General features: G+C 71.2%; 54 protein-coding genes (2 of these 54 cut by a window edge). 20 read left to right on the top strand and 34 right to left on the bottom strand.

Annotated elements, in window-relative coordinates:
• The 5 genes from BXA11_RS04515 to BXA11_RS04495 form a co-directional block, all read right to left on the bottom strand.
• Nucleotides 1-232 carry the 5' portion of an HPr family phosphocarrier protein gene (locus BXA11_RS04515; protein ID WP_076432905.1) on the bottom strand. 26 nt of this gene lie to the left of the window's left edge, so the window shows 232 of its 258 coding nt (coding positions 1-232); the start codon lies at nt 230-232; its stop codon lies beyond the left edge, outside the window.
• Nucleotides 233-256: 24 nt separating this feature from the next.
• Nucleotides 257-907 (bottom strand): HAD family hydrolase, encoded by a 651-nt coding sequence (locus BXA11_RS04510; protein WP_076432903.1) that lies wholly within the window; start codon nt 905-907, stop codon nt 257-259.
• Nucleotides 908-914: 7 nt separating this feature from the next.
• Complete coding sequence (locus tag BXA11_RS04505) at nt 915-1,361, bottom strand: PTS sugar transporter subunit IIA (RefSeq protein ID WP_030509330.1); 447 nt, start codon at nt 1,359-1,361, stop codon at nt 915-917.
• Nucleotides 1,362-1,441: 80 nt separating this feature from the next.
• Nucleotides 1,442-1,678, bottom strand: a complete 237-nt coding sequence (locus BXA11_RS04500; protein WP_030509331.1) for a PTS sugar transporter subunit IIB — start codon at nt 1,676-1,678, stop codon at nt 1,442-1,444.
• A 33-nt stretch (nt 1,679-1,711) separates the two neighbouring features.
• Nucleotides 1,712-2,746, bottom strand: a complete 1,035-nt coding sequence (locus BXA11_RS04495) for an SIS domain-containing protein (protein WP_030509332.1) — start codon at nt 2,744-2,746, stop codon at nt 1,712-1,714.
• Between the two features lie 153 nt (nt 2,747-2,899).
• Here BXA11_RS04495 and BXA11_RS04490 point away from each other — a divergent pair, with 153 nt between their 5' ends.
• The 3 genes from BXA11_RS04490 to BXA11_RS04480 all read left to right on the top strand — a co-directional run bounded on the left by BXA11_RS04490 (nt 2,900) and on the right by BXA11_RS04480 (nt 5,719).
• Complete coding sequence (locus BXA11_RS04490) at nt 2,900-3,640, top strand: GntR family transcriptional regulator (RefSeq protein WP_030509333.1); 741 nt, start codon at nt 2,900-2,902, stop codon at nt 3,638-3,640.
• A 28-nt stretch (nt 3,641-3,668) separates the two neighbouring features.
• Complete coding sequence (locus BXA11_RS04485) at nt 3,669-5,003, top strand: PTS transporter subunit EIIC (protein WP_076432901.1); 1,335 nt, start codon at nt 3,669-3,671, stop codon at nt 5,001-5,003.
• A gap of 266 nt (nt 5,004-5,269) precedes the next feature.
• Nucleotides 5,270-5,719 (top strand): Rv3235 family protein, encoded by a 450-nt coding sequence (locus BXA11_RS04480; RefSeq protein ID WP_076432899.1) that lies wholly within the window; start codon nt 5,270-5,272, stop codon nt 5,717-5,719.
• Nucleotides 5,720-5,784: 65 nt separating this feature from the next.
• On the opposite strand, the gene secA is transcribed toward BXA11_RS04480, so the two are convergent.
• Complete coding sequence (secA, locus tag BXA11_RS04475; protein WP_030509336.1) at nt 5,785-8,586, bottom strand: preprotein translocase subunit SecA; 2,802 nt, start codon at nt 8,584-8,586, stop codon at nt 5,785-5,787.
• A gap of 218 nt (nt 8,587-8,804) precedes the next feature.
• Between secA and BXA11_RS04470 the strand changes: the two genes are divergently transcribed.
• Both BXA11_RS04470 and BXA11_RS04465 read left to right on the top strand, forming a co-directional pair.
• Nucleotides 8,805-9,077, top strand: a complete 273-nt coding sequence (locus BXA11_RS04470) for an HGxxPAAW family protein (protein ID WP_036407403.1) — start codon at nt 8,805-8,807, stop codon at nt 9,075-9,077.
• Between the two features lie 56 nt (nt 9,078-9,133).
• A complete protein-coding gene (locus BXA11_RS04465; RefSeq protein WP_076432897.1) occupies nt 9,134-10,363 on the top strand; it encodes a winged helix-turn-helix domain-containing protein in 1,230 nt (409 codons plus the stop codon).
• Here BXA11_RS04465 and BXA11_RS04460 read toward each other — a convergent pair.
• Nucleotides 10,356-11,060 (bottom strand): response regulator, encoded by a 705-nt coding sequence (locus BXA11_RS04460; RefSeq protein WP_030509339.1) that lies wholly within the window; start codon nt 11,058-11,060, stop codon nt 10,356-10,358. The two genes, BXA11_RS04465 and BXA11_RS04460, sit on opposite strands and share 8 nt — an antisense overlap.
• Nucleotides 11,061-11,328: 268 nt before the next feature.
• Nucleotides 11,329-11,658 (bottom strand): hypothetical protein, encoded by a 330-nt coding sequence (locus BXA11_RS04455; RefSeq protein ID WP_143734070.1) that lies wholly within the window; start codon nt 11,656-11,658, stop codon nt 11,329-11,331.
• A gap of 106 nt (nt 11,659-11,764) precedes the next feature.
• Here BXA11_RS04455 and BXA11_RS04450 point away from each other — a divergent pair, with 106 nt between their 5' ends.
• Together BXA11_RS04450 and BXA11_RS04445 are read left to right on the top strand one after the other, a co-directional pair.
• Entirely contained in the window at nt 11,765-13,360 is a 1,596-nt protein-coding gene (locus BXA11_RS04450; RefSeq protein ID WP_083743942.1) for an alpha/beta hydrolase, read from the top strand.
• Nucleotides 13,361-13,446: 86 nt separating this feature from the next.
• Nucleotides 13,447-13,830: a hypothetical protein gene (locus BXA11_RS04445; protein WP_076432891.1), complete on the top strand. Its 384-nt coding sequence runs from the start codon at nt 13,447-13,449 to the stop codon at nt 13,828-13,830.
• 76 nt (nt 13,831-13,906) lie between these two features.
• Here the strand turns inward: BXA11_RS04445 and hpf are convergent, their stop codons facing one another.
• The 5 genes from hpf to mtrA all read right to left on the bottom strand — a co-directional run bounded on the left by hpf (nt 13,907) and on the right by mtrA (nt 20,098).
• Nucleotides 13,907-14,572, bottom strand: coding sequence for a ribosome hibernation-promoting factor, HPF/YfiA family (hpf, locus tag BXA11_RS04440; RefSeq protein WP_076432889.1), 666 nt, complete (start codon nt 14,570-14,572; stop codon nt 13,907-13,909).
• A 527-nt stretch (nt 14,573-15,099) separates the two neighbouring features.
• Complete coding sequence (locus BXA11_RS04435; RefSeq protein WP_076432887.1) at nt 15,100-15,822, bottom strand: ComF family protein; 723 nt, start codon at nt 15,820-15,822, stop codon at nt 15,100-15,102.
• A gap of 74 nt (nt 15,823-15,896) precedes the next feature.
• Nucleotides 15,897-17,675, bottom strand: coding sequence for an LpqB family beta-propeller domain-containing protein (locus tag BXA11_RS04430; RefSeq protein WP_076432885.1), 1,779 nt, complete (start codon nt 17,673-17,675; stop codon nt 15,897-15,899).
• A complete protein-coding gene (gene mtrB, locus BXA11_RS04425) occupies nt 17,665-19,404 on the bottom strand; it encodes an MtrAB system histidine kinase MtrB (RefSeq protein WP_051761952.1) in 1,740 nt (579 codons plus the stop codon). The genes BXA11_RS04430 and mtrB overlap by 11 nt, the downstream gene beginning before the upstream one ends.
• 16 nt (nt 19,405-19,420) lie before the next feature.
• A complete protein-coding gene (gene mtrA, locus BXA11_RS04420) occupies nt 19,421-20,098 on the bottom strand; it encodes an MtrAB system response regulator MtrA (RefSeq protein WP_030509347.1) in 678 nt (225 codons plus the stop codon).
• Nucleotides 20,099-20,382: 284 nt separating this feature from the next.
• On the opposite strand from mtrA, the gene BXA11_RS04415 reads away from it, so the two are divergent.
• The 5 genes from BXA11_RS04415 to BXA11_RS04395 are packed head-to-tail and all read left to right on the top strand — an operon-like array spanning nt 20,383 to nt 25,840.
• A complete protein-coding gene (locus BXA11_RS04415; RefSeq protein WP_076432883.1) occupies nt 20,383-21,765 on the top strand; it encodes a glycerophosphoryl diester phosphodiesterase membrane domain-containing protein in 1,383 nt (460 codons plus the stop codon).
• A complete protein-coding gene (locus BXA11_RS04410) occupies nt 21,762-22,400 on the top strand; it encodes a DUF4129 domain-containing protein (protein ID WP_239104727.1) in 639 nt (212 codons plus the stop codon). Before BXA11_RS04415 ends, BXA11_RS04410 begins: the two co-directional genes overlap by 4 nt.
• Nucleotides 22,397-23,545, top strand: coding sequence for a DUF4350 domain-containing protein (locus BXA11_RS04405; RefSeq protein WP_076432881.1), 1,149 nt, complete (start codon nt 22,397-22,399; stop codon nt 23,543-23,545). The genes BXA11_RS04410 and BXA11_RS04405 overlap by 4 nt, the downstream gene beginning before the upstream one ends.
• Nucleotides 23,542-24,507 carry an AAA family ATPase gene (locus BXA11_RS04400; protein ID WP_076432879.1) on the top strand — a complete coding sequence of 322 codons (966 nt, stop codon included), beginning with the start codon at nt 23,542-23,544 and terminating at the stop codon, nt 24,505-24,507. The genes BXA11_RS04405 and BXA11_RS04400 overlap by 4 nt, the downstream gene beginning before the upstream one ends.
• 7 nt (nt 24,508-24,514) lie before the next feature.
• A complete protein-coding gene (locus BXA11_RS04395) occupies nt 24,515-25,840 on the top strand; it encodes a DUF58 domain-containing protein (RefSeq protein WP_076432877.1) in 1,326 nt (441 codons plus the stop codon).
• A 30-nt stretch (nt 25,841-25,870) separates the two neighbouring features.
• On the opposite strand, the gene BXA11_RS04390 is transcribed toward BXA11_RS04395, so the two are convergent.
• On the bottom strand, nt 25,871-26,863 hold the full coding sequence (locus BXA11_RS04390; RefSeq protein ID WP_030509353.1) for a stage II sporulation protein M: 993 nt from the start codon (nt 26,861-26,863) through the stop codon (nt 25,871-25,873).
• Between the two features lie 41 nt (nt 26,864-26,904).
• On the opposite strand from BXA11_RS04390, the gene BXA11_RS04385 reads away from it, so the two are divergent.
• Nucleotides 26,905-27,831 carry an RDD family protein gene (locus BXA11_RS04385; protein WP_083743970.1) on the top strand — a complete coding sequence of 309 codons (927 nt, stop codon included), beginning with the start codon at nt 26,905-26,907 and terminating at the stop codon, nt 27,829-27,831.
• A 133-nt stretch (nt 27,832-27,964) separates the two neighbouring features.
• On the opposite strand, the gene BXA11_RS04380 is transcribed toward BXA11_RS04385, so the two are convergent.
• Nucleotides 27,965-29,365 carry an LVIVD repeat-containing protein gene (locus BXA11_RS04380; RefSeq protein WP_076432875.1) on the bottom strand — a complete coding sequence of 467 codons (1,401 nt, stop codon included), beginning with the start codon at nt 29,363-29,365 and terminating at the stop codon, nt 27,965-27,967.
• Between the two features lie 173 nt (nt 29,366-29,538).
• Here BXA11_RS04380 and BXA11_RS04375 point away from each other — a divergent pair, with 173 nt between their 5' ends.
• The gene (locus BXA11_RS04375) at nt 29,539-30,276 is read left to right on the top strand and encodes a DUF305 domain-containing protein (RefSeq protein ID WP_239104728.1); all 738 of its coding nucleotides are present in this window, start codon (nt 29,539-29,541) and stop codon (nt 30,274-30,276) included.
• Nucleotides 30,277-30,295: 19 nt separating this feature from the next.
• Here the strand turns inward: BXA11_RS04375 and BXA11_RS04370 are convergent, their stop codons facing one another.
• On the bottom strand, nt 30,296-30,739 hold the full coding sequence (locus tag BXA11_RS04370) for a hypothetical protein (protein ID WP_342200396.1): 444 nt from the start codon (nt 30,737-30,739) through the stop codon (nt 30,296-30,298).
• A 4-nt stretch (nt 30,740-30,743) separates the two neighbouring features.
• On the opposite strand from BXA11_RS04370, the gene BXA11_RS43840 reads away from it, so the two are divergent.
• On the top strand, nt 30,744-31,199 hold the full coding sequence (locus BXA11_RS43840) for a PadR family transcriptional regulator (protein ID WP_204053461.1): 456 nt from the start codon (nt 30,744-30,746) through the stop codon (nt 31,197-31,199).
• Here BXA11_RS43840 and BXA11_RS04360 read toward each other — a convergent pair.
• Nucleotides 31,196-32,452, bottom strand: a complete 1,257-nt coding sequence (locus BXA11_RS04360) for an adenosylhomocysteinase (protein ID WP_036407409.1) — start codon at nt 32,450-32,452, stop codon at nt 31,196-31,198. The two genes, BXA11_RS43840 and BXA11_RS04360, sit on opposite strands and share 4 nt — an antisense overlap.
• Before the next feature lie 61 nt (nt 32,453-32,513).
• Nucleotides 32,514-33,941: an adenosylhomocysteinase gene (gene ahcY / locus BXA11_RS04355; protein ID WP_076432871.1), complete on the bottom strand. Its 1,428-nt coding sequence runs from the start codon at nt 33,939-33,941 to the stop codon at nt 32,514-32,516.
• A 173-nt stretch (nt 33,942-34,114) separates the two neighbouring features.
• On the opposite strand from ahcY, the gene BXA11_RS04350 reads away from it, so the two are divergent.
• A complete protein-coding gene (locus tag BXA11_RS04350; protein ID WP_030509359.1) occupies nt 34,115-34,447 on the top strand; it encodes a MerR family transcriptional regulator in 333 nt (110 codons plus the stop codon).
• Nucleotides 34,448-34,463: 16 nt separating this feature from the next.
• Here BXA11_RS04350 and BXA11_RS43000 read toward each other — a convergent pair whose 3' ends face one another.
• The 7 genes from BXA11_RS43000 to BXA11_RS04315 form a co-directional block, all read right to left on the bottom strand.
• Nucleotides 34,464-35,840, bottom strand: a complete 1,377-nt coding sequence (locus BXA11_RS43000) for a DUF6114 domain-containing protein (RefSeq protein WP_159454730.1) — start codon at nt 35,838-35,840, stop codon at nt 34,464-34,466.
• 11 nt (nt 35,841-35,851) lie between these two features.
• Nucleotides 35,852-36,445 carry a DUF6230 family protein gene (locus BXA11_RS04340; protein WP_030509361.1) on the bottom strand — a complete coding sequence of 198 codons (594 nt, stop codon included), beginning with the start codon at nt 36,443-36,445 and terminating at the stop codon, nt 35,852-35,854.
• Between the two features lie 130 nt (nt 36,446-36,575).
• The gene (locus BXA11_RS04335; protein ID WP_030509362.1) at nt 36,576-37,517 is read right to left on the bottom strand and encodes a cation diffusion facilitator family transporter; all 942 of its coding nucleotides are present in this window, start codon (nt 37,515-37,517) and stop codon (nt 36,576-36,578) included.
• 34 nt (nt 37,518-37,551) lie between these two features.
• Nucleotides 37,552-38,706, bottom strand: a complete 1,155-nt coding sequence (locus tag BXA11_RS04330; RefSeq protein WP_076432867.1) for an SIS domain-containing protein — start codon at nt 38,704-38,706, stop codon at nt 37,552-37,554.
• Nucleotides 38,703-38,876, bottom strand: coding sequence for a Trm112 family protein (locus tag BXA11_RS04325; protein ID WP_076432865.1), 174 nt, complete (start codon nt 38,874-38,876; stop codon nt 38,703-38,705). Before BXA11_RS04325 ends, BXA11_RS04330 begins: the two co-directional genes overlap by 4 nt.
• Nucleotides 38,877-38,880: 4 nt before the next feature.
• Nucleotides 38,881-40,236, bottom strand: a complete 1,356-nt coding sequence (locus BXA11_RS04320; protein WP_030509364.1) for a phosphomannomutase/phosphoglucomutase — start codon at nt 40,234-40,236, stop codon at nt 38,881-38,883.
• 70 nt (nt 40,237-40,306) lie between these two features.
• Entirely contained in the window at nt 40,307-40,672 is a 366-nt protein-coding gene (locus BXA11_RS04315) for a DUF3499 domain-containing protein (RefSeq protein WP_030509365.1), read from the bottom strand.
• A gap of 166 nt (nt 40,673-40,838) precedes the next feature.
• On the opposite strand from BXA11_RS04315, the gene BXA11_RS04310 reads away from it, so the two are divergent.
• A complete protein-coding gene (locus BXA11_RS04310; RefSeq protein WP_030509366.1) occupies nt 40,839-41,306 on the top strand; it encodes a metallopeptidase family protein in 468 nt (155 codons plus the stop codon).
• A gap of 19 nt (nt 41,307-41,325) precedes the next feature.
• Here the strand turns inward: BXA11_RS04310 and BXA11_RS41880 are convergent, their stop codons facing one another.
• The 4 genes from BXA11_RS41880 to BXA11_RS45250 form a co-directional block, all read right to left on the bottom strand.
• Nucleotides 41,326-42,780: a DUF5719 family protein gene (locus tag BXA11_RS41880; RefSeq protein WP_076432863.1), complete on the bottom strand. Its 1,455-nt coding sequence runs from the start codon at nt 42,778-42,780 to the stop codon at nt 41,326-41,328.
• Nucleotides 42,777-45,629 (bottom strand): glycosyltransferase family 2 protein, encoded by a 2,853-nt coding sequence (locus BXA11_RS04300; protein ID WP_076432861.1) that lies wholly within the window; start codon nt 45,627-45,629, stop codon nt 42,777-42,779. The genes BXA11_RS41880 and BXA11_RS04300 overlap by 4 nt, the downstream gene beginning before the upstream one ends.
• 180 nt (nt 45,630-45,809) lie before the next feature.
• A complete protein-coding gene (locus BXA11_RS04295; protein WP_030509369.1) occupies nt 45,810-46,073 on the bottom strand; it encodes a WhiB family transcriptional regulator in 264 nt (87 codons plus the stop codon).
• A 192-nt stretch (nt 46,074-46,265) separates the two neighbouring features.
• Nucleotides 46,266-47,996 carry a hypothetical protein gene (locus BXA11_RS45250; RefSeq protein ID WP_076432859.1) on the bottom strand — a complete coding sequence of 577 codons (1,731 nt, stop codon included), beginning with the start codon at nt 47,994-47,996 and terminating at the stop codon, nt 46,266-46,268.
• A gap of 171 nt (nt 47,997-48,167) precedes the next feature.
• Here BXA11_RS45250 and cofD point away from each other — a divergent pair, with 171 nt between their 5' ends.
• A complete protein-coding gene (gene cofD / locus BXA11_RS04285) occupies nt 48,168-49,106 on the top strand; it encodes a 2-phospho-L-lactate transferase (RefSeq protein ID WP_076432857.1) in 939 nt (312 codons plus the stop codon).
• Between the two features lie 21 nt (nt 49,107-49,127).
• A complete protein-coding gene (locus tag BXA11_RS04280) occupies nt 49,128-50,411 on the top strand; it encodes a coenzyme F420-0:L-glutamate ligase (RefSeq protein WP_076432855.1) in 1,284 nt (427 codons plus the stop codon).
• Here the strand turns inward: BXA11_RS04280 and BXA11_RS04275 are convergent.
• Nucleotides 50,401-53,043: a bifunctional FO biosynthesis protein CofGH gene (locus tag BXA11_RS04275; protein ID WP_076432853.1), complete on the bottom strand. Its 2,643-nt coding sequence runs from the start codon at nt 53,041-53,043 to the stop codon at nt 50,401-50,403. The two genes, BXA11_RS04280 and BXA11_RS04275, sit on opposite strands and share 11 nt — an antisense overlap.
• Before the next feature lie 170 nt (nt 53,044-53,213).
• Here BXA11_RS04275 and BXA11_RS04270 point away from each other — a divergent pair, with 170 nt between their 5' ends.
• Entirely contained in the window at nt 53,214-53,591 is a 378-nt protein-coding gene (locus BXA11_RS04270; protein WP_076432852.1) for a hypothetical protein, read from the top strand.
• On the opposite strand, the gene BXA11_RS04265 is transcribed toward BXA11_RS04270, so the two are convergent.
• The 4 genes from BXA11_RS04265 to BXA11_RS04250 form a co-directional block, all read right to left on the bottom strand.
• On the bottom strand, nt 53,576-54,553 hold the full coding sequence (locus BXA11_RS04265) for a DNA-3-methyladenine glycosylase family protein (RefSeq protein ID WP_076432850.1): 978 nt from the start codon (nt 54,551-54,553) through the stop codon (nt 53,576-53,578). The two genes, BXA11_RS04270 and BXA11_RS04265, sit on opposite strands and share 16 nt — an antisense overlap.
• A 1-nt stretch (nt 54,554) precedes the next feature.
• Nucleotides 54,555-55,658, bottom strand: coding sequence for a mannose-1-phosphate guanylyltransferase (gene manB, locus BXA11_RS04260; protein ID WP_083743940.1), 1,104 nt, complete (start codon nt 55,656-55,658; stop codon nt 54,555-54,557).
• 125 nt (nt 55,659-55,783) lie between these two features.
• A complete protein-coding gene (locus BXA11_RS04255) occupies nt 55,784-56,911 on the bottom strand; it encodes a glycosyltransferase family 4 protein (protein ID WP_030509378.1) in 1,128 nt (375 codons plus the stop codon).
• 229 nt (nt 56,912-57,140) lie between these two features.
• Nucleotides 57,141-57,671, bottom strand: the 3' portion of a protein-coding gene (locus BXA11_RS04250; protein ID WP_030509379.1) for a lysylphosphatidylglycerol synthase transmembrane domain-containing protein. 396 nt of this gene lie beyond the right edge of the window; 531 of the gene's 927 nt are visible here — the last part of the coding sequence; the start codon falls outside the window, past its right edge — the gene reads right to left on this strand; it ends in the stop codon at nt 57,141-57,143.

Below are 57,671 nucleotides of genomic sequence, written 5' to 3'. Positions count from 1 at the left end.
GCTCGTCGAGCAGCTCTTCGGCGCCGTCGCCCTCCGCGCTGATGACGATCGACTCCCCCTGCCGCACGTCGAGCGCCAGAACCGACAGGATGCTCTTCGCGCTCACCGGCGAACCACCCGCCTTGGCGACGGTGACGTCGTAGGGCGCCTTCGCCGCGGTCTGCACGAACGTCGCCGCCGGGCGGGCGTGCAGCCCGACCTCGGACGTGACGCTGACTGTGCGCTGAGCCACGTTTCCTCCTCCTGCGGCGGTGGTCTAGACCGCCGGTAGTTCCATCAAAGGCCAGTCAATACCCGACATATCGGCTATTACCAGATCCGCGTGTGACAGTTCATCCGGATGATGGGTGGTGGCCACCGCGACGCAGGTCATACCCGCGGCCCGAGCCGCCGCTATCCCGGCGAGCGAGTCCTCGAACACCACACACGTGGCCGGGTCCACCGCGAGCAGGTCGGCCGCCATGAGGTAGCCGGAGGGGTCCGGCTTCCCCACGGTCACGTCCTCGGCGGAGACGATGGTCCGCACCAGCTCCACCACGCCGATCTCGGTGAGCCGCTCCACCGCCCACCATCGCTGGGCCGAGGTGACCAGGGCCAGCGGAGCCCCCTGCTCCGCGACCCGGGCCACCAGTTCCGCCGCTCCCGGGACCGGCACGATGCCGGGCAGGTCCGGATGGTCGTAGTAGGAGCGGATCTCCTCCATCACGACCTCCGGATCCATGTCGGGCAGCACCTCGGGCACCACGTCCACCCCGCGGCGGCCCATGACGCGCCGCAACAGCGTCTCGTCGCAGGTGATGCCGTGGTCCTCCAGGAACATCCGCCACAGGGCGCGGCTGCGGATCTCGGTGTTGACGAGGGTGCCGTCGAGGTCGAAGAGCGCGGCCGCCGTCACCTGAGCAGTCACCGGTGCATCACGACCACTCGAAGAGCGGGTCACCCGCGCTCACGCGGCCCTCGGCGACCTCGCCGACGGAGCCCGCCACGGCGTCGAGCGCCACCACCGGGCACACCGGCGAGCGCCCGCCGGCCTCGACCGCCGCGGGGTCCCAGGCCACGACGGGCTGACCCGCGCCGACGCGGTCCCCCTCGGCCGCGAGCAGGCGGAAGCCCTCGCCCTTGAGTTGCACGGTGTCGATGCCGAGATGCACCAGCACGCCCCTGCCGTCGTCCCCCACCACGACGTACGCGTGCGGGTGCAGCTTCACGATCGTGCCGTCGATCGGGGCCACGGCCTCGACGGGCTCCCTGAGGGGGTCGATCGCGGTTCCCGGGCCGACCATCGCCTGCGAGAACACCGGGTCCGGCACGGCGGCCAGACCGATGGCCGCCCCCGCGATCGGGGCGAGAACAGTCGTCAATGAAGAGCCCTTCCCTGAGATCCGGGCAGGCGTCGTCACAGGTCCGCCCGAGACGGCGGACCCGCGACGATCTCCCGGATTCAGCCGATGATGTCCTCGATGTCGCTGGCGATGGTGTCGGCCTCGGGGCCCACCACGACCTGGACGACGTTGCCCGCCGCCATCACTCCGTGGGCGCCGGCCGCCTTGAGCGCGGCCTGGTCCACCTTCGAGGCGTCGTGCACCTCGGTGCGCAGCCGGGTGATGCACGGCTCCACTTCGATGATGTTGTCGGCGCCACCGAGCCCGGCGATGATCGCCTCGGCGTCTGCAGCCATGGGGGTCCTCCTGTTGTTTCGGCCGGTCTGTCGTCAGTCGGTCTGCGTGACCTTCTTCAGACCGCGGGGGGAATCGGGGTCGATACCGAGCCTGCGCGCGAGCGCCTCGGTGAGCAACTGCCCGGGGACGATGAGTCCCAGCGGAGCCACCCACTCGGGCAGGTCCGGACCGTTGAGGGCGGCGGTCGAGGCGCCGGCGAGCCGTTCGCCGCCCCCGACGCCGAAGGCGGCGGCGCCCGCGCCGGTGACCCGCTCGGCCAGCGCGACCGTGCCCGCCAGTGTCGGGCCCTGCCCCGCCGCCACCAGGATCGCCGGGGTCTCGGCGTCCACGACCGCGATCGGGCCGTGCAGCAGGTCGGCGTACGACAGGCCCATGGCGTGCAGGTAGCACGCCTCCTTGAGCTTGAGCGCCAGCTCCAGCGCGGTCGAGAACGCCAGGCCGCGCCCGGACACGACGACGCCGGGCTTGTCGGCCAGGCCCTCGACCACGGCGTCCAGGTCGCCGGGGTCGGAGACGAGCTTGTCCACCGCGTCCGGCACCCGGCGCAGGTCGTCGGGGTCGACGTCGGCGCCGAGGCCGATGGCGAGCACGGCCAGCGCGGCGAGCTGGGTCGTGTAGGTCTTCGTGGCCGGGACGGCCTTCTCCTCGCCGGCGAGCGTGCACAGCGCGAGGTCGGCGGCTTGGGCCAGCGGCGACTCCTCGCCGCCGTTGGTGATCGCGACGGTCTTCGCGCCGCAGTCCTTCGCCCACTGGAGGGTCTCGACGATCTCCTCCGTACGGCCGGACTGGGACAGGCCCACGGCCAGCACCCCGTCGAGGTCGAGCCTGCGGCGGTAGGTGGTGGCGACCGAGGGGGCGCCCATCGCGGCCATCCGGCCCGCCCGCGCCTCGATCAGGTAGCGGCCGTAGACCGCCGCGTTGTCCGAGGTCCCGCGGGCGACGAACAGCAGGTGACGGGTGTCCCGCGCGACCGCCTCGACTTCGCCGGTCCTCGGAAGTAGGGCGTCCAGCGTCGCCCGGATCGCCGCGGGCTGCTCGGCGATCTCACCGCGCATTCTGGTCGTCATCGATGATCATCCCCTGCTTGGCGAGATTTGTCCGTTATCGATCCGTCGCCGGCCCATACATTGACACACATTTCCCGGCTGTGGTCTAGTCCGGACTAGACCAGTAAGAACCTTAACTTATTCGGACGATCCAGAGCGAGAGGGGAGGAATCAGTGGCCCAGATCGATCCGGACAGCCCGGTGCCCAAGTATTTCCAGCTACGGGAGATCCTGCTCGACCTCGTCGAGAGCAACGAGCTGCCGATCGGCGCGGCGATCCCCTCCGAACGCGACCTGAGCCAGCGCTTCGACCTGTCTCGTATGACGGTACGGCAGGCCGTCGACCACCTGGTGTCCGAGGGCCGGTTGCACCGGGTCCCGGGCAAGGGAACGTTCGTGGCCCGCCCGAAGATCGAGCTGGCGCTCCAGCTCACCTCCTTCACCGACGACATGCGGGCGCGCGGCATGGAGCCGGGCTCTCGCGACCTGGACCGGCGGGTGGTCCGGGCCAGTGCCCATCTCGCACGGCAGCTCGGCATCCAGCCGGGAGACGCCGTCCACTTCATCGAGCGGCTGCGCACGGCGGACGGGGAACCGCTGAGCATCGAGCGCGCCCACATCCCGGTGGCGCTCGCACCCGATCTCGATGCCTACGACCTGACCGGACGATCCCTGTACGCCCTGCTCGAGTCACGCTACGGACTCGTGATGGACGCCGGGGAGCTGACCATCGACGGCGGGCTCGCCGATCCGAGCGACGCCGACCTGCTCAAACTTCCCCGGGGCGGAGCCGTGCTGCTGCTGCAGCGCCGGTCCTTCGCCGGCGGGGTATGCGCCGAACTCGGCGTCTCCACCTATCGCGCCGACCGCTACCAGCTCCGGACGCTCCTCGGAGCCCCGGCCAGACGCCTCTAGTAGTCCCCCCATCCTGGAGGAACACCAGATGAGTTCCACCTCCGCCGACGCGGGCCTGCCCGCAGCGCCCTCCAACCAGAACGCGGTGATGACCGCGCTGTCCCGCATCGGCCGCTCGCTGATGCTTCCGATCGCGGCGCTGCCCGCGGCGGCTCTCCTTCTCCGTCTCGGCCAGGACGACCTCCTCGGCCGTACGGACAACGCGACCCTCGACAAGATCGCACAGGTTATCGGCGGCGCGGGCGGCGCCCTGTTCGACGCGCTGCCGCTGCTGTTCGCGGTGGGCGTCGCGGTCGGCTTCGCCCGCAGGGCCGACGGCTCGACCGCGCTGGCGGCCGTGGTCGGCTACCTCGTCTGGGACCGGGTCACCCACCTGATGTTCTTCGACGCCTCCGCGGACGCGGCGGTGCACACGAAGGTGGCCCAGAGCGTCGTGGGGGCGGACGGCAAGCCGACGGAGGTGCTCAACCTGGCGTCGGCCAATCCGACCGGAGTGCTCGGCGGCATCCTCATGGGCCTCGTCGCGGCCGTCCTCTGGCAGCGGTACTACCGGACGAAGCTGCCCGCCTACCTGGCCTTCTTCGGCGGCCGCCGCTTCGTGCCGATCCTCACCGCGCTGGCCGGGCTCGTGCTCGGCGTCGTCTTCGGCCTGGTCTGGCAGCCGATCGGACAGGGTCTGAGCAGCTTCGGCGACTGGCTCGCCGGCAACGCCACGATCGGCGCGGGCATCTACGGGATCGTGAACCGGGGCCTCATCCCCTTCGGCCTGCACCACTTCGTCAACTCGATCGTCTGGTTCACCGTGCCGGAGTGCACCGTCGGCGCCACGCATGCCACGGGCGACCTGAACTGCTACTTCGCGGGCCAGGACGGCGCGGGCGCGTTCATGGCGGGCTTCTTCCCGGTCATGATGTTCGGCCTTCCGGCCGCCGCGATCGCCATGTGGCGGGCCGCGCCGCCGCACCGCCGCGCCACGGTCGGCGGCATCATGATCTCCACAGCCCTGATCTCGTTCGTCACCGGCATCACCGAGCCGATCGAGTTCGCCTTCATCTTCGTGGCCCCGATCCTGTTCGCGGCGCACGCGCTGCTCACCGGCATCTCGATGGCCGTGGTGGCGGCCCTCGACGGACGGCTCGGCTTCGGGTTCTCCGCCGGCGCGATCGACGCCGCCCTCAACGCGACGAAGGACAACACGCACAACTTCTGGCTGATCATGCTGATCGGCGTGGTCTACTTCGTCCTCTACTACGTGATCTTCAGCTTCCTCATCAAGAAGCTGAACATCATGACGCCCGGTCGCGAGCCCGAGCCCGACGTGGACTCCGGGGAGAGCGCCGACACGGCGCGTGCCCGCGCCTGACGCGTCAAATCCCCTCTCAGGGAGCAGGGGCGCCCGGTGATCCCGGGCGCCCCTGTTGCGTTTCCCCCATTGCGGATGCCGCTAATAGCCGGTCAGCTCACGTTCAAATCCGAGGCGGCCCCGCCAACCCGGAGGAATCTTCCCGGACGAACGGCGGCACAAAGGCCCGCGACTCGGCAAAGTTGGCGTTTCCCCGTATCAGGGCGGATGACCGCAATCTCTATTAGACGTCAGTCAGGTTCACGGCGTACGAGAGCGGAGTCCCGATGCCCAAGCCCGTCCCCCTGCCACGGCTCGCGTCCGTCCCCCCTGCCGATCCTCCCTACGACGAGCGTGACGGCGGCCAGGTCACGCGTCCCGGCACGTACGGCGCGCTCGCCCTGGCCCCCGTCCCGCGCCGCACGGGCGCGCCCACGGACGAGCGCCGCCTGCGGGGGCTCGGCCAGGCGCTCGCGGAGATCCTGGCCGGCCGCAGGCCGCCGGAGACCGTCCAGGACCGGCTGACCGAGCGGGCCTACCGGGAACTGGTCCGGGCCGGGAAGATGATCGACACCGAGCGGCCGCCCCTGACGGGCCTCCCCCACGTGCAGCGACCCCGCGACGGGGTGATCGAGATGTGCCTGCTCGTGCACTGCGGGACGCGCAGCCGCGTGCTCGCCCTACGGCTGGAGCGGCGGGGCGTGCAGTGGCTGGTCACCGACTTCGAGACCGCCTGACCGGGCCCCGCAAGAAGCGAAGGACCCCGCCGGGCCTGGCCCGGCGGGGTCCTTCTCAGGTCACGTCACGCCTGCTGGTTGCGCGGGTCGCCGTGGCAGCGCTTGTACTTCTTGCCCGAGCCGCAGGGGCAGGGCGCGTTGCGCTCGGTGTCGCCGTACGCGGCGCGCTGCTCGGGGGTCGACCGCACCCGGCTGACCTCCACGTCGCCGCTCTCGCCCGGCGCGGTGTAGACCATCTCGGCCGGCCGCGACGGCTGCCGCAGCGCGCGGGCGATGATCGAGCCGGTCTCGGAGAGCGCCGTGTCCTCCTCGGCGTTCTCCTCGACGATCGGGTTGGCCTGCACCTCGACCTCGAGGTTGAACAGGTAGCCGACCGACTCCTCCTTGATGCCGTCGAGCATCGCGGAGAACATCTCGTAGCCCTCGCGCTGATACTCGATCAGCGGGTCCTTCTGGGCATAGGCACGCATGCCGATGCCCTCCTGGAGGTAGTCCATCTCGTAGAGGTGCTCGCGCCACTTGCGGTCGAGCACCGACAGGATGACCCGGCGCTCCAGCTCGCGCATCGCCTCGGAGCCGAGCTGCTCCTCGCGCCTGCCGTACGCCGCGAGCGCGTCCTCCTTGACCTTCTCGGCGAGGAGCTCCGCCGTGAGCTCCTCCCGGTCGCCGCCGACCTGCTCGATGAGCTCGTCGACCGTGAAGGAGATCGGGTAGAGCTGGCCGAACGCCTTCCACAGCTTCTCGAGGTCCCACTCCTCGGCGAAGCCCTCGGCCGTGGCGCCCTTGACGTAGTCGTCGACGACGTCGGTGACGAAGCCGCGGACCTGCTCGTGCAGGTCGGCGCCTTCCAGCACCCGCCGCCGCTCGGCGTAGATCACCGTGCGCTGGCGGTTCATCACTTCGTCATACTTCAGGACGTTCTTGCGGATCTCGAAGTTCTGCTGCTCGACCTGGTGCTGCGCGGACGCGATGGCCTTGGAGACCATGCCCGACTCGATCGGCACGTCGTCCGGGATGTTGAGCCGCGTCATGATCATCTCGACCCTGGCCGAGTTGAACAGTCGCATGAGGTCGTCCTCGAGCGAGAGGTAGAAGCGCGACTCGCCCGGGTCGCCCTGACGGCCGGAACGACCGCGGAGCTGGTTGTCGATGCGCCGCGACTCGTGCCGCTCGGTGCCCAGCACGTAGAGCCCGCCGAGCTCGGTGACCTCCTCGTGCTCGGCCTTGACGGCCTCCTTGGCCTTCTCCAGCGCCTCGGGATAGGCCTTCTCGTACTCCTCCGGAGTCTCGGACGGCGACAGGCCGCGCTGATGAAGCTCCAGGTCGGCGCGGAACTCGGGGTTGCCGCCGAGCATGATGTCGGTGCCTCGACCGGCCATGTTGGTCGCCACGGTGACCGCGCCCTTGCGGCCCGCCTCGGCGACGATCGTGGCCTCACGGGCGTGGTTCTTGGCGTTCAGCACCTCGTGCGGCACGCCCTGCCGCTTGAGCATCCGCGAGAGCTTCTCGGACTTCTCGACGCTCGTCGTGCCGACGAGGACCGGCTGGCCCCTCTCGTAGCGCTCCTTGATGTCCTCGACGCACGCCTGGAACTTGGCGTCCTCGGACTTGTAGACCACGTCGGGCTGGTCCTTGCGGACCATCGGCCGGTTGGTCGGGATCGGGACGACACCCAGCTTGTACGTCTGGTGGAACTCGTTGGCCTCGGTGGTCGCCGTACCGGTCATGCCGGCGAGCTTCTCGTAGAGGCGGAAGTAGTTCTGCAGCGTGATCGTGGCGAGAGTCTGGTTCTCGTCCTTGATCTTCACGCCTTCCTTGGCCTCGATGGCCTGGTGCATGCCCTCGTTGTAGCGACGGCCGTGCAGGACGCGCCCGGTGAACTCGTCGACGATCAGGACCTCGCCGTCGACGACGATGTAGTCCTTGTCCTTCTTGAACAGCTCTTTGGCCTTGAGGGCGTTGTTGAGGTACTGCACGAGGTGGGTGTGCTCGGGCTTGTAGAGGTTGTCGATGCCGAGCCAGTCCTCGACCTTCTCCACGCCCGCCTCGAGGATGCCGACGGTGCGCTTCTTCTCGTCGACGACGTAGTCGCCGGTGCTCTCCTCGCCGTCCTTGCCCTCGGTGCCGCGCCGCAGCCGCGGCACGATCTTGGCGAACTCCTGGTACCACTTGCCCGACTGCTCGCCCGGGCCGGAGATGATGAGCGGCGTCCTGGCCTCGTCGATCAGGATCGAGTCGACCTCGTCCACGATGGCGAAGTTGTGGCCGCGCTGGACGCACTCCTCCATCGACCACGACATGTTGTCGCGGAGGTAGTCGAAGCCGAACTCGTTGTTCGTGCCGTACGTGATGTCGGCGTTGTACTGCTTGCGGCGCTCCTCCGGCGGCATGTTGGCCAGGATGACGCCGACCTCCAGGCCGAGGAAGCGGTGGACGCGGCCCATGGTCTCGGCGTCGCGCTTGGCCAGGTAGTCGTTGACCGTGACGACGTGGACGCCCTTGCCCGAGATCGCGTTGAGATAGGCGGGAAGCGTACAGGTGAGCGTCTTGCCCTCACCGGTGCGCATCTCGGAGATGTTGCCCATGTGCAGGTTGGCGCCGCCCATGAGCTGCACGTCGAAGTGGCGCTGCCCCAGCACCCTTCGGGCGGCCTCACGGACGGTCGCGAACGCCTCGGGAAGCAGGTCGTCGAGGGACTCGCCCTCGGTGTGACGCTGCTTGTACTCGGCGGTCAGCGCGCGGAGCTCGGCGTCGGACAGGCTCTTGAAGTCTTCTTCGATCGAGTTGACCTGCTCGGCGATGCGCTTGAGCTTCCGCAGAGTCTTGCCTTCGCCGGCGCGAAGGATCTTGTCGAGAATGGCTGGCACTTTTAGTAAAGCTCCTCGCAGGTCTACCTCGGTTGATCACCGCGGTGTGAGGACGAGACATACTTCCCCACTAGCCATCGTAGGCGGTTCCCGTACCAGACACACCCACCTGCAATCGACGGAGCGCCGCGGCACAATCGCATAACTCATACGGCAAAACCGCCGCCAGGGTTCCCCCGATGTTCCGACCACCTCCGCCATCAGGTAGAAAACGGGGTATGGCACAGAGCGGACACCAGGGCAGCCACGCGGGAAGCGCCAAATCTTGGCTTGCCGTCGTCACCATCCTCATCGGCTTCACGATCGGAGGTGTGGCGCTGACCCTCGGCCCGAACTGGCTCTTCGTCTGGATCGGCGTGGGCATCTGCGCGGTCGGCGGGCTGCTCGCGCTCGCGTTCGACATCTTCTCGGACGTGATCGTGGACGCGCCCCGCGACATCTCGGTTCAGGAGCACCACTCGCCGTTCGAGCACCGGTCCATCAGCTCCTGAGGCCCCCCGAACCGCCGTAAGCGTTTTGTCGGTCACGGCGTCTAGCATCTGTGGCTGTGACCGACGTGACCGCCGACCTGACCGCCGACGAGGCCCGCAGGATCATCCTCCGGGCCCAGGGTTTCCTCGGCGCCACCGCTCGCGGCGGCGGCGTTCCCGCCATGCTGCGGCGTGTCGGCGCCGTCCAGCTCGACACCATCTCCGTCCTCGCCCGCTCCCACGAGCTCGTCGCGTACGCGCGTCTCGGGCCGGTCGGCCGCTCCGTGGTCGAGCGGGCCTATTGGGACGACCCCGCCCGTGCCTTCGAGTACTGGTGCCACGCCGCCTGCGTCCTGCCCATCGAGCAGTGGCCGCTGTACGCCTTCCGCCGCCGCGCTTACCGGGAGCGGCGCTACCGCTGGCACGAGGTGCCGCCCGTCGTCGACAAGGTCCTGGAGCAGGTGCGCGCGGACGGCCCGCTCACCACGGCCGACATCGGCGGCGCCAAGAATGGAGGCCCGTGGTGGGACTGGTCGGACACCAAGATCGCGATTGAATTCCTGCTCGACATCGGTGAGGTCGTCTGCACCCGCCGCGTCGGCTGGCGTCGCGTCTACGAGCTCGCCGAGCGCGCGGTCCCGGCGGACCTGCTCGCCCAGGACCTGTCCGACGACGAGTGCGTGACCCGGCTGACCACGATCGCCGGACGGTCGCTCGGCGTGGCCACCAGGGCCGACCTGGTCGACTTCACCCGCGTCAAGGGCGGGCACGCCGCCATGCTCGACGAGGCGCTGCTGAGCGGCGCCACCGGCCTCGTGCCCGTACGCGTGTCGGGCTGGCCTGCGCGGCGCGGCGCGGACCCGCATGGTCCGAACGCCTGGGCGGACGCGGCCGCGCTGGAGAGCGAGCCGCGCGGGCGCCATCGCACCACGCCGCTGTCGCCGTTCGACTCGCTCATCTGGGAGCGGGCGCGGGCCGAGCGCGTGTTCGGCCTCAGCCACCGCCTGGAGGCGTACGTCCCGAAGGACAAACGGGTGCACGGCTACTTCGCGATGCCGGTGCTCGCGGGCGGGCGGATCATCGGCAGGGTCGACCCGGCCCGCGAGGGCGCCACGCTGGTCGCGCGGCAGGTCGGTTTCGAGCCCGGCGGCCGGGCCAGGGCCGTGGAGGCGATGAGCGACGCCCTGTGGGAGGCCGCGAGCTGGGCCGGCTGCACCGACGTGCGGGTGGAGCGGGTCGGCGCAGCGGACCTGGAGGCCCCGCTGCGCGCCGCGGTGGCCCGCGGCCCGAGCCGGCCGATCAGGTGATCTCCAGCAGCCGCTCGCGCACGGCGTAGACCACGGCCTCCATGCGGGAGTGGAGCTGGAGCTTCTCCAGGATGTTGCGGACGTGGTTCTTCACCGTGTTCTCGGAGATGAACAGGTCCTTGGCGATCTCGCGGTTGTTCATGCCCTTCGCGACGAGGCGCAGCACCTCCATCTCCCGGTCGGTGAGGCGGGGAACCGGGAGCTGGGGGGGCCGCTCGGCCTCCTTGCGGCTCATGTTCGCGAACTCGCTGATCAGCTTGGCCGCCATGGCGGGGTTGATGAGCGACTGGCCCTCGTGGACGCCGCGCACGGCGTCGGGCACCTCGTCGATCTGGACGTCCTTGAGCAGATAACCCGTCGCACCCGCCTTGATCGCCTCGAAGAGGTCCTCCTCCTCGTCGCTGACGGTGAGCATGATGATCCGGGTGCTCGGCACCGACTCCTTGATCTTCCGAGTCGCTCCGATGCCGTCCAGCTTCGGCATGCGGACGTCCATCAGGACCACGTCCGGCATCAGCCGGTCCGCGAGCTCGACGGCCTCCTGGCCGTCGCTCGCCTCGCCTACCACCTCGATGTCCGCCTCCGCGGCCAGCGCGAGCTCCAGGCTGCGGCGGATCAGCGCGTGATCGTCGACGATCAGCACACGGATCGGCTCGCTTCGACCGGCTGCTCGGGCCGCCTCGTCGGGTCGGGTCACGGAACCTCCTTGCGGGGGTCAAGGACGCTGTCGCTCCGCCCGGCGAACCGTGGCGGTCAGCGCGCTGATCGCCATCATGGCACGGTTCCGGAACCGGTGCGGATCTTCGTTGAGGCGTTACTACCCCCTGCACCAGGACATACCTGGGCGAACAACACCTGATGCGCGGAACGCGCTCTTCCTCTTCACGATAAATGCCCGCACCCCCCAATCACGCACTCTGCTTCGATGCCGCAGGCTTTCGTCCGGCGTCGCAAGGCCCGGCTTCTCAGAGGACGCCGTACCGGGAGAGCACGTCCGAGAGGGCGGGACCCACCGGGCTCATCTGACGGAGAACCCCTCCGAGCAGATCCTGCGGAGACGGCGGCGGGATCCCCGGCGTGAGCGTTCGGGGGACGGCCGCCGCCGCGCCCCTGAGTAGCACGGCCCGGTCTCGCAGGCTTCCGCTGACCGTCCCGGTGCCGCGCCGCATCGCCCCCAGCTCGGCCTGCACCCGATCCCGATGCGGGCCCTTCCATTCCATCCGGTCCATCAGGGCGCTGACCGGCTGCAGCACTTCATCAATCGCCTCGGCCAGATCCTCATGTTCATGTGCCAACCGGCTCAAATCATCATGCAGAGACATCCCCGTTATTCCATCCGATCCAGTCGGGCGGTGTAGGAATACTTCCAGATTGTGTAACGACGGGCTAGGTTCTAGTCCCGTGGAGCCGGAACGGGTGGTCGACGCCGACGATCTGGAACGACTGGCCAAGCTGCTTACCGACAAACGACAACTGGCGGAGCAGTACTACGCACGGGCATGCCGGCTTGTGGGCCAAGCCCAGGCCACTCCGCTGGCAGCCATGCTGCGGTGGGCCGGGGAAACCGCTACAGAACTGGGCAACCGAGCCGCGATCGTCCGTGCCGCGGAAAAGGGTGGAGACCCATTCGGCGCGTTGTCGGAATTCGGCCTCAGCACCGCGATCGGCACAGTTTCCGGCCAGGATAGAAAACGGCTCACAAAAGACCTAAAATCAGTCATCGATCGCAGTTCGACAGCCCGTCCGGAACAACGCGCAGAGGCGATCCGGAAATTCTTCGGAAAACTGACCGCGGCCGAACGAGCCTCGCTCGCCATCGAACAGCCCGACGTGGTCGGGCGACTGGACGGCGCTCCGGCCACGGTGCGATACGCCGCCAACCGGCTCCTGATCGAGCGCGCCCTCACCCATGAACAGAAGGACCTGGCCGCGTTGAAGGCCACCGACCCCAAAAGTCCCCAGGCGACACTCCTGGGGCAGCGGGTGGCCCGCATGACGGAATTCCTCCAACCCCGGGTGACCGGCGACGGCCGGTCCGTCCCGCGCCAGTTCCTGCTGTTCGATCCGGCCGGCGACGGCCGCGTCGCGGAGGTCTTCGGCGACCTCGCCAAGGCCGAACACGTCGCCGTCATGGTGCCGGGCATCACCAACCGGCTCGACAACTACGACAGCATCGCGAACGATGCGGTGGCTCTCTTGAAGGATCGCGCCTCTGGCAAGGAACTCCCGGACAGCGCCGTAATCACCTGGCTCGGTTATGACACACCCGAGTTCGGCGACTCCGTGCTGCCTGCCAAGGCCGAGGTTGGCGCTCCCGCCCTCCATTCGTTCCGCGCGGGGCTGGAGACGGCCAAAGGGGCAAAGCTCGCCCTGTTCGCCCACAGCTACGGCACGCTGCTGTCCAGCAAGGCCCTGCAGGAGGGCACGCCGTTCGACTCGGTCGTGTTCATGGGGAGCCCGGGACTCGGCCCCACCGTCGGGAGCGCGGCCGATCTCAAGCTGAGGCCCGGCACCCAGGTGTTCGCCATGCGCGCCCCGGGCGACTGGGTTTCCTACACGGAAGCACACGGCAGTGATCCCGCGGAGATGGCCGACATCCGACGGCTGGCCACCGGCCGGTCGTCCGGTCACTCCGAGTACTACACACCGAAGAACACAGGCTTGGAGAATCTACAGACCATCCTCACCGGCGACGGGTGTGTTCAGACCTTCATGGGGTCGCCGAAGCTGGATGACGAGCAGTTCGGCGCCGCCAACGTGCGGGTCCTGGTCAAGGAACTGCAGAGCAGGGTCCCCCAGTGGAAGACGGGCGAACTCGCCACGGCGTTCGAACCGATCATCACAGGGGTGATGAACGGCGGCACCGACATACCCACGCTCATGGCTCTGACAACGAAGACGCTCGCCGACTCCGGCCTCGGTGGTTACTTCACCCCACAGGACATCGCACAGATCGTCGGCAGATCCCTCACGGAAGCCGGACCCGACCAGAGATGACTTTTCCGCTCAGGCTTCGCCTCCTCGCCGCAGCCTTGGCCCCGCTCGCGCTCGTTAGTGCCTGCACACGTGAACCGGAGATGAAAATGACCCCTGAGGAGTCTCGGCAGGTCTTCATCGCCGAGGCCAAGGCCATCATCCAGGCAGTCTTCCCCGACGCCGACCCTCTCGTGGTCGTACAGGTGAAGGACTCACCCTGCGGTGGGCCAGTCGGCACCGAACGCACCAGCGTCAAAAGCGCCATCAACGTCCACAGCGACGCAACCGACAAGCACCTCAGCCCGGACGACGTGTTCCAAAAAGTCCTCACAGTGCTGCGGCAACGCGGCTGGACCGTCAACTACAGCCGTACTCGCATAGTCGGCGCCGAACGCGCAGGTGTGGGCGGCATCAGCGCCGGAGTGGGAGAGTCACCCGTCGGAATCAACATCTTCGGTGACACGGAATGTGTGAAGAACCCCGACGAGTGACCTGACCTCGGAGAATGAGGCGTACGAGCGTGGGCCGGCCCCGCTGGGCGAGGTCCGGCCCACGTTGGGCGAGGTGCTAGCTCTCCACGAGCCTGAGGACTCCGTAGTCGTAGCCGCGGCGGCGGTAGACGACGCTCGGCTGTCCCCCTTCCTTGTCGCGGAAGAGGTAGAAGTCGTGACCGACGAGCTCCATTTCCAGCAGCGCCTGGTCGATGGTCATGGGGTCGGCCTTGTGGAACTTCTCGCGTACGATCAGTGGTCCTTCGCCGTCCATTTCGATGGGCACGATGGGCTCGGCACCCTCGGCCCACCCTCCGGCGGTCTCCGCCGGGATCTCGACGACCGGCTCCGGCTCCTCCCGGACGGTCGTGACCACCCCCTGCGCGTTCTCCGTCACCGCGGTGAGCTCCGCCATCGAGGGAGGGCAGTTCTTCCCGTGATGGATCTTGCGCCGATCGGCGAGCCGCCTCAGCCGCTCCTCCAGTTTGCCGATGGCGATGTCCAGCGCTGAGAACCGGTCGTCCGCGCAGGCCTCCGCGCGGATGGCTGGGCCCCGTGAGTGGATCGTCAGCTCCACCCGTTCACGTTGCCCGCTCTGCCGGTGGTTGGGTTCCTTCGAGACCTCTACGTCGACCTGGATGAGCTTGTTGTTGAGCTTCTGGATCCTGGCCAGCTTGGACGTCACTTGATCGCGGAACCGGTCACCCACTGTGGTGTGCCGTCCCTTGACGATGATTTCCACGCAAAGCCCCCCTTCGCACATCGACGGTGGTGCACGCGCTCTTTGGACACCCGTCCGGCCGACCTGGTCTTCGTCCCCACATCCGCCTGCTGAGGGGTTCGCAGCTCACTCGCCACTACTGCCCTTCTCCTCTTACGGGGGACATCTGGACCCCCGGGAGGGCAGGACTTACCTCTAAGCCGCACCGTGATCGGTCGACCAAGAGTCGCCTTACGTGGGCCGTTTCGCCTGCGGCTGGCATCGGCTAACCAGGCCGGACTCCGCGAGGGAGTCGGCCCGGCGCAACCACGGACCCGAACGGGTGCCATGCCTGAACGCTAGTCGCTACCGCCTCGAATGTCAGCCAGGAGATCGGCTAAACGATCACTTTGCGTGATCCCGGTTGCCGTGTCCCCGTCGGAAAATTCGTGGTCATATTCTCGGAATCCCCGCAACCGCGGCATCCACACCTGCCTTGAGCAGCTAAGTCGCCCCGAAATCGGCAGGCGGTCGTCCCCCTGCGACCGGCCCCGCTCTTACCCAAGTCTTTACGGTCCGTGATATTCACCAATCCGACGTCTCCGGCGTGTCGCAGCGACGGTCACCGCCGCGGACGGCTCAGCGCCGGCGGCGCGCAGCGCCCTGGCCGCCTCCGCCAGCGTCGTCCCCGTCGTGACGACGTCGTCCACCAGGACCACGGCGACGGCCCCCTGACCGCGGCCAGAGGGCCGTGGCCGCGCTGCCGAGCCAGGGGCGACCTCGAACGCCCCCAACAGGTTGACGGCCCTCTCCGCCGATCCCAGCCCCGCCTGGTCGGCCACGCGCCGGCCCAGCCGCAGCAGGGGCGCGAGGGCGGCGGGCCGGCCTCGCGCGCACAGCTCGCGGGCCGCCGCCGCGGCGACGGCGCGGACGGGGTCGTGCCCCCGGCGGCGAGAGGCGGCCCGGGCGCTCGGAACCGGCACCAGCCACACCTCACGGCGGACTCCCCCGCACGCCGCCCACGCGGCCACACACGCGCTTACGGCGGCCGCCAGGACCGGCACCAGGGCCGTGCGGCCGCGTTCCTTGCAGGCGAGGATCATCCGGCGGGCCGCACCGTCGTAGGCGGTGGCCGACCAGCAGTCCGGCAGGCCCGGAGGCGGCGGGTCCGGCGGCCGGGGAGCCGGCTCCCGCAGCAACTCGGTCCTGCAGGACGGGCAGGCGAGGGCGCCCGGCGCGCCGCATCCGGCGCAGCGGGGAGGGAGGATCAGGTCGAGCAGAGCGGGTGGCACGCCCTCAGCATGCCGTCCGCCACCGACAGTTCACCGTAGGTCACCCTTGGCCACCGTCGATCACCGCGACCGGCTCAGCCGAGGGGGTAGACGGGGTCGGTGGAGCCGTTGTCGGCGCGCGGGGTCCAGGCGTGCTTGTCCACGCTGTAGGTGAGCACCTGGCCCTCGTCGGCCGCCGCGAGGACGTGGTCGGGGACGGCCGCGATCGACTTGATCTTCGAATCGAGCTTGATGGGGCCGTCGTTGGGGACCACGCCCTCCATCACCGACCAGTTGGCGAGCTCCTGGCCGCTGCTGCCCTCGGACAGCACGAGCAGGTCGGCGGCGTCCTGCCAGGCGATGTCCTTGATCTTGCGAGCGTCACGTGGCTCGATCAGCGTCCGCACGGACTCGATCCGCGTCTGCAGGCCGTTGCGCACGATCGTGCCGATCTTCACGGAGGTGCCGAGGCCGTCGTCGACGATCGCGGCGATCCGGGCGCCGTCACGGGAGACCCGCAGCTCGATGATCCGCCCGTACGACAGCTCGTCGTCGATGTCCACGCGGCGGGCCCGGCCGTTCTCGGCCATCCACACCCGGCTCTCGTGCGGGTTCACCCTCTCGGCCGACCAGACGGCGCCGTAGCGGTCCCAGGAGGGCGGGCTCATGTCCCCGCCCGCGATCCACCGCTGCCACTGGCTGCCGGGGGCCATCGGGGCGACGTAGACACCGTCGCCGTTGAGCAGGGCGGCCACGAGGGGCGGGTAGTTGTTGGGGTTGGACACGGCCGGTTGGGAGAACTTCCCGGTCTGCTCGCCGGCCGCGCCCGGCACCGGGGTGCCGTCGCCCTTCTCCTTGAACTGCAGCAGCCTGCCGCCCTGCATGTAGTACGCCTGCAGGGAGCCGGTCAGCACGTTCGGGTCGTAGCGGGCGTAGTCGGCGGGCCGGAACCGCCTCCCGGACTCGCCGTTCACGCGGATCTCGACGGTCCGGCCGGTGACCAGTTCGCCGAGCGTCCACACGAGCTGCGCCTTGAGCGCGTCGAGGCGGTCGGTGGGCACCGCCTCCAGCTCGGCGGAGAAGTCGAGCACGACCGTGTCGCCTTCGACGGTGATCCGGTTGAGTTTCGTGCCCGGTGGGAACGCGCTGGTCACCGCGTTCCTTATGGAGGACGTCGGCCCGGCGAGCAGGCGGCGGACCAGTGTCTCGGGAACGCCCCTGCCGGGCTCGATCGGCACCCACACCCTGTCGTCCACGAGGCCGATCTCCCCGGAGGCCGGCGGGTAGTACAGGTCCACCCTCCGGTACGCGCGCTGCAGATCGTCGTAGGACAGCAGGCGGCCGTCGGAAAGCCCGTCGATCCGCCACTCGCCGTTCTGCTTGACCAGCATGAACGGCTCCCCGATGGCACCGGCCGCCGGGGTGGACCTGCCCTCGGGGTCGATCGTGGCGACCGCCGTGCCCTTCAGCGTCACCGTGATCCGGGTGGCCTTCTGGAGGTCCTGCGTGTGGTCCGACTCGATCTTGCCCTCGTAGATGCGGGTCTGCTGCCAGGGGTTCCAGCGTTTGACCGCGCCGGAGGTGAGGTACTCCCGGGCGATGGCGAGATCGGGATCGTCGAAGGCGGCCATGGCGGCCTGGAAGCCCTTCACGATGTCCTCGGGCGGGGCGCCCTTCTTGGGCGGGGTCGCGATGAGCCGCACGTACGGCTGGCTGAGCGTGTCCTTGCCGTGGTCCTCCTGGGCGGCGCGGGGGCTGCCGCTCGTGGGGACGGTCGCGCACCCCGCCCCGCCGGAGACCAGCACCAGCGCCGTCCCCATGACCGCGGTCAGACGGCGGGCGCCGAGCCGCTCACTCCGCCGGTCACTCCGCATCGAAGGCCCCCGCGTCCACGTTCTCCCGCGCCCTCGGCGCCGTCTCCGCGGGCGCCGGGGTCAGGACCGGTGTGGCGTGGCCGCGCCACGTGCGCCGCATCTCGACCTCGGGTGGCACGAGCGGCAGCGGTGAGCCGCGCAGCGGGGCCCCCGCCACGCGCGGCAGCGACAGGCGGAACTGGCTGCCCTCCCCCGGCGCTCCCCACGCCTGGAGCCAGCCGCCGTGCAGCATGGCGTCCTCCCGCGAGATCGCCAGGCCGAGCCCGGTGCCGCCGATGGTCCGGGCGCGCGAGGGATCGGCCCGCCAGAAGCGGTCGAACACCATCGTCTCCTCGCCCGGCTTGAGGCCGACCCCGTGGTCGCGTACGGCCACGGCCACCGCGTCGCGGTCGGCGCCGAGCGTGACGACGATGTCCTTGCCCTCGCCGTGCTCGATGGCGTTGAAGAGCAGGTTGCGCAGGATGCGCTCGACCCTGCGGCTGTCCACCTCGGCCATGCACGGCTCGTTGGGCAGGCGCAGCTCGAAGCGGGTGGCCTGCCGCTCGGCGAGCGCCTCGGAGTCGCCCACCGCGCGCAGGACCACGTCGCGCATGTCGACGGGGTCCAGGTCGAGGGTGGCCGCCCCCGCGTCGTAGCGGCTGATCTCCAGCAGGTCGGCGAGCATCGACTCGAAGCGTTCGAGCTGGTTCTGCATGAGCTCGGCGGCCCGCGCGGAGGCGGGGTCGAAGTCCTCGCGGCCCTCGTACAGCAGGTCGGCGGCCATCCGGACGGTCGTCAGCGGCGTGCGCAGCTCGTGCGAGACGTCGGAGACGAACTGCCGCTGCACCTGGGAGAGCTCCTCCAACTGGTGGATCTTCACGGCGAGGTTGGACGCCATCTCGTTGAACGAGGTCGCCAGCCGGGCGAGGTCGTCCTCCCCGCGCACCTTGAGACGCTCCTCCAGCCGGCCGGCGGCGAGCCGTTCCGCCGCCTGGCGCGCGAGCCGTACGGGGGTGACCACCTGGCGGGTGACCAGCGAGGCGACGCCGGCGAGCAGCAGCACGAGCGCGGCTCCCGCGCCGAAGACCATCTGCTGGACCGCGAGCAGCGTCTTCTCCTCGTCCCCGAGCGGGAAGACGTGGTAGATCTCGTAGGTGCCGTTCACCCGGGCGCCCACGACCCAGGCGCTCTCGGGCTGCTTCGCGCCGATGTACCGGATCTTCACGGTCTGGACCCAGAGCGACTGCTCCTCGCTGCTCTGGACCTTCGCGCGCAGCAGGGCCGGAATGCTCGACCAGTCGACCTGCCCGGACGCCCGGCCCTCGCCGACCGATGCGTCGTTGAAGACGACGACGTCGTAGCGACCGCCGGAGCGGTCGGTCAGCGCCTTGGCCGCCGCGTCGACGGGGTTCATCGTCTGCCCCTGGGCGGTCGCGTCCTGCGTGATGTCGGTCGAGTCCGCGGGCTGGGTGAGGTAGCCGCTCGCCGTCGCGATGTTCGCCCGCGACTCCTCGACCGCGGACACCTCGGTGCTGGTCAGCACCGACGCGACGATCGACTGCATCAGGAAGACGCCGAGGACGACCACCACGGCCATCGACAGCACGAGCGTGCTGGTGACGACGCGAAGCTGGAGCGAGCGCCGCCAGACGTGCCGCAGCCGGCCCGCGAGGCGGCGCGCGCGCCTGCGGACCCCGCGGGCGATCTGGCCCGGGGTCCGGCGACGGCGTTTCCTCGCGGGGACCGGCATCACGCTGACGTACGGCTTACGCCGGGCCGGCCTTGTAGCCCACACCCCGGACCGTCACGACGATCTCCGGGTGCTCGGGGTCCTTCTCGATCTTCGCGCGCAGGCGCTGGACGTGCACGTTCACCAGACGAGTATCGGCGGCGTGCCGGTAGCCCCAAACCTGCTCCAGCAGCACCTCGCGGGTGAAGACCTGACGGGGCTTGCGGGCCAGCGCGACCAGCAGGTCGAACTCCAGCGGCGTGAGGTTGATGGTCTCCTCTCCGCGCTTGACCGAGTGGCCGGCCACGTCGATGGTGATGTCGCCGATCTGCAGGATCTCGGGCGTGGGCTCGTCCGTGCGGCGCAGGCGGGCGCGCACGCGGGCGACGAGCTCCTTGGGTTTGAACGGCTTGACGATGTAGTCGTCCGCGCCGGATTCCAGGCCGAGCACCACGTCGATGGTGTCGCTCTTGGCCGTGAGCATCACGATCGGGACCCCGGACTCGGCGCGGATGCGGCGGCAGACGTCGATTCCGTCGGCGCCGGGGAGCATCAGGTCGAGCAGGACGAGGTCCGGCCGGGTGTCCCTGAAGGCGTCTAGCGCCTTGTCGCCATCGGACACGAACGACGGCTCAAAGCCCTCCCCGCGCAAGACGATGCCGAGCATCTCGGCGAGAGCGGCGTCGTCGTCGACGACCAGCACGCGTCCTTTCATGGCCCCTCATTCGTACGCGTATGGGAGATTTGGGCGTTTGTCACAGTTTCCCCCGCAGGCTACCGTGGCCACCGCTTTGGTGTTACACGACCACGACAGTGGATGGAGTTTAGGCGCAGCGGACGAAGCGCGCGATGATCTGACCAGATGCGGTCACACCGGCGGGAATCCCGTGGTGCGGTCACGTTCCAAGTGTGCGCCCGCACCCCCCGTTTCGGCCATCCCCCAAGAGCCTTCCTGCTACGACCGCGCGGCACGCGCGTACATCATGCCAGGATTGGGACATGACAGACGGCCCCGGCTCCACCCCCGACATGCCCTCCGGCTGGGCGGCCGAGCAACCTCCCCCGTACGGCGGGGCCGCCGGGGCAGCCGGGCCCTCCTGGGCATCTCCCGGCGCCGGCGCGCCGCAGGGCGCGAACCCGTCCGCACCACCCCCAATCGCACCGCCCCCGTCCGCCCCTTATCAGTCCGCCCCTCACCCGGCCGCTCCGTACGCTCCTGCTCCGTACGCGCCGTACGCAGGCGGACAGTACGGATACCGGGCGCCGGACGCGCCGCGGCCGGGCATCATCCCGCTGCGCCCCCTGACGCTGGGCGACATCCTCGACGGCACGATCAAGCTGATCCGGTCGAACCCCAAGGCCACGCTCGGCCTGTCGGCGATCGTCGCGGCGGTGACCGGAATCCCGGCCGCGATCGGGCAGGCCATCTCCTTCGGCTCGCTCGGCGATCTCATGGCCGACCCTTACGCCGCCGAAACGGCGAGCGCGCCGATCGCCGGGCTGGCCGCGCAGTACATCGGCACCATCATCAGCTACGTCATGACGTTCGTCGGCACCACCGTCCTCACGGGCGTCCTCACCCGGGTGCTGGGCCGCGCGGTGTTCGGCGGGCGCATCACGGTGGGCGAGGCGTGGCGGCTGGCGCGGTCGCGGGTGCTCGCGCTGTTCGGGCTGGTGCTGCTGCAGGCGCTCATCCTCCTGCTGCCGCTGCTCGCGCTCGTTGCCGTGTTCGTGATCATGGTCGCGGCCGGCGCGTTCGACTCCATGGATGGCGCCGCCGCCGGACTGGGGGTCCTCGTCGGCCTGCTGTTCTTCCTGGCCTACATCCCTTATCTACTGTTCTTCTATACGCGCCTGTCGTTGTCGGCCCCGGCCATCGTGCTGGAGGGCCGCGGGGTCACCGACGCCATGAGCCGGTCGTGGCGGCTGGTGAAGGGTGACAGCTGGCGGGTGCTCGGCATCCTGCTGCTCACCGCCATACTCGCGGCCATCATCAGCGGCGTGCTGGCGATCCCGTTCACGTTCGGCGGCTCGCTCCTCGGCATGCTCAACAGCGGCAGCGCCGGCGGGACCGTGATCGCGGCGCTCCTCCTGGCGGTCGGCCAGGTCATCGCCTCGATGATCACCTATCCCTTCCAGGCGGGCGTGACCGGGTTGCTGTACGCCGACCGGCGGATGCGGGCCGAGGCGTTCGACCTCGTGCTGCAGACGGCGGCGGCGCAGAACCAGTCGCAGGGCTGGGTCCACGCCGGGGTCGACGACATGTGGCACCCGAGCTACGCCGCCGGGACGCAGCAGGGCTCCGGGCCCTATCACGGGGCTCCGCCGTACGGGACTCAGGGGCCTTATGGCCCTTACGGGCCGTACGGCCCACAGGCGTGACGCCCATACGGTCGGCGGCGCTGCTCGCCTCGCCGATCGACGTCGGCCGCGACCAGGCCGCCCGGGAGGCCGCGCGCGAGCTGTCCGGGGCGGGCTACCAGCACGAGCCGCTGTTCGACCGGCTGCAGCGGGAGATGTCCCAGTTCCTCGGCGACCTCATGAGCGGCGGCGGGACGGGCGGAGGCGGTGTGACGTCGCTCGTCGTGATCGCCGTCGTCCTCGCCGTCCTGGCCGTGCTGCTCCTGTGGGCCCTGCGCCGCTTCTCGGGCGGCCGGCGTACGGAGAGCGGCGCGGTGTTCGGGCAGCGTGAGCGGACCGCCGCAGAGCATCGCGCCGAAGCCGAGCGCCTGGCGGCCGAGGGCGGCTGGGCCGGGGCCATCCAGGAGCGGCTGCGCGCGATCGCCCGCGAACTGGAGGAACGCGCGATCGTCAGCCCGATGCCGGGCCGCACCGCCGTGGAGCTGGCCGAGGTCGCCGGGCAGGCCCTGCCGCCCCACGCGGCGGACCTGCGCGCGGCAGCACGGCTGTTCGACGACGTGACCTACGGCGGGCTGGGCGGCACCCGAGAGGGCTACCTCTCGCTCACCGCCCTGGACGAGCGTCTGCGGTCGGCCCGCACGGGCGTGGGCGCATGACCGCCACCACACCGGGGCGGGCGCGGCAGGCGGCCTGGGTCACGTCGCTGGTGGTGCTCGTGCTGGTCACGGCGGCGCTGCCCGTGCTGCTCATGGGGGGACAGGCCGGCGGCCGCTCCCTCGATCCCGCCGACACCTCGCTGAACGGCAGCGCCGCACTCGCCCGGCTGCTTCAGGCGCACGGGGTGCAGGTGGTCCGGGTGGAGACCCCCAGCGCGGCCGTGTCTGCCGCCGGGCCGTTCACCCTGTTGCTGGTCACCGAGGCGAGCCTCCTGGACCGCGGCGCCGCCGGCCGCCTCGCCGTGGCTTTCGGCGACCGGCTCGTCGTCGGCTCCGTGCCGTACCTCGATGTGCTCGCCTCCGGCGTACGCAGGCAGGGCCCCGTGCGCGCCCGGTCCCGGGCCCCGGAGTGCACGCTGAATGAGGCGGTGCGGGCAGGCGCCGCCTACACCGGCGGCACGTCCTTCACCGGGCCGCCGGGCTCCACCGGCTGCTACCCCGCCGGCGACGGGCGCTCGCTGGTCCGCTACACCGCGGACGGGCACACAGTGACCGTGCTGGGCGACGCGTCGTTCATGACCAACCTGCGCCTCGCGGAGGACGGCAACGCGGCGCTCGCGCTGAACCTCGCCGGGTCGCGACCGAAACTCGTCTGGCTCGCCGAGCCCGGCGATCCCGACGAGGCGGGCGGCTCCGGCGATGGGACGGACGGGCAGGCCCGTTCGCTCGGCGACCTCGTTCCCGGCGGCGTCAAGTGGGCGGTCCTTCAGCTCGCCGTCGCGGTGGCCCTGGCCGCCCTGTGGCGCGGGCGCAGGCTCGGGCCCGTCGTGGCCGAGCGCCTGCCCGTGGTCGTGCGGGCCGCGGAGACCGTCGAGGGGCGCGGACGCCTGTACCGGTCCCGCCGGGCCAGGGACCGGGCGGCCCTCGCGTTGCGGGCCGCCGCGGCCGACCGGCTCGCTCCCCGCCTCGGACTGCCCCGCACCGCCACTCCGGAGGAGGTCGCCGTCGCCGCCGCCACGCGCACCGGTCGCGCCCCGGAGCCGTTGCTGGCGCTGCTGTGCGGCCCGTCACCCGGAGACGACACCGCGCTGGTGGCCCTCGCCGCTCACCTGGACACACTCGAAAGGCAGGTACGAGACTCGTGACCACACCTGAATCGGACGCGGACGCCGCCCGCGAGGCGCTCGCGGCGCTGCGGGCGGAGGTGGCCAAGGCGGTCGTGGGCCAGGATCCCGTCGTCACCGGACTGGTCATCGCGCTGCTGTGCCGGGGTCACGTGCTGCTCGAAGGCGTGCCCGGCGTGGCCAAGACCCTGCTCGTACGCACGCTGTCGGCCACGCTCGCACTGGACTTCAAGCGGGTGCAGTTCACCCCCGACCTGATGCCGGGCGACGTCACGGGCTCGCTGGTCTACGACGCCAGGACGGCCGAGTTCGAGTTCCGTGAGGGGCCGGTCTTCACCAACCTGCTGCTCGCCGACGAGATCAACCGCACGCCGCCGAAGACCCAGGCCGCCCTCCTCGAGGCCATGGAGGAACGGCAGGTCAGCGTCGACGGCGCGGCCCGCGCGCTGCCGGACCCCTTCATCGTCGTGGCGACCCAGAACCCCGTCGAGTACGAGGGCACCTACCAGCTCCCCGAGGCGCAGCTCGACCGGTTCCAGCTCAAGCTGACCGTGCCGCTGCCGGCGCGCGAGCAGGAGATCGCCGTCCTCGAACGGCACGCGCTCGGCTTCGACCCGCGCGACCTGACCGAGATCAAGGCGGTGGCGTCCGCGGCCGACCTCGCGGCGGGACGCCGGGCGGTCGCGCAGGTCCACGCGAGTGCCGAGGTGCTCGGTTACGTCGTGGACGTCGCGCGGGCCACCCGGCAGTCGCCCTCGCTCCAGCTCGGCGTCTCGCCCCGCGGGGCCACCGCGCTGCTCGCCGCCGCCCGCGCGTGGGCGTGGCTGTCGGGGCGGTCGTACGTGACGCCGGACGACGTGAAGGCCCTGGCGCGGCCCGCCCTGCGCCACCGCGTGGGGCTGCGCCCGGAGGCCGAACTGGAGGGCGCCACCCCGGACGGCATCCTGGAGGGCATCCTGGCCGCCGTCCCCGTTCCCCGGTGAGGGCCGCGTGGCGCTGACCGGACGCGCGGGACTGCTCGCCGCCCTCGCCGCGATCGTCGTGCTCCTCGCCCCCGAGCCCGGCCTGGTCGTCCTGGCCGCCGCGCTCGTGCTCGCCGTGCTCGTGACGGCCGACCTGCTGCTCGCGGGCGCCGTACGCGGGCTCCGCTTCCAGCGCGACGGCGAACGGCGGGTGCGCCTCGGGCAGTCGGCGACGATCGGCCTCGTCGTGGACAACCCGGGCGCGCGGCGGGTCCGTGGCGTGCTGCGCGACGCCTGGCAGCCCTCGGCCGCGGCCGCGCCGCGGCGGGTGACACTCGACGTGCCGGCCCACGAGCGGCGACGCCTGGTCACGACGCTGACGCCCACCCGCAGGGGCGACCGGGAGGCCGTCGCCGTGACGGTCCGCTCGGTCGGGCCGCTGGGCCTGGCGGCGCGGCAGCGGACGTTCCACGTGCCGTGGACCGTCAGGGTGCTGCCGCCGTTCCTCAGCCGCAGGCATCTGCCTGCGCGGCTGGCCCGGCTGCGCGAGCTCGACGGACGGCATCCGGCGCTGGTGCGCGGCCAGGGCACCGAGTTCGACTCGCTGCGTGAGTATGTGGTGGGCGACGACGTCCGCTCGATCGACTGGCGGGCGAGCGCCCGGCGCAGCGACGTCGTCGTGCGCACCTGGCGGCCCGAACGCGACCGCCGCGTGCTGATCGTGCTCGACACGGGCCGCACCTCGGCGGGCCGGGTCGGGGAGGCGCCCGTGCCCGGCTCCGGCCCTTCCGGATGGCCCCGCCTGGACTGGTCGATGGACGCCGCGCTGCTGCTGGCCGCGCTCGCCGCACGGGCCGGCGACCGCGTCGACTTCCTCGCCTACGACCGGGCCGTACGGGCCCAGGTGTCCGGCGCGTCGCGCACGGAACTGCTGTCGTCGCTGGTCGACGCGATGGCGCCGATCGAGGCGGAGCTGGTCGAGGCCGACGCCGCGGGGATGGTGGCGGCCGTGCTGTCCAGGGCCAGGCGGCGCTGCCTGGTGGTGCTGCTGACCGACCTGAACGCCACCGCCATGGAGGAGGGCCTGCTGCCCGTGCTGCCCAGCCTGTCGTCCCGGCACACGGTTGTGGTGGCCTCGGTCGCCGATCCGCGCGTGGCCGGCATGGCGGCCGGGCGCGGCACTTCGGAGGCCGTCTACGACGCCGCGGCGGCCGAGCGGCTGCGCGGCGAACGGCGCGGGATCACCGCGGTGCTGCGCCGCCACGGCGTGGAGGTCGTGGACGCCCTGCCCGAGGACGTCGCCCCGGCGCTCGCGGACGCGTACCTGGCTCTGAAGGCCGCCGGCCGGCTCTGATCAGGCTGTTGGGGCTCAGGCTGTTGAGGTTCAGGCTGTGGGCGCGAGGTCGGGGGCGTGCTCGATGTCCCCTGTCTCGTCCGCGCGTTCCGCCCGGCGGCCGAAGACGACCACGTACGCGATGAAGAGCGCCTCCGCGAGCGCCCCGATGGAGATGCGCGCCCAGGTCGGCAGGCCCGAAGGGGTGACCCCCGCCTCGATGAGCCCGGAGACGAGCAGCACCACGACCAGGCCGAGCGCGACGCTCATCACGGCCCTGCCCTGCTCGGCCAGCGCCTCCGCCCGCCGCCTGGGGCCGGGGTCGACGACGGTCCAGCCCAGCCGCAGCCCGGCGGCCGCCGCGAGGAAGACCGCGGTCAGCTCCAGCATGCCGTGCGGCAGGATCAGGCCCCAGAAGACGTCCGCCTTGCCGTGCGCGTGCATGAGACCGCCCATGAGCCCCACGTTGGCCGCGTTCTGGAACAGGATCCAGGGGATGGGCAGGCCGAGCAGGATCGCCGAGACCACGACCTGCATGGACAGCCAGGCGTTGTTCAGCCACACGTGGCCGGCGAACGACGCCGCCGGGTTCTCGGAGTAGTAGTCGGCGAAGTCGTGCTCGACGATCTGCCGGATCTCCTCAGGTGTGCCGACCAGGCTCTGCACGGCGGGGTCGCGCGCCACCCACACGCCCACGACGTACGCGACCGCGAGCGAGACCACTGTGACGCCGATCCACCACCGGCGCGCCCGGTAGGCCACCACGGGGAACGACACCGTGAAGAACCGGGCGACCTCCCGCCAGGCCGGGCTGTGGGCTCCCGTGACGGCCGAGCGCGCCCTCGCCACCAGCGACGACAGGCGTCCGACGAGAAGGGCGTCGGACGACCCCGATCGCACGATGGACAGGTGGGTCGCCGCCCGCTGGTAGAGCTCGACCAGCTCGTCGACCTCCGCGCCGCGCAGCCTGCGCTGCCGCCGTACGAGGTCGTCCAGCCGATCCCAGGACGGCTTGCTCGCGGCGACGAACGCATCGATGTCCACGGATCGGACCCTATCGGCGGTGGCACAGTAGGGTGCGCAGTGTGTCCGAAGTCGTGACCGGCGAGGCGGTCGTCGTAGAGGTTCGCGTCGCCCAGCTCCCCAGCCGCGCCCTGGCCTTCCTCATCGACTGGGCCGTCCAGTGGGCCGTGATCATCCTTGCTGTCGTGCTGGTCACGCAGGCGTCTGTGGTGACCGACGAGTCACTGGCCACCGGCCTGCTCATCCTGTTCGTCGTGCTGGTCACGGTGGGCTACCCGGTCGCGTTCGAGACGATCACCAGGGGCCGCTCGCTGGGCAAGCTCGCCCTCGGCCTGCGCGTGGTGAGCGATGACGGCGGGCCGGAACGCTTCCGGCAGGCGTTGTTCCGCGGGCTCGCCGGATTCCTGGAGTTCTGGACGTTCGCCGGCGCTCCCGCGCTCATCACGTCGCTCCTCAACCAGCGTGGTAAGCGCCTGGGGGACGTGTTCGCGGGGACGACCGTCATCGGGGAGCGTTCGCCGCAGCAGGCCCCTCCGCCGGAGATGCCTCCGTCGCTCGCGTCGTGGGCCGCGACGCTGGAGTTGTCCGGGCTGTCCGACGACCTGGCCAACACGGCCCGGCAGTACCTGTCCAGGTGGAACCAGCTCAGCCCGCACACCCGGGACGAGATGGGGCTGCGTGTGGCCACGCGGATCAGCGCGCAGGTGGCGCCGCCGCCCCCGCCCGGCGTCCCGCCGTACGCCTATCTGGCCGCCGTACTGGCCGAACGCAGGCGCCGTGAGGAGATACGGCTCGCCCGGGTCCGTTCCACGCCCCCGCCGTACGGTCCCCAGCGGTACGGCGCTTATGGACACGGCGCTTATGGACACGGCGCGCAGGGGTCCGGGGGGCAGGGATACGGTGTGCCGGCGGCGGCCCCGCCGAGACCGGCGGAGCCGCCGCGTGGAGAGGCTCCGACGACATCGGGAGGATTTGTTCCACCCGTTTAGGTGTAGAGCCCGATTTGCGGGGCACCTGTGGTCATTGCAGGTCATGGGGCATACCTGCAGTGGGGTTGAGGCGGGCATCGCCGGTGCGTTGAGGGAGAGGCCGCACCGGAGATGCCCGCCTCCTTCTATGCCTCTAGTGCCTGCCGTGCTCGCGGTACGAACCCTGGCTCTGCACGTTGAGGATGTCCATCTTCACGCTCTTGGCCTGGTTCGTACGCGGGTCGTTGATCCGCAGGACGTCGAATCCCTGGTTGAACTCGCTGCCGTAGATGTAGCCGTTGTAGTAGTAGGCCGACCAATAGCCGGCGCTCAACGGCTCCGACCACGGGCCGCGCTCGAAGTAGCCGATCTCCTGCGGGTGCGCCGAGTCGGTGAAGTCCCAGATCGAGACGCCGCCCTGATACCAGGCCTGCACCATGATGTCGCGGCCCTTGACCGGGATCAGCGAGCCGTTGTGCGCGACGCAGTTCTCGGTGTCGTCCTGGTAGCGGCTGATCTTGAAGTAGCTCCGGAAGGTGAGCTTGTTGCCGGGAGCGATGTCATAGATGGCGTCGGCGCCGCGGTTCGGGCCGATCGCCTCGTTGCAGGTGGCCGCGCCACCGCCGCCGAGCTCGTCGGTGAAGACCACCTTGGTGCCTTCGTTGTTGAACGTCGCCGAGTGCCAGAAGGCGAAGTTCTCGTCGTCGCGTACGACGTCGAGGACCTTCGGGTGCTCGGGGTCGCGGATGTCCATCAGGATGCCGTCGCCCATGCAGGCGCCCGCCGCCAGGCCCTTCTCCGGGTATGCGGTGATGTCGTGGCAGCCCGTCGTCGCGGACGTGCCGTTGGGGTAGGACTGCCCGTCACCCGGGTTGCCGCCGTCCGGGAACAGCACCGGCGCCGCCACGACGGATGCGGCGGTGGGGTTCTCGAGCGGGACCTTGATGATGGAGATCAGGTCGTGCGGCGGCTGGCAGTCGGGGAAGGCCGCCGACGGGCTGTAGGAGGAGACGTAGATGTAGACGTTCTCGCCCCTCTTGTCCGGCACGAGGGTGTGGGTGTGGGACCCGCAGTTCGTCTCCACCGACTTGATGTACTTCGGGTGCGACTTGTCCCTGACGTCGAAGATGCGGACGCCCTCCCACGACTCCTTGACCGACGCCGACTGGGACGTGCTGGCGCACGAGTCGTCGTTGCGGGAGGAGTCGACGGACCCGAACAGCAGGTCGCCGTACACGGACATGTCCATCTGGGAGCCGGGGCAGACCACCGAGCTCACGACCGCCGGCCTTTTCGGGTTCCCGATGTCGAAGATCGTGAACCCACCGTAGTTGCCGACGTAGGCGTAGTCACCCTGGAAGGCGATGTCGGTGTTGATGGTGCCGGCCAGGGCGGTGGGGGTCGGCACGTTCGCGACGTGCGTGACGTTCGCGCTCATGGCGATCTCGTCCGGAGCCAGCACGTCGGCGGCCTGTACGGGGTTGGCGGACAGAGCCAGGACGACCGCCGCGCCCGCCACGGCAAGCGCACGACCGCTGCGGCGTAAGGTGAACAACTTGCTGTCCTCCTCCTATAAAGGGGGCATAAATGATCAGATCGTCACTTCTGACTGGAGGGTTCCGCTAGCTGTCAACCTGTCAATAAAACTGGCACATGTCGCCCTTTGTCCTCCCGTACCTGCCGGGTTAGCGTCGTGATCTCGGTACGCTCCGCGACAGGGAGGCAGGGGTGCGAAGCGCGCAGGACGGCAGCGAGCGCTTTGCGCGGGATGGCAGGGCGCGAATCGCGCGGAACGGCAGGGCGCGAAGCGCACAGGACGGCAGGGCGCGGCTCGGGCACGTCTTTGTGGCCGGTGTCGCAGTCCTCCTCGGCGTTTGCTTCCTCACCGCCTGCGCGGAGGACGTACGCGAGAGTGCTCCCGTCTCGACCGCCCCCGTGATCGCGCCCGGCCGGCCCGGCGAGGAGGCCAGGACCCTCAGCCCCGCCGAGGCCGCCACCGCGGTCCCCTCCCCCACCGTCAACGCGGCCGACGTGCGGTATGTCCAGGACATGATCGTCCATCACCGGCAGGCGCTGGACATGGCGGCCCTGGCTCCCTCGCACGCCTCCTCCGCCAAGCTGAAGGCGCTCGCGGCCCGCATCCACGACGTGCAGGAGCCGGAGATCCGCGTCATGACGTCCTGGCTCGACCGGGAACACCTCCCCCGGCCCGACCATCACGCCGATCACAGCGACATGCCGGGCATGGCCACCCCGGAGCAGATGGAGGCGCTCAGGGCGGCCTCCGGCGCCACGTTCGACAGCCTGTTCCTCCAGATGATGGTCGCCCATCACGAAGGCGCGATCACGATGGCCACCACGGCGCTCACCGAGGGCTCGCACCTCACCGTCGAGCAGTGGGCCACGGACGTGATCGCCGAACAGACCGCCGAGATCCGGCGGATGCGTGAAATGCAGGGCGCCTGACCTCACGTCGGCCACCCGATCAGCGGGCCAGCGCCGCCGCGACGGCCTCGGCGAACCCGCCGACGTTGTCGATCATGATGTTGTGGCCGCAGTCGGGGACGGGCACGATCCGCACGCCGCCGGCGGCGAGTTCGGTTTCGCCGGGCAACGGGCCGTTGGCGGCCGCGTACAACACCGTACGGGGGATCCGCAGGCCCAGCAGGGTCTCGCGCATGAGGGGCCGCGTGTCGTCGCGCATGTCGACCGCCGAACGATGGAGCGCGTGCCTCCCGGCCAGCCGCATGGTGGCCGCCCAGTGTGGCCCGGCCAGGTCCAGCACGTGCTCCCACCCCTCGGCGAGGAACTCCTCCTCGCTGTAGCCGGCCATCATGCAGGAGGCCGACGCCGGATCGTACGTGTACCGGTCGAGGTGGCTGTCGACCAGGACCAGCCGCTCCACCAGATGCGGATGCCGGTCGGCCAAGAGGATGGCGACACCTCCGCCCATGCTGTGCGCGACGACGTCGGCCGGGACGGCCTGCGCCCGGATCAGCGGACGAGCCGGTCTGCTCACTCGTGAGACCCGTCCGGGATCAGCCGCGGCGCCGCGGCACGTCCTCATCCTGACGCCGGACGGCCGGACCGAACTGCTGCGCCGCCTGCGAGAGCCCGACGAGCTCTTCATCACCGACGAGAACCGCTGGTTCACGGTGCTGGCGTTCCTGCGCCATCTCGGCGATCCCGCCGAACAGGCGGCGGTCCTGCGGCGCAGGCTGGCGTTCCTGACCGAGCCCGCCAGCTTCTTCTGGGACGCCGGCCGGCCGTTGCGTGCCGAGGACTTCGACGACCCGTTCCGCAAGGGCCTGCTCACCATCGCCACCGCCACCAGCCGTACGGAGATCCGCTGGATCCGGGAGACGATCGACCGGCTGACGGATGCCTAGGAGCCGATGCGCCAGGAGTGGAGATACTCCTCCTGATCGCCGGTGAGCGCGTCGATCGAGATCCCGGCGGCGGCGAGCTTCAGGCGGGCCACCTCGGCGTCGATGTCGGCCGGGACGTCGTACACGCCGGGATCCATCTGGGCCGACTCGCGGACCAGCCAGGCGACGGCGAGCGCCTGGGCGGAGAACGACATGTCCATCACCGCGGCCGGGTGTCCCTCGGCGGCGGTCAGGTTGACCAGGCGCCCCTCGGCGAGCAGCAGCAGCCTGCGGCCGTCCTCCAGGACATACTCATCGGTGTTGGGCCGGATCCCGAAGCGCACCTCGCGCGCCATCTCCTCCAGGGCCCGTACGTCGATCTCGACGTCGAAGTGGCCCGCGTTCGCGAGGATCGCACCGTCTTTCATCACGGCCAGGTGCTCGGCACGGATGACGTCGCGGTTGCCGGTGACGGTCACGAACACGTCGCCGGTCTCGGCGGCCAGGCTCATCGGCCGTACGTCGTAGCCCTGCAGTGCGGCGTCGAGGGCCTTGACCGGATCGATCTCGGTGACGACGACCCGCGCGCCGAGGCCCTTGGCCCGCTCAGCGACACCCCGGCCACAGAAGCCGAAGCCCGCCACAACCACGGTGCGGCCCGCGAGCAGGACATTCGTGGCCCGCATGATGCCGTCGAGCGTCGACTGGCCGGTGCCGTAACGGTTGTCGAACATCCGCTTGGTCCGGGTGTCGTTCACCGCGACCATCGGGAAGCGGAGCGCGTTCTCCGAGGCCATCTGGCGCAGCCGGATGATCCCGGTCGTGGTCGCCTCGCAGCCGCCGATCACGCCGTCGAGGAGTTCGACCCGCTCGGTGTGCAGGGTGTTGACGAGGTCGCATCCGTCGTCGAGCACGACGTGTGGCGCGATGTCGAGCGCCTGGTGGATGTGGCGGTAGTAGGTCGCCTTGTCCACCCCCGCGCGAGCGTGCACGGCGATGCCGTACGTTCTCAGCGCCTCGGCCACGTCGTCCTGGGTGGACAGCGGGTTGGACGCGGCCAGGGCGATTCGGGCACCACCCTGCTGCAGCGCCCCGAGAAGCACCGCCGTCTCGGCGGTCACGTGCATGCAGGCGGCGATGCGCATTCCGTCGAGCGGCCGATCGGCGCCGAACCCGGCGCCGATCGCCTGGAGGACCGGCATCGACCGGGCGGCCCACTCGATGCGCCGCTCTCCGGCCTCCGCGATGTCCGCCGTGATGTCCGGCTGAATCACGCCGTCTGCCTCCTGACGAGGGGCGCGGGCCGGGCCCACGCCCCCGTCGTACGAGTCGCGGTCAGTAGCGGTAGTGGTCCGGCTTGTACGGGCCCTCGACGTCGACGCCGATGTACTCCGCCTGCTTCTTGCTGAGCGTGGTCAGCTTGACGCCGAGCGCGTCGAGGTGGAGGCGGGCGACCTTCTCGTCGAGGTGCTTGGGCAGCACGTACACGCCGGTCGGGTACTCGTCGGTCTTCGTGAACAGCTCGATCTGAGCGATGACCTGGTTGGTGAACGAGTTCGACATGACGAACGACGGGTGGCCGGTGGCGCAGCCGAGGTTCATCAGGCGGCCCTCGGCGAGCACGAGGATCGAGTGCCCGTCGGGGAAGACCCACTCGTCGACCTGCGGCTTGATGTTGATCTTCTCGATGCCCGGGATGCGGCCGAGGCCGGCCATGTCGATCTCGTTGTCGAAGTGGCCGATGTTGGACACGATCGCCTGGTGCTTCATCTGCGCCATGTGCTCGGCGGTGATGATGCCGAAGTTGCCGGTCGTGGTGACGAAGATGTCGGCGATGCCGACGACGTCCTCCAGGGTGGTGACCTGGAAGCCGTCCATGGCGGCCTGCAGCGCGCAGATCGGGTCGATCTCGGTCACGATGACCCGGGCGCCCTGGCCGCGCAGCGCGTCGGCGCAGCCCTTGCCCACGTCGCCGTAGCCGCAGACCACGGCGACCTTGCCGCCGATCAGCACGTCGGTGGCGCGGTTGAGGCCGTCGATCACGGAGTGGCGGCAGCCGTACTTGTTGTCGAACTTCGACTTCGTCACCGAGTCGTTGACGTTGATCGCCGGGAAGAGGAGCGTGCCGGACTTGTGCATCTCGTAGAGGCGGTGCACGCCGGTCGTGGTCTCCTCGGTGACGCCCTTGATGTCCTCGGCCACGCGGGTCCACCACTTGTCCTCGGACACCGTGCGGCGGAGCGTGTCGAGGATGACCGCCCACTCCTCGGGGTCGTCCTCACCGGCGACCGGTACGGCGCCGGCCTTCTCGAACTCCACACCCTTGTGCACGAGCAGCGTCGCGTCGCCGCCGTCGTCCAGGATCATGTTGGGGCCGGAGCCGTCGGGCCAGCGGAGGGCCTGCTCGGTGCACCACCAGTATTCCTCCAGCGTCTCGCCCTTCCAGGCGAAGACCGGGACACCGGAGGGGTTGTCCACCGTGCCGTCCGGGCCGACGACGACCGCGGCGGCGGCGTGGTCCTGGGTGGAGAAGATGTTGCAGCTCACCCAGCGGACGTCGGCGCCGAGCGCGACCAGCGTCTCGATCAGCACGGCGGTCTGGATCGTCATGTGCAGCGAGCCCATGATCTTCGCGCCGCGCAGCGGCTGCGCCGCGGCGTACTCCTTGCGGGTCGCCATGAGGCCCGGCATCTCGTGCTCCGCGAGGCGGATCTCTTTGCGGCCGAATTCCGCAAGCGAAAGGTCGGCGACCTTGAAGTCCATGAGTGTCTCCTCCGTTGTCCGTCGGTGCGAGTTTAGGCGGCGCGAACGCAGGAGCGCATACGCAGGCCCGCGAACCTGACACAAGAATGTGAGATTCCCTCGCCGACGGGTGCCGGAGGGCCGCTGGACTGTCTAGCGTGGACCCCAGGAACGGGGAGGGGACCGGAGGCACGATGCGCATCACCGAGGCGGCAAAGCGGCTCGGCATGTCCCCCCGGATGTTGCGCTACCGGGAGGCTCTCGGCCTGCTGCCGCCCGTACGGGACAAGGGCGCCCATCGACGCTTCGGGCCCGACGAACTGGAGGCGGTGCGCCAGGCGACGGAGCTGGAGCGGCGGTTCGACGTCTCGCCGGCCGAACTGGCCTTCGCGCTCCGGGCGCTGTCCGAGCCCGCGGTGGCCCAGGCCGTACGCGATCTCGGCGTGCGCATCGGTCGTATCCAGGCGCCGCGCCGGGCACTGGACTTCGAGAAGGAGAAGGCCCTTCGGCTGCTGCGGCACCGGTGAGTCGGGCGCCCAGGGATCAGGCGCCCACCACGAGGCGCAGGTCGTCCGCCCGCAGGGAGTCGGCGGTGACGTACGGCTGCTCGCTGACGATGTCGGTCATCGTCAGCGGGACGTTCAGGGACGGCACCAGTTTGAGTGCCCTGACCAGAAGGTTCGGGTGCTCCGCCGTGAACTCCTGAGGCACGCCGAGGAGTTTGGCGGTCATCTTCGTGGTGCAGATCACCACGTTGCCCTCGAAGGTGAACGTGCTGCCGGTCAGCGTCGCCGGGCCCATGGTCTGCTGGGGCTGCTCCAGCACGGCCTTGTCCATGGTGAAACGGAGCATCTTGACCGTGCCGGTCGCGGTGGGCATCTCGACCACGCCGGTGAACTTCATCCCGGTCATGGTCAGCGAGGGCGCGCGGACGGCGGCCGTCTCGGTCGCGACCCTCACCGCTCCCGGCCGGGAGGAGACCCCCGGCTCGTCCTCGCCGTCCTCCCCGGGCGACGGCGAGGGGCTCTTCCTACCGGTGAGGGACCCGACGGCGTCCTTCAAATCCGTGGGCAGCGCGCTGGGCCGTGCGCTGGGAAGGACGCCGTCGAGGACGTCGGACAGGCCGCTGGGGACGGCGCTCGGGACGACACCGGGCAGGAGGGAGCCGCTCTGCCCGCCCGTTCCCGGGTCCTCCCGCGCCAGACCCGTCCCGGCCGCCAGGATGACGGGCAGCACGGCGATGGCCAGCGCCCTGGCCGCCGGACCCGGCCCCGGACCGGTGTCTCCGCGCCCGCCGCCGTCCGGCCGTACGCCACCGTCGCCGGGACCGTCGTCAGGGCCGTCATCAGTACCGCCGTCAGTACCGCCGTCAGGGCCCTCATCAGAACCAGGGGCGCCGGGATCGGCGTCGCGCCGGACCCGGGCGACCAGGATGCGCGGGTTCTCGTCCACCGGTTCGGCGGGCTGCTGAGGCCGCGTGGCCTCCAGGCGCTCGTCGCCGCTGACCACCCGCCGCTCGGTGAAGGTGATGCCCCCTTCCCCCGGCGCGCGCCGCGCGGCGGGCTCGATCGGCGCCGCGCCGCCCTCGGTGGTCGCCGCGGGCGTCCAGGCGACCGCGAGCGCGCCTCCGACCAGGCCGAGCAGCATGCCGATCAGGAAACCGCCCAGGTTGGCGTAGACGAACGACGCGATCGAGACCAGTACGGCGACCACGCCGAGGAAGGCCCGCTGGCCGGGCTGTAGCCAGACCATCAGGCCCAGGATGATCAGCACCAGCGCGATCAGATAGGTGGCGCCGACCGTGCCCGACTGGATGACGAGCGGCAGGGCCTGGGTCGCGAACGGGATGCTCAGCAACTCCAGGCCGGCCGCGAGCACGAGCAGGCCGCCCCAGAACGGCCGCGACCGCCGCCATTTCACCGGCCGCTCCATCAGAAGCACTCGTGCTCGCCCGGCTCCACGGCGAGCTTCAGCCCGGGCAGCTTGAACGTGGCCGCGTTGACCGCCCAGGAGACCTGCCGGAAGTCCTTGATGGTGACCGCGGCGGCCTGCTGGCCGAACATGCCCGCCGCGCCCTGGCCGTCGGGCACCTGGTCGAGCGAGCTCGCGTCGCGGCCTGCCTCCAGCTTCGTGAAGACCGCGTTGCCCTCGATCTGGGTGGCGTCGACGATCATGTTCTCGGCGGTCACCGGTTCCTTGCCCGTGCCGGCGGTGATCCGGATGGTCACGGCGCCGACGGGCGACTTCACCAGCACCGTCTGGCACATGTTGGTCAGGGTGGCCTTCCGGATGCCGGAGACGGCGACCGGGATCTTCTGGCCCTTCTTGTTCTCGACCGTGCTGCCGTACTGGACGAAGCCCTGGCCCTGCAGCGTGTCCGCGGAGACCTTGAAGGTGTCACCCGAGACCACGAACGACGCGCCGATCGCCCCCTCCGCGGTCGCGCCGACCAGCACGGAGGCGACCGCGAGCGCGGGCACGAAGACGAGGGCGAATCGTTTCCACCGCACGCGTCCCTGGATCATGAGTCACCTCCGAGGTAAACCAGCCGTAATGTGAGAGTAAAGTTACCGACTGGTACCGCCAGCGATGAAGTGACTGTGCATCACATTTCAATCACGGTGCGCGAGGAAATACAGCTGCCCGTAACGGGAGTTATGCGCCGGTACGTTGCCCCGAGGCGGCGTCTGCCCGGTAGAGGTCCGGCTCCAGGTAGATCACCCGGGCCATCGGAACCGCCTCACGGATGCGCCGTTCGGCTTCGTCGATGCCCCGCGCCACCTCTCCGGCGGTGTCGTCGTGCTCCACCGCGATCTTCGCGGCGACCAGCAGCTCCTCCGGGCCGAGGTGGAGGGTGCGCAGGTGGATGACCCGGCTGACCTCGGGGGCGGCCTCCAGCGCGGCGCAGATCTTGTCCTCCATCTCGGGCGTCGCGCTCTCCCCGATCAGCAGCGACTTGGTCTCGGTGGCCAGGATGATCGCGATCACCGCGAGCAGCACACCGATGGCGAGGCTGCCCACACCGTCCCAGGCGCCGTTGCCGGTGACCACGGCCATCGTCACGCCGAACAGCGCGAAGACCAGGCCGATCAGCGCGCCGAAGTCCTCCAGGAGCACGACCGGGAGTTCGGGAGCCTTCGCCCTCCGGATGAACGCCACCCAGGAGTGGTCGCCCTTGATCGCGCTCGACTCCTTGATGGCCGTGCGGAACGAGAAGCCCTCGGCGACGATCGCGAAGATCAGCACCGCGAAGGCCCAGATCGGCGACTCCACTGGCTGCGGGTCGGCGATCTTGTGCCAGCCCTCGTACAGGGAGAACAGGGCGCCGATCGTGAACAGCACCACGGCCACCACGAACGCGTAGAAGTAGCGCTCCCTGCCATAGCCGAAGGGGTGCTTACGGGTGCTCCGCTTGGCGGCGCGCTTGCCGCCGAGCATCAGCAGCGCCTGGTTGCCGGAGTCGGCCACCGAGTGGACCGACTCGGCGAGCATCGACGAGGACCCGGTGAACAGGAACGCCACGAACTTCGCCACGGCGATCGCCAGGTTGGCGCCGAGCGCCGCAAGGATCGCCTTGGTACCGCCACCCGCACTCACTATGAACTCCTCATATCAATCGGCCGAGGCGATCCTATTGGGAAATCCTGGCCTGGAGTTCCGTCGCCGCCATGGCCGATGCCGGGTCCATCCCGTACCCGAGAGCGAGGTAGACACTCGCGTAGTCGCACAGGCCGGCCAGGGCGGCGAACCGCTCCAGCGGGTGCGCCCCCTCGGCCAGAATCTCGGACACCGGAACCCCCCGGTCCTCGGCCAGCCGTACGGCGGCCGTCCGGGAGCCGGTCACCTGCGGGTGCTCCTCCGCGTCACGCAGCAGGAACAGGCGCAGGCGCGGGCTTTCGCCCGGCTCGTCGGCGAACGGGTCGGCGAAGATGTCCCGCCCGGCGAAGGGGCCGTCGAACGTCACGATCTGGCTGTGGGCGGCCTCGGGCAGCTCCCCCCAGATCGCCGGGTAGCCCGCGTCCTCGCTCAGCCGGCCGGCCAGACCGTGGGCCGCCGCCGCGGCCAGTGGCGAGGTGCCCCAGATGACCGGAAGCGTCCCGGCCAGTTCCATCGCCAGCGTCTTGCCGGGATTGATGAACGCCTCACTGGACGGCCGGCACCGATGGGCCAGGTCCTCCAGCCGCTTGGCCACCGACTCGAACTCGCTCTCCCCTGCCGAAACCAGCCCGAGCGCGGCCGCCGCCAGGATCGGCGGCACCATGAGCGACCACAGCGTGGCCCTCGGCTGCCCGGCCACCCCGGTCGCCCCGCCCACCGGCGCGTACGGCCCGCCCGCCCGCTCGACCAGCGCCGACAGCGGCGTGTCGGGCGCGCCCGCGCCCACGAGCGCGCACCCGCGCCGTACGGCCTCGGCGGTGACGGCGACGGTCTCCTCGGTCCTGCCGGAGCGGGAGACGGCGATGACGAGATCGGCGGCGCCGACCCAGCCGGGCAGCCGGTGGCCGCGCACCGTCACCACCGGGACCGGGGCGCCGTATCGGCAGAGCGCCTCCAGCACGTCGCCCACGAGGGCGGAGGCGCCGATGCCCGCCACCACGATCGCGCGGGGGCGGCCGTCCCTGCCGACCCGGGCCACGCCGTTCTCCACCGCCGACCGATAGGCCGCCCGCACCTGGGCGGCCGACGACGCAACGGAGCGGAGCATGCCGGAGGGGTCGCCCTCCACCAGGTATGCCTGGTCGTCGAGCCGGTCGGGCTCGAACCGGCCCCCTCCGGCACCGCTCATGCCTTACGTGCCTCGTCGACGAGGAGCACCGGGATGTCGTCACGCACCGGGTAGACCAGCCCGCACGACTCGGAGGTGCACGCCAGCTCGTCCGCGTCGGGTACGGCGCGGAGCGGGGACTTGCACGCCGGGCAGGCGAGGATGTCCAGCAGCCAGTCGTCGATCTTCAACTCGTCAGCTCCTTACAACGGCGAGAACTTCGTCTCGGACTGCGGCGACCTTCTCCTCGTCGGCGGCTTCCGCGTTGAGCCGGAGCAGCGGCTCGGTGTTGGACGGACGCAGGTTGAACCACCAGTCCGGACCGCTGACGGTGAGTCCGTCCAGCTCGTCGAAGGTAACACCCTCCCGGCCCGCGAAGGTCTCACGCACCCGGGCCAGGGCGGCGGCCTGGTCCTCGACCCTGCTGTTGATCTCACCGGACGCGGCGTACCGCGAGTACTGGGACAGCACCTCCGACAGCGGCCGGTCCTGCTCGCCCAGCGCGGCGAGCACGTGCAGGGCGGCCAGCATGCCGGAGTCGGCGAACCAGAAGTCGCGGAAGTAGTAGTGGGCCGAGTGCTCTCCGCCGAAGACGGCGCCGGTGCGGGCCATCTCCGCCTTGATGAACGAGTGCCCGACGCGGGTGCGGACGGGCTTTCCTCCGTGCTCGCCGACGATCTCCGGCACGCCCTTGGAAGTGATCAGGTTGTGGATGATCGTGGCGCCGGGGTTCTTGGCCAGCTCCCGCACCGCGACCAGCGCCGTGATCGTGGACGGCGAGACGGACTCGCCCCGCTCGTCGATGACCCAGCAGCGGTCGGCGTCGCCGTCGAAGGCGATGCCGATGTCCGCGCCCTGCGAAACGACCGCCTTCTGCAGGTCGCGCAGGTTCTCCGGCTCGATCGGGTTGGCCTCGTGGTTGGGGAAGCTGCCGTCGAGCTCGAAGTAGAGCGGGGTCAGCTCGACCGGCAGGCCCGTGAAGACCTCCGGGACCGTGTAGCCGCCCATGCCGTTGCCCGCGTCCACGACCACCTTCAGCGGCCGGATGCCCGACAGGTCGACCAGCGTCTTCAAGTGTGCGGCGTAGCCCTCCAGCAGGTTCCGCCGGGTCACCGTGCCCGCGCCCGGCGTGCCGCCCAGCTCTGTCGCCAGCAGCTCGGATGCGCGGTCGCGGATCTGCAGCAGGCCGGTGTCGGTGCCCACCGGCACGGCGCCCGCCCGGCACATCTTCATCCCGTTGTACTTGGCCGGGTTGTGGCTCGCGGTGAACATGACGCCCGGCAGGCCGAGGCTGCCGCTCGCGTAGTAGAGCATGTCGGTCGAGCCGAGCCCCGCGTTGATGACGTCCGCGCCCCGGGAGGTCGCGCCCCGCGCGAACGCCTCGGCCAGCGGGCCGGACGATGTGCGCATGTCGTGCGCCATCACCACCGATGACGCGCCGGTCAGCTCGACGAAGGCCGCCCCGACGGCCTGTGCGATCTCCTCGTCGAGCTCGTCCGGCACCACGCCCCGCACGTCGTACGCCTTGAAGATCCTGCTGAGGTCGGCCACTGCACGCCCCTAAAGTCGTTAAGTCTTCGCACCTGAGCCTATAGCGCCCGATTACCCACGAAGCGGGGTCTCATCGCTCCCTGTTGGGCTGGGCGGACTTGAGCACCCGCAGGTGACCTCGACGGCCCACCTCGACCGCCTGGCCGACGGGCTCGCCGGCGGCGGGAGCGGGGCGCGCGGCCTCGCGGACCGCGTTCGCCAGGGCCTCCAGGTCGTCCCCGCTCGGGGCGACGGACTCGGACGGAAGGCGCACGACCTCCCATCCCCTGGGTGCGGTGAGCCGTTCCGCGTGCTCCGCGCACAGGTCGTAACAGTGTGGCTCGACGTACGTCGCCAGGGGGCCGAGTACAGCGGTCGAGTCGGCGTAGACATACGTGAGTGTGAAGACGGCAGGCTGCCTGCAGGCGGTACGGGAACAGCTGCGGACGGGGCTCACGGAGGGACCGTATCCGGTCCGCGTTCACATTGCCACCACCCCGCCGCTCTTATTGAACGTGTCGCCACAATTCCGCGATCTCTGAAGTCGACATGACGTTGTTGGGCAAAGCGGACACGACCCGCCGGACCCACCGCACCGGCGGGACGGGCTCTAAGCTGACTGCGTGAGCGAGCGGAGCGGTGACAGGCCGGATCGAGGGCGGCGGGTGCGCCGGCGTGACCGGCACGGCCGCGGCATGCGCGGGCCCCTCGCGCCCTCGCACGTTCCCATCGCCAAGTCCCGCGGCGAGCGGTTCGACGACCTGGTGCTCGACGCGGTCGAGCGGCTCAAGCCCCGGTGGGGCACCCAGCTCGCGTCGGTCGAGTTCGCCGTCGAGGAGGTGCCGCCGGCCGCGGAGCTCGTGGACGGGCCGGCGCGGCTGTCGTCCGACCCGATCCCCCTGGGACGGGCGGAGTCGGCCTCGGGGGACGACCCCGCCGCCGTCGTGCTCTACCGCCGCCCGCTGGAGGCCCGGGCCCGGGACCGCGAACAGCTCGGCACACTGGTCCTGGACGTGGTCGTCGAGCAGGTGGCCAGTCTGCTGGGCCTCACGCCGGAGGCGATCGACCCCGGCTACGACGACCGGCATTAGAACCTGCCGGCATCAGGACTTACGGAAGCACCGCGCCCGGGGAGTCGGCGGTCGGGGGCACCAGCGCCCAGGTCCTGGCCATGGCCAGTGGCTGCGCGGTCACCATCTGGCCGTCTTTGACCCCCTCGTCGAGGACGCGCCCGCCGTACACGGGGCCGGAGCCCGGCATCGGCCGTACGACCACGCTGAAGCCGCCCTTGCTTCCCTTCGGCGGCGCGAGCCTGAGCTCCTTGGTGCGGGCGGCGGGCACCTTCACCTCGACCGGGTCCGGCGCCGTGCCCTTCGACGGCACCAGCCGGACCTCCACGGTGGCCGCCGCGAAGGGAGCCGACAGCACCAGCCAGGAGGTCTGCTTGCCCTCCGCCCGGCCGTCGGCGACGACGCTGCCGAGGTCGACGGATGCGGCGCCGGCCGTGAAGGCGACGTCCTGCCTCGCCCCCGTTCCGGTGATCTTCATGCCCGCCACGATCGGGACGTCGGACTCCAGCACCAGCGCGGCCGGCTGGCCGCCGATCCCGGTGGACAGGTCGAGCGAGGCCGCCGATCCGGCCGGCACCTCGATCGTCTCCTTGTTCTTCAGCGCGTAGGAGCCGTCCTTCAGCACGGCCCTGATCCGCACGGACGTGTCCCGCTCCCCCGGCGTGGCGACGTACAGCTCCCGCTGCCCGGCGGTGCCGGGAATGCCGGGGACGACGACCCGGGTGGCGGGGGCTGCGGCGGCGGGCAGCCAGTCGACGCCCCTGCCCTCACCCAGCACGGCCTTGACCGCCGCGGCCACCCGGCCGCTGCGGGTGCTCACCTGCAGGGCCATGATCAGCGGGGAGGGCGCGAGGTCGCGCAGCCTGATCACGCGGTGCTGGCCGGGCTTGACGACGACGCCGTTGCCGCGCTCGCTCAGCACCGGGCCTTCCCCGGAGTAGACCATGAACGAGACGTTGGCCGGGGCCGCGTCGGGGTTGGCGAGGTAGAGGGTCATCTCCGCCGCGGCCGGCCCGGGCCCGATGAACCAGCTCTCCGCGCCGGGCTCGACGCACCGCACTCCGGCGAGCCCCCGCTGGGTGCCCGACGTCTCCCTGGCGGTCTGGGCGCTCTCCAGCCCGGCGGCCATCGAACCGGTGGCGTCGACCACGAGAGGTCCGCCCCCGGCGGCGATCTCGCGCTGCCACAGCAGGCCCGGCCGGTCGATCACATCGTCCTTGCCGCCGTCCTTCCCCTCCGGAGCCTTGATGGGCGACAGGGTGGCGCTTCCCTGCTCCTGGTTCTGCTCCTCCTGCACGGGGGTCACCACGCTCACCCGGCTGCCGGACGGCGCGGGACATACGGCGGTCACCGACTCCACCGGCGCCCTGACCGCCTGCGGGCGCGCCTGCGCGGCCGGCGCGGGCCGGCTGACGAAGGCCACGCCGTACAACGCGCCCAGCGCGACCAGCACCAGGGCGAGCAGGCCGAAGCGGTTCTCGATCAGTCTCCTCACGCGGGCACCCGATCTTCCTTTGCTCGGCGGCGGCTCCGCGGGCCCTCCTCGACGGGCGCGTCGGTGTAGTCGCCCTCCTGCTCCTTCGTACGGGCGCCGGGCGAGGCCAGGATCAGCACGAGCACGAGCAGCGCGCCCTGGGCCCACAGCCAGCCCCGGTGCAGCGTGCCCGCGGGCGCCGGCGGCGAAGGCGGGGTCACCTCGCCGGCCACGCGCCACAGGCCGCCGGTCTCCGAGAGGCTCACCCTGACCAGGGCGGGCTGCGAGTCGAGCGCTCGTTGCAGGGCGAGGTCGACGGGGCCGGGCACCGTCACGAAGCGGACCCCGGACGACGCGAGCGTCTGGACGTACGTGCTGCCCCGGCCCGAGGCGAGCCCGGCGACCGCGGTCGTGAAGCGGTCGGTCGCGTCCCGTGACGGTTCGAGGTCGGACTCGCCGATCAGCGGGCCCCGGCCGCGCATCAGCGTGTAGCCGACCCTGCCGTCCCTCGGACGCAGCAGGAGCGTGCCCTCGCCGGGCTCCGACTGGAGCTCGGCGAGCACCGGCACCGGGTCGCTCAGGTCGCTGCGCAGCGGGCCGTGCGCACCTCTGGTCACCCACAGCCCGGCGGCGGCGAGCGGGGTCGCGAAGGCGACCACGACGATCAGCATCGCGCCCAGGCGGCGCAGGCCGCCCGCGGCGCGGAACTCGGCGATCCGGTGCGCCTGGTGACCCGCGGCCACCAGCAGGCCCGTCGCCGCGAACGCCAGCGGCACCCCCGGCCACGCCGCACCGTTGACCCGGCTGACCACGATCGCCACCAGCAGCCCGAAGAGCATGACGCCCCAGCCGATGGCCACGATCATCTGGTGACGCCGCAGCAGCAGGGCGGCCAGCGCGACCGCGATGAGGCCCGCCGTCGCCCACACGGGCGGCACCCCCGGCCCGCCGGGGCTCAGCATGAGCAGGAGGTCGGCGCCGAGGCGGGGGTCGATGAGGCGGCCGTCGTGAAGGCCTGACTCGAGCAGGATCCGTCCGGGCTCCCTGACGATCTGCACCAGCCACGGGAGCAGCAGCACGACCGGGGTGCCGAGGCCGATCACGAGCGACCGCCTGACGCCCCTGCGGATGCCTCCGAAGGACACCGCGGCGAGCCCGCCGAGGATGGCCACCAGCACGTACACGAGCGGGACGAAGGCCGTGCCCACGGTCAGGAGCAGGCCGAAGCCCCAGGCGGCCCGCCGCGACCCGGCGATCACCCGCGTGGCGAGCGCCGCGTAGACGGGCAGCAGCACGATCACGATCGCGGTGCCGAGCCGCCCGCCCGCGATCACGCCCGTCGTGACCGGCAGCAGGGCGTAGGTGGCGGCCAGCCAGACCCGCGCGGGCGTGTACGAGATCATCCGCTTGGTCGCCGCGTACGCCGAGATCCCGGCCAGCGGCACGCAGCCGAGCAGCACCACGGCCACGGCCAGCCACGTCTTGCCCAGCGCGATCGCCGACAGCCCGGCCAGCACGGCGACGTACGGCGGGGCCCAGGTCTGCGAGCCGAGCCCGGCGGCGTGGTGGTCTTCGATGTAGAGCCGCCACAGGTCGGACGCGCTCCCGGTGACCGGCACCAGTGCGCCGCCGCCCAGGTGCCCGTCGGAGGACAGGAGTCCGGGCAGCAGCGTCCTCTCGGCCGCCAGCGTGATCACCGCCAGGATCAGGAAGAGCACCACGCCGGGGCTGCTGAACACCCGCTGGACGCCGCCCGAGTCGGTGAGCAGTTCGTCGCCGTCGTCCTCTTGAGCGCGGTCCGCGGCCGCGTGGTGGCGGCCCGCCGAGTCCACCGGACCGGCTCCGGCGAGGAAGCCCTGCACCATGTCGGCCAGCCGCCGCAGCGCGGCGCCCGGCGGGGTGAGCTTGCGCCGGATCGCGGGCCAGCCCTGTTTTCTGCCCTTCTTCCTGGCCTTTCTGGCCCGCCGCAGGCGCAAGGGGTGGCCGATGACCGAGCCGAGCGCGGCGAGTTCGTCGAGGGCGTTGGCCGGCTGCTTGGCCAGCAGGAACAGCAGGGCCCGAAGCACGGACCCGAAGACGTTGCGCAGCACCGACCGCACGAGCGCGCCGAACGGCACGTTCGCCATCAGGACGAACAGGCCGTTGCGCCGGTCGAGCCTGCGTGGGTGCTGCTCGCTGGTGGCGATCCTGCGGCGCCGCCGCGCCGACGCCTCGGCGTGCCAGGCCACCGCGTCGCTCACGTTGAGGACGCGGTGCCCGGCCGTACGGGCCCGCCAGCACAGGTCGAGGTCGTCGCGGAACAGCGGCAGGGCGGTGTCGAGGCCGGACAGCTCGTCCCAGACGTCCCTGCGGATGAGCATGCCCGCCGTGGAGACCGACAGGACGTCGGCGATCCCGTCGTGCTGGCCCTGGTCGTACTCCCTCGGCTCCAGGCCGGTGTCGCGCCGCCCCGACCTGCTGACGGTCACGCCCATCTCCAGCAGCACCCGCCGGTCGAGCCAGTCGCGCAGCTTGGGGCCGAGGACGGCGGCCTTGGGATCCTGCTCGGCGGCCCACAGCAGGGCCTGCAACGCGTGCGCGTCGGGCGCGCAGTCGTCGTGGAGCAGCCAGACCCATTCCTGTCCGGGCGCGGGCGGCAGCCGCCGCAGCACCTCGTGGACGGCCTCGCCGAACCCGGTGGACCTGGGCAGGGTCAGCACGTTGCCCGGCCCGAACGCCTCGGTCAGCAGCTTCCCGCTGCCGTCACGGCTGCCGTTGTCGACGCCGACGACACGGTCGAGAGGCCGGGTCTGGCGCAGCACCGCCGCCAGCGTCTCCTTGAGCCAGCGGGCGCCGTCGTGGGCGACGACGATCGCGGTCACCGAGTGCACGTCGAGTCCTAGGGGGGTCGTACGGCTGAGCGCCGACCACGATACGGCAACCCGGACTCACCCGATCACATCCAGGCGAAACAGGATGTCAGCAACAACCCAGACAGATGAGTGCAGACATGAGTGCGGGGCCGCGCGCCGAACGCACAGCCCCGCCCACGTCGGTGTCAGGGACGCTACCTAGACAGCCTGGCGCTTGATCTTGCGCCTTTCCCGCTCAGACAGGCCGCCCCAGATGCCGAAACGCTCATCATGCTGAAGCGCGTATTCAAGGCATTCGGCGCGCACCTCACACGAACGGCACACCTTCTTTGCTTCCCTGGTGGAACCGCCCTTTTCAGGAAAGAACGCCTCAGGATCAGTCTGCGCGCACAAAGCGCGCTCCTGCCACCCAAGATCTTCACCATCGCCATCGAGCGCCTGTGCCATGACCAGATCGGTCATTGCACACCTCCCTGTCGCTCGCCCGCCCACATGGAGCCCCCCATAAAAACGCCTGCCCTATACCCACCCTCGGGAAGGCGTAACAACATGTCTGTAATTACACGCGCGTGGCGCGTGTGGCGTCAAGCGGCATAACGATACCCGGGGAAAGACCTGCTCGCCCCGGTTCGTACGCCCCGATCTACGGTCCTATCAGCGTTCGGAACCATACCAAGGGAGGTTGGGGTCGGTTCCGAGGCCTGCCTGATCGGGGGCGGAACCTTCCTCATACTTTGCCTGCGACCGATCGGGGGTGTAGATGGCCGTCGGATCGAGCGGTTCCTCCCTGTGCAGGGGGTCGCTGAGCGGGTCTCCCTGGTAGCCGGAGGCGTCGAAGCGGACCGTCTGGTCGGCGGGGCCGGGCATCGGGGGCTGGAACGGCGCGGGCTCGGACTGGGGGTGGCCGAGCGGGTTGTCGTAGTACTCCGGCATGTCCTGCGGACCGGTGGGGTGGTCGGGCAGGGCGCCCTTCTGGTAGCTCTGCGCCTGCTGGTAGGCCTGCGCGAGCTGCTGCTCCCTCGGGTCGGCCGGGCCCTCGTACGCGGGGGGAGCGTCGAAGGCCGGACCGCCGGCCGCGTGCTCGGCGGCCTGGCGGGCGAACGCCTGGCCCGAGTAGCCGGAGAACGGCGAGCCCTGTCCGTACGGCTGCTCCTGCTCGTACGGCCTGGCCTCGGGAGCCGGGCTCGGGTTGTAGGAGGAGGGCTGGCCGTAACCGCCCGAGGCGCCGGGGGCACTGGGGACGTTGGGCGCACTGGTGGGAGCGCTGGGGGGAGCGCTCGGAAACTGCCCGTAACCGGCGGAGTCCGACTGCTGGCCCGCGTAGCCGTACTGGTCGAAGACCGGGCCCTGCGGCGGCGGGGAGTAGTCGGGCCGCTGGGGCGCCGCGGGCGCCTCGGGCTGCGCGCCGTACGCGCCGTAGTCGGAGTAGTGCGCACCGGTCTGGACGTCGTGCAGCGACGGCCGGGGCTGCTGCTGCGCCTGTCCGTGAACGGGAGCCGGAGCGGCGGGCTGCCCGAACTGCTGCGGCTGCGCGGGCTGGGGCGGCTGGGGCGGCTGCGGGGACTGCGGGGACTGCGGGGCAGTCGGGGCGGGACTGTAGGAGGGCTGCGGCTCGTACTCCTGGGCGTACTGCTCCTGGCTGTACTGCTCCTGCGGGTACTGCTGGTGCTCGGCGTACCGGTGCTCGGCGGGCGGCAGCTGGGGGTGGACCGGCGCCGGCGCGTTCTGCCCGTACGCGGGCCCCTGCGGCTGGCCCTGGTGGGGGGCGTTCTGCGGCGGAGTCTGGGGCACGTTCTGGGGCACGTTCTGGGGCATCTGCTGGGCGGGCATCGGGCCGGGACCCTGCGGGCCCTGCGGAACCTGCGGGCCCTGCAGCGGCACCGGAGCGTACGGCTGGGGCGGGTAGGCGTCCTCGCTCCTGCCGAAGTAGCCGCCCGCCGGTTCCCTGGCGGGCTGGAGCGCCGACGCCGTGCTCAGCGCGAACAGCGCGCCGAAGACGGCGAGCGCGACCATCGGCAGTCCGGTGATCAGGTATTCGAACCGGTCGCGGAACGTGGCCAGGTCGCCCACGAGCACGCCCAGCACGGCGATCACGCCGAAGACGATGCCGAGACCGAGCGACCCGGCCGCGCCGAGCGCCACCAGACGGGCCCGGGGGGTGGGCGCGCCGGCCTTGGCGACGAGCAGCACGGCGCCGAACGCGAGCGCGGTCGAGACCGGGGACACGAGGGAGTACAGGCTCGCCGCCGCGCGGATGCCGAACGTGCTGCTCAGCGAGGATCCGATCAGCATGCGCGCGATGCTGACGAGGACGCTGGTGATCACCACCGCGAGCATCGTCCACGCGGCCGGCTCGCGGAGCCGGCCGGTATCGACCTTGAGCACGACTACCCCCATCGGTCCAAACGGCACTCGGGGAAGTTTTGCACATGACTGACTAAAGCGTCGTCAGACCCAGCAACCTCACAAGCCGAACACACCCTACATATCGCTGTTCATCCCGTTCCTGGGGTGGGTGTCGGCGATCCCGCGGGCGGCCGATGGAAGACTGGCGGCATGCGCATCGTGTCCCTCGCCGGAGGAATCGGCGGCGCCCGGTTCCTCCGAGGTCTCAAGGCGGCGGCCCCCGATTCCGAGATCACCGTGATCGGCAACACCGGCGACGACATCACTCTCTTCGGCCTGCGCGTGTGCCCGGACCTCGACACGGTCATGTACACGCTGGGCGGCGGCATCAACGAGGAACAAGGCTGGGGGCGGGCAGCTGAAACGTTCACCGTGAAGGAGGAGCTCGCCGCCTACGGCATGGAGCCGCAGTGGTTCGGCCTCGGCGACCGGGACTTCGCCACCCACATCATCCGCAGCCAGATGCTGGCGGCCGGTTATCCGCTCTCGCAGGTGACCGAGGCCCTGTGCGACCGGTGGCGGCCCGGAGTGCGGCTGCTGCCGATGTCGGACGACCGCACCGAGACCCACGTGGTCGTCTCCGACGAGGACGGCAGAAGGGCGATCCACTTCCAGGAGTGGTGGGTGCGGCTGCGCGCCTCCGTGCCGGCCGAGCAGATCGTGCTCGTCGGCGCGGACGAGGCCCGTCCCGCGCCCGGCGTGCTCGACGCCATCGCGGCGGCGGATGTCGTCGTCCTCCCGCCGTCGAACCCGGTCGTCAGCATCGGCACGATCCTCCAGATCCCGGGCATCCGGGCGGCCCTGGAGGACAAGACGGTCGTCGGCGTCTCCCCCATCATCGGCGGCGCGCCGGTGCGCGGCATGGCCGACGCCTGCCTGACCGCGATCGGCGTGGAGACGAGCGCCCAGGCCGTCCTGGAACTGTACGGCTCTGCGCTGCTCGACGGCTGGCTCGTGGCCGAGGAGGACAAGGGCGTGGCGCTCGACGGCGTGGTGGTGGAGGCGCGGCCGCTCCTGATGAGCGACCCCGAGGCCACGAGGGACATCGCCGCCGCGGCCCTCGCCCTGGCCCGGTCGATCGGGTCCTGAACCGAGATGTCAGAGGAACACATGCTCCAGATCACTGTAAGCGGCGTGCCCGGCCTGCCCGAGGTGCGGCCCGGCGACGACATCTCCCTGCTCGTGGCGCAGGCCGCGCCCGGCCTCCAGGACGGCGACATCCTGGTCGTGACCTCCAAGATCGTGAGCAAGGCCGAGGGCCGCGTCCGCCACGGCGAGAGCCGTACGGCCGCGATCGAGGAGGAGACCGAGCGTGTGGTCGCGCGGCGCGGGGACACGGTCATCGCGCAGACGCGGCACGGCTTCGTGATGGCCGCGGCCGGCGTGGACGCCTCCAACACCTCCCCCGGCACCGTGCTGCTGCTGCCCGAGGACCCGGACGCCTCCGCGGACCGGATCCGGCGGGGGCTGCGCGAGCGGCTCGGCGTGCGGGTCGGGGTGATCGTCTCCGACACCTTCGGCCGGCCCTGGCGGCACGGCCTGACCGACGTCGCCATCGGCGCGGCAGGCGTGCGGCCCCTTGAGGACCTGCGCGGCGGCACCGACGGCTACGGCAACCCGCTCAACGCCACCGTGACGGCGCTGGCCGACGAGATCGCGGCGGCGGGTGACCTGGCGAAGGGCAAGCTGTCCGGCGTTCCGGTGGCCGTCGTGCGTGGGCTGGGCGGCCTGGTGACCGACGAGGAAGGCCCGGGCGGGCGGGTCCTGGTCCGCCCCGCCGACGAGGACATGTTCCGGTTCGGCTCGGCCGACGTCGTCTTCGCCCGCCGCACGATCCGGGAGTTCTCCCCCGCCGAGGTCGACACCGCCGCCGTACGGCGGGCCGTGGCCGCCGCCGTCGCCGCGCCCGCCCCGCACCACACCACCCCGTGGCGGTTCGTGCTGCTGGAGACCCCGCAGGCGCGTACGGAACTCCTCGACGCCATGCGGGACGCCTGGATCGAGGACCTGCGCTCCGACGGCTTCTCCGAGGAGTCGATCGCCCGGCGGATCCGGCGCGGCGACGTGCTGCGGAACGCGCCCTACCTGGCGGTGCCGTGCCTGGTGATGGACGGCTCGCACACCTACAGGGACGAGTGCAGGAACGCCGCCGAGCGGGAGATGTTCGTGGTGGCCACCGGCGCCGGGGTGCAGAACTTCCTGGTGCAGCTCGCCGTGCAGGGGCTGGGCTCGGCCTGGGTGTCGTCCACGATGTTCTGCCGCGACGTGGTGCGCAAGGTGCTCGACCTGCCGCAGAACTGGGACCCCATGGGCGCGGTGGCCATCGGGCATCCCGCCGCGCCCCCCAAGGACCGGCCGCCGCGCGACCCGGCCGACTTCTACGTCACGAGGTGACCGGCGGCCGGGAGACGGGTGAGACCGTGAGCAGCGGCCGGCGGACCGACTGGCACACCCCGTCGCTGCGCCGGGCCGCCTCGGCCCGCTCCTCGCTCGGCCGGCCGTACGCGGTGGTGCGCTGGCGCAGCGGACGGCCGGTCGGCGCGACCATGGCCGCGATCTCGCTGATCGTCTTGTAGGAGCCGTTCTCCGAGCCGGCCATCCGGCTGATCGTCTCCTCCATGAGCGTGCCGCCGAGGTCGTTCACGCCGCCGGCGAGCACGTCCCGGCACAGGTCGTCGCGCAGCTTCACCCAGGAGCACTGGATGTTGCGGATCGCGCCGTGCAGCATGACCCGCGCCAGCGCGTGGACGGCCCGGTTCTCCCGCGCGGTCGGCCCCGGCCTGGCGATGCCCGCCAGATAGATCGGGGCGCTGTGGTGCACGAACGGCAGCAGCACGAACTCGCTGAACCCGCCCGTCTCCTCCTGGATCGTTCGGATCAGCCGGATGTGGCGCACCCAGTGCTCGTGGGTGTCCACATGGCCGTACATCATCGTCGATGTCGTCGGGATCCCGACCCGGTGGGCGGTGGAGATGACCTCGATCCACTCCCGGGCGGGCAGCTTGCCCTTGGTCAGCACCCACCGCACGTCGTCGTCGAGGATCTCGGCGGCCGTGCCGGGCAGCGAGTCGACCCCCGCCTCCCGCGCGGCGTGCAGCCACTCCTCGATCGACAGGTTCGTACGGCTCGCGCCGTTGACGACCTCCATCGGCGAGAACGCGTGCACGTGGATCTCGGGACAGCGTTCCTTCACCGCGCGGGCGATGTCGAAGTAGGCCGTGCCGGGCAGGTCGGGGTGGATGCCGCCCTGCATGCACACCTCGGTCGCCCCGGCCTCCCACGCCTCCTGGGCCCGGTCGGCGACCTCGCTCAGCGACAGGGTGTAGGCGTCGGCGTCGGTGCGCCGCTGGGCGAACGCGCAGAACCGGCAGCCGGTGTAGCAGACGTTGGTGAAGTTGATGTTCCGGTTGACTACGTAGGTGACGTCGTCGCCCACGGCCTCACGGCGCAGCCCGTCGGCGATCCGGCACAGCTCGTCCAGGCCGGCGTCGTCGGCGCCCGCACCCGTCTGGTCCCCGGCCAGGTCGAGCAGCGTCAGCGCCTGCTCGTCGGTCAGCCGCGCCGGGTCCGCCTCGGCCTGCCGCAGCGCCTCCCGGACGTCCGCCCGGACGGCCCCGTCTCGTCCACCGCTGGGCAGGCGCTCGCGCAGCGCGTCCCAGTCGCCGTACACGCTGTCGAAGTCGGCACGGCGGTCGCCCGTCCGGCCCTCGGCGTCGACGGCGGTGTGCAGGTCGGCCCGTCCGCCGGTGACGAGCCCGCCGAGGCCGCCGTCTGGCTCCTGCCAGGGACGGCCCTGGAGCACGGCGTCCTCCCGGGCGAGCCCGGTGGCGGGGTCGGCCAGCGCCGCCACGTGCTCGGTGAGACGGGGGTCGAGCCACGGCTCCCCCGCGAGCACGTACTCGGGATAGATCGTGAGGCGCTCGCGCAGCGCGAACCCGGCGCCGGCGGTCCGCGCCGCCAGGTCGTCGATCTGCGGCCAGGGGCGTTCGGGGTTGACGTGGTCGGGCGTGAGCGGCGACACCCCGCCCCAGTCGTCGATGCCCGCCCGCAGCATCAGCGCGTACTCCTCGCCGATCAGGTTGGGCGGCGCCTGCACGCGGACCTTCGGGCCGAGCACGAGCCGCGTCACCGCGATCGTCGCGGCCAGCTCGTGCAGGTCGGCGTCGGGCATCCCGCGCATGGCCGTGTCGGGCTTGGCGCGGAAGTTCTGGACGATGACCTCCTGGATGCCGCCGTACTCCCTGGCCACCCGGCGGATCGCGAAGATCGAGTCGGCCCGCTCCTCGATCGTCTCGCCGATGCCGATCAGCAGGCCCGTCGTGAACGGCACGCTGGAGCGGCCGGCGTCCTCCAGCACGCGCAGCCGTACGTCGGGGTCCTTGTCGGGAGAGCCGTAGTGGGCCTCGCCCTTCTCGGTGAACAGCCGCCGTGAGGTGGTCTCCAGCATCATGCCCATCGAGGGCGCGACCGGCTTGAGCCGCTGCAGGTCCTTCCAGGTCAGCACGCCGGGGTTGAGGTGAGGCAGCAGCCCCGTCTCCTCCAGCACCCGGATCGCCATCGCCCGGACGTACGACAGCGTGTCGTCGTACCCGTGGGCGTCGAGCCACTCGCGCGCCTGGTGCCACCGGTCCTCCGGCCGGTCGCCGAGCGTGAACAGCGCCTCCTTGCAGCCCATCGCCGCACCCTGGCGGGCGATCTCCAGCACCTCGTCCGGGGACAGGAAGGCGGCGGGCAGCTTGTGCGGCGCGGTGGCGAACGTGCAGTAGCCGCACCTGTCCCGGCACAGCCGGGTCAGCGGGATGAACACCTTGCGGCTGTAGGTGATGACGCCGGGCCGGCCGGCGGCCTCCAGCCCCGCGTCCCTGACCCGCGAGGCGTGCGCGAGCAGGGCGTCCAGGTCGTCGCCGCGGGCGCGCAGCAGGATCGCCGCCTCCGCGAGGTCGAGGGTCTTGCCGTCCCTGGCCCGCGCGAGTGCCCGGCGGGTGCCGCTGTCGGAGCTGACGTTCGGGGGTCGCTTCGCCGTCATACGCCGCACCCTATGAGGCGTGGGTCCGTCCGGCGCACTCAGCCCCCGGCCGCAGGTACGGGAGAAGTCATGGCGTGCGCCCGCCGGGGAGTTTGCGGCCGGAGGGTATGAGCGCTGGGGCGAGATCGATGAACGGGTGGGAACTGATGGCCGCTATAAGGGTGAATAGTGTGTTTTGTCTGCCCTCGGAGGTCCGGTCGCTGGCCGTCGCGACGCTCGTGATCGGGTTGTCGGCGCCGCTCACGGGTGCCGCGTTCGCGGCGCAGGCCGGGCACGCCGGCGGATCGGGCAAGGGCCACGCCAAGCAGGTCACAGACGGCCGCAACACGGCCAACACGCCCACGATCGCCAGCGCACCCCGGCAGGTGTCCAGGGGCAGGCGCAACGTGAACGCCCCCGCCGGCAACGCCAGCCTCGCCTTCGCCGGCCTCCAGCAGGTGACGAGCGTCAGCGTCTTCACCAGCACCCTCAGCGGCAGGTGCCGGGACGGGGTCGACCACTGCGGGATCAACCAGGACCTGAACGGACGTCGTCAGAAGGCCCGGTAGTCGCGCGGGGCCATGCGCGGGCCACGGGCCGGCGGCCTGACGCCGCTGAGCTCGATCAGCCTCACCACGCGGTGGCGGTGCCCCCGGAACGGCTCGAGCAGGTCGAGCATGCCGTCGTCGTCGGCCTTCTGCCCGGTCAACGCGTAGCCGACAATCGCCGGCAGGTGGAAGTCGCCCACGCTCGGGGCGTCCGGGTCGCCGTGGGCGCGCTGGCGCACCTCGGCGGAGGTCCACACGCCGATGCCCGGCAGCGCCCGCAGCAGGCGGTCCGCCTCCTCCGACGATGCCGACGTGGTGGTGCTCTCCAATTTCTCGGCGTGCCGGGCCGCGTTGACGATCGTCCGCGCCCGTACGGCCTCCGCGCCCGCCCGATGCCAGTCCCACGACGGGATCGCCCGCCACACCTCCGGGGGCGGGATCACGTACATGCCCTCGGGAGCCGGGCCCGGAGCCGGCTCGCCGTACCGGCGCAGGAGGAACCGCCAGGCCCGCCACGCCTCCCTGCCGACCACCTTCTGTTCGAGCACGGCGGGCGCGAGCGCCTCGAAGACCCGCAGGGAGCGCCCGACCCGCAGCCCGGCCGCACGGGTGGCGAGGCCCGCGACGAACGCGGCGGCCCGGGCCTGCCCCGGATCGCCCGAGCGGGTGAGCCGCGCGAGCATCGCGGCGAAGCCCCCCACGTCATCCTCGGCGCCGAGCAGCGACGGAAGCGTCTCCAGCAGCCAGCCGGCCCCCGGCCCCCACGCCTGCGCGTGGACCTCGCCGGGGCTCGCCGTCACGCGCAGGGTGCCGGGCCCTTCCGGGGTGCGTGAGGTGCGCCAGATCGCCCCGTCAGGGGTGCGCCGCCAGGCCGGGTCGCCTCCCCCGCGCCGGTGCGGCGACAGCGTCAACGCGAGATCGAGCTGCGCGGACGGCCGCCAGCGCCGCTCGCTTGCCCGTCCGGTGGACGCCGTACAGGTCATGTCAGACGTCGCTGGAGAAGCGGACCGCACACTCGGGCAGATTTACCCCGGGCCAGACCCGCATACCGGAGGTGAGCTCGTTGCCGGGGCCGATGAGCGCGCCGTCGCCGACGACGACCGCGCGCAGCACCGCGCCGGCGGCGACCCGGGCGCCGACGCCGACGACCGAGTCCACGACGGTCGCGCCGGACGCGACGTGGCAGCCCTCGGACAGCACGCTGCCGCGTACGCTCGCGCCGGCCTCGACCGTGGCCCGGGCACCGACGACCGTGCCACCGGTGACCTTGGCCTCGGGCGACACGACGGCCCCGTCCAGCAGGAGGCTCTCGCCCACCGGACCGGGCAGCGCGGGCGAGCCGAGCTTGCCCAGCACCAGGTCGGCCGAGCCCTGCACGAACGCCGCCGGCGTGCCCACGTCCAGCCAGTACGACGCGTCGGCGTAGCCGAGCACCAGCTCGCCTGCCGCGATCAGCCCGGGGAAGGTCTCCCGCTCCACCGACACCACCTGGCCCTCGGGGATCGTGTCGATGACCGAGCGCTGGAACACGTAGCAGCCGGCGTTGATCCGGTTCGTCACGGGATTGGGCGTCTTCTCCAGGAAGGCGCTGACCCTGCCGTCGTCGTCGGTCGGCACGCAGCCGAACCTCGACGGGTCGTCCACCTCCGTGAGGTGGAGGGTCACTGCGGCCCCCCGTGAGACGTGCAGGTCCACCTGCGCCGCGATGTCGTGGCCCGACAGGATGTCGCCGTTCAGCACGAGCACCGGCGCCCCGGGCGCGCAGGTCAGCGCCCGCGCGGCGTTGCGGATCGCGCCGCCGGTGCCGAGCGGGGTGTCCTCGGTCATGTAGACGATCTCCAGGCCGAAGCCGGACCCGTCTCCGAACGCCTCGCCGAACATGGACGCCCGGTAAGAGGTCGCGAAGACCACCCGGCGCACCCCGTACGCCCGCGCTTTCGCCAGCTGGTGCGCGAGGAAGGGCACCCCCGCCGTCGGAAGCAGCGGCTTGGGCGTGCTGAGCGTCAGCGGGCGCAGACGCGTGCCCTGGCCGCCCACGAGAAGGATCGCCTCAAGACCGTCCGGCGACCGCACAGAACTCTCCCTCACAGCCGCGAGGGTAGCCTAGCCGGGCCCTCCGCATGGCTCGCCGACGCCGACCGTTGCGCGGACGTTTCCTGACAGGTGCGCACCCTCCGCCGCTGATCGAAACTTTCACGGGCCGCCCCGATTCGCTAGCCTTCGACGGCGCGTTGGTAGGCGAGCAGATGGGCCTCGGCCGAGTGCCGCCAGGTGAACTCGCGCGAGCGGGTGACCCCGGCCTGTGCCAGCGACTCGCGCCGCTCCGGCGACTCGAGCAGGGCACGCAGCGCACGCGCGATGCTGTCGGCGTCGGGTTCGGTGTAGGCCACGGCGTCGCCGCCCACCTCGGGCAGCGAGGCGCGGTGGGTGGTCAGCACGGGCGCTCCGCACGCCATCGCCTCCAGCACGGGCAGCCCGAACCCCTCGCACCGCGACGGAGAGGCGACCACGAGCGCCCCGCCGAGGAAGCCCGGCAGGTCGGCGAAGGGCAGGAAGCCGGGGCGCACGACCTTCACCCGGGGCGGCAGCCCGGCTACGGCGGCGTCGACCTCCTCGTCCCAGGCGGGGCCGCCCGCCAGCACGAGCGCGGGCGGCGAGGACAGATGGGCGACCGCCCTGCCGAACCCGGTCACCAGGTTCGGCACGTTCTTGCGCGGCTCCAGGGCGCCCAGGTAGGCGACGTACGGCCGGCCGTGCAGGCCGATGCGCCCGGCCACCCGGCGCACGTCCTCGGGCGCCGGCGCGTGGAACAACGTGGGGTCCACCCCGTGGTAGGCGACGTCGATCCGGGTGGGGTCGGCGTCCAGCACCCGGACCAGCTCGTCCATGGTGGCCTTCGAGGGCACGATCACCCGGTTCGCGTGGCGTACGGCGGTGCGGGTGGCCGACCGGAAGAACGAGGCCCTGACAGGGTCGTGCTGGTCGGGGTCGGTGAACGAGGTGACGTCGTGGACGGTGACCACCGTGGGCAGGCCCGAGCCCAGCGGGATCGAGTAATAGGGGGCGTGGACCACCTGGGCGCCGGCGTGCCGGGCGAGGACCGGCAGCCCGGTCTGCTCCCAGGCCAGCCGCTTGTTCCGGTTCGTGATCGCGGGCGGTCCGGAGAGGATTCGCGCGGAGGGGGCCAGAGCGGAGTACCGCTCGGCGTCCGCGCGCTGGCAGACCACCGCGATGTCCGCGCCCGCCTCGTGCAGGGCCGCGACCAGTCCATCGACATACCTGATCAGGGCGCCGCGATCGGCGGGGACCGCGGCGGCGTCGACGAGCACCCGGGGTGTCAAATGAATCGCTCCCCTCACTGGGCCCGCCCCGAGCCGGGAGGATCGCTCCCCGCCCGCGCGGTCCCGCTGGTTCCGGCGGTGTTCCGGCAGGGCCAGGGGCCCACGCCACGAACTGACGCCTTCCCCCGCTTCCCTCCCTGTCACTCTATTTCCGGCGTCCCCCGAAACGTGAGGGATATCACGTGGGGATCATCTCTACTGATGGCCGACCCGCGCCGATTCCACGGATTCAGGCCCGGGTTACGGGCTCCTCGCGCGTACGGACCACGCGCCGGGAGGCAAGACCGGCGACGCCGGCGCACACCAGGTCGCCGACGGACACGATGAGCCGGGAGCACAGCGCGGCGGCGATGGCGGCGGGCCGGTCGAGCACCGGGGCGAGCGCGGCCACCATCGCGACCTCCCGCACGCCGGCGCCCGCCGGGGCGATCACGAACACGAACCCCAGGCACCAGGCGAGCGCGAACGCGCCGAAGCTCAGGATCACGGCCGAGGGCCCGTCCGCCCCGAGGCCGTGCACGACGAGCGCCAGGTGCACGCCGTAGGCCGCCCAGCCCGCCAGGGCCCAGCCGCACGCGACGAGCACGCCGCGCCGGGTGAGCGGCCGTTCGAGCGGCGGGCGGCGCAGTTTGCGCAGCCCGAACGCGATGACGCCGTTGACCACCTTCGGATGCAGGGCGGCGGCGACCACGGGCACGAGCAGCAGCAGCCAGGCGTATCTCATGACCGACTGCCCGGCGAGCACCGGCAGCGTGACGCC

This window comes from Microbispora rosea, from assembly GCF_900156315.1.
GTDB classification, from domain to species: Bacteria; Actinomycetota; Actinomycetes; order Streptosporangiales; family Streptosporangiaceae; genus Microbispora; species Microbispora rosea.
The sequence above is the reverse complement of the archived record's forward strand: the minus strand, read 5'-3'. Positions and strand labels throughout refer to the sequence as shown.

Excerpts from the sequence above, each read along its gene's own strand:
- BXA11_RS04275 (WP_076432853.1), bottom strand. The coding sequence starts at position 53,043 with ATGACGGCGAAGCGACCCCCGAACGTCAGCTCCGACAGCGGCACCCGC.
- BXA11_RS04330 (WP_076432867.1), bottom strand. The coding sequence starts at position 38,706 with ATGAGCGGTGCCGGAGGGGGCCGGTTCGAGCCCGACCGGCTCGACGAC.
- BXA11_RS04265 (WP_076432850.1), bottom strand. The coding sequence starts at position 54,553 with ATGACCTGTACGGCGTCCACCGGACGGGCAAGCGAGCGGCGCTGGCGG.
- BXA11_RS04445 (WP_076432891.1), top strand. The coding sequence starts at position 13,447 with ATGACCCCTGAGGAGTCTCGGCAGGTCTTCATCGCCGAGGCCAAGGCC.
- BXA11_RS04480 (WP_076432899.1), top strand. The coding sequence starts at position 5,270 with ATGCCCAAGCCCGTCCCCCTGCCACGGCTCGCGTCCGTCCCCCCTGCC.
- BXA11_RS04500 (WP_030509331.1), bottom strand. The coding sequence starts at position 1,678 with ATGGCTGCAGACGCCGAGGCGATCATCGCCGGGCTCGGTGGCGCCGAC.
- BXA11_RS04495 (WP_030509332.1), bottom strand. The coding sequence starts at position 2,746 with ATGACGACCAGAATGCGCGGTGAGATCGCCGAGCAGCCCGCGGCGATC.
- mtrB (WP_051761952.1), bottom strand. The coding sequence starts at position 19,404 with ATGCCGGTCCCCGCGAGGAAACGCCGTCGCCGGACCCCGGGCCAGATC.
- mtrA (WP_030509347.1), bottom strand. The coding sequence starts at position 20,098 with ATGAAAGGACGCGTGCTGGTCGTCGACGACGACGCCGCTCTCGCCGAG.
- BXA11_RS04405 (WP_076432881.1), top strand. The coding sequence starts at position 22,397 with ATGACCGCCACCACACCGGGGCGGGCGCGGCAGGCGGCCTGGGTCACG.
- BXA11_RS04470 (WP_036407403.1), top strand. The coding sequence starts at position 8,805 with ATGGCACAGAGCGGACACCAGGGCAGCCACGCGGGAAGCGCCAAATCT.
- BXA11_RS04280 (WP_076432855.1), top strand. The coding sequence starts at position 49,128 with ATGCTCCAGATCACTGTAAGCGGCGTGCCCGGCCTGCCCGAGGTGCGG.
- BXA11_RS04415 (WP_076432883.1), top strand. The coding sequence starts at position 20,383 with ATGACAGACGGCCCCGGCTCCACCCCCGACATGCCCTCCGGCTGGGCG.
- BXA11_RS04340 (WP_030509361.1), bottom strand. The coding sequence starts at position 36,445 with ATGATCCAGGGACGCGTGCGGTGGAAACGATTCGCCCTCGTCTTCGTG.
- cofD (WP_076432857.1), top strand. The coding sequence starts at position 48,168 with ATGCGCATCGTGTCCCTCGCCGGAGGAATCGGCGGCGCCCGGTTCCTC.
- BXA11_RS04350 (WP_030509359.1), top strand. The coding sequence starts at position 34,115 with ATGCGCATCACCGAGGCGGCAAAGCGGCTCGGCATGTCCCCCCGGATG.
- BXA11_RS43840 (WP_204053461.1), top strand. The coding sequence starts at position 30,744 with ATGGCGACACCTCCGCCCATGCTGTGCGCGACGACGTCGGCCGGGACG.
- ahcY (WP_076432871.1), bottom strand. The coding sequence starts at position 33,941 with ATGGACTTCAAGGTCGCCGACCTTTCGCTTGCGGAATTCGGCCGCAAA.
- BXA11_RS04430 (WP_076432885.1), bottom strand. The coding sequence starts at position 17,675 with ATGCGGAGTGACCGGCGGAGTGAGCGGCTCGGCGCCCGCCGTCTGACC.
- BXA11_RS04485 (WP_076432901.1), top strand. The coding sequence starts at position 3,669 with ATGAGTTCCACCTCCGCCGACGCGGGCCTGCCCGCAGCGCCCTCCAAC.
- BXA11_RS04295 (WP_030509369.1), bottom strand. The coding sequence starts at position 46,073 with ATGACCGATCTGGTCATGGCACAGGCGCTCGATGGCGATGGTGAAGAT.